Genomic DNA, 50586 nt, shown 5'->3' with positions numbered 1-50586 from the left:
TGTTAAAATTCATATGCACGTATCACCTTTCACTTTTACTTGTTTCTAGACAATTCAAGTATAAAAGAAATCGGTGATCACGTGTATTTTTTTATGCAAATTGTACGCATACCCCAACAAATATTATAGAACCAAAAAACTCTCAAACCAATGAATCGGCTTGAGAGTTTGCGGTTAAATTAATATTGCAATTTAGTGTTGCTTAATCCATATAAAGAAATGCTCAATGTACCAACGCTGAGATCTAGGCGATTAACTTAGGCAAAATCCGTAAACTTTTTTCATCAAAGAACATGCCAATACCATATTATTCAACAACCTAAATAAGATTGTAGTATAATTCCATAAAATTAACTACTATGTACCACAAGTGGGTACTACTTTACTTCATATCACCATATAGCTCTCCCATTGGTTTCATAAAAATCTTATTGATCTCATCGATTACGAAACCTAGGCGTTGTTCCGCTTCCAACAACTTACTGATTCTCTCATTTTCTTGTATGCGCTTTGCCAGGTTTTGTAATTTCGTTATTTCCTCTTCTGTAGGTCTCTCGTTAGCCATTTGCTTTTTTTGTAAGCTCTCTTGCAATTTTCTAAAGTTATCGAAAAGTTTTTTTGTCATTTCATCTTCATTTATATGTTGATAAGCTTCTTTGAGCTGAATATACTCCTTACTTAACCGGATTTCCTTTTCCAGTTCAGTGGCACGTTCTCTAATTGTATCCTCTATAATCATTGTATTCATTGTTTTCCTCCTTCAATTTTCCATCGAGTTATTTTCAAACGTTTAGAAAAAAATAGCGACGATTCCAAAGAACCGTCGCCTTTCTTTTATGCTTTCACTGTAGGCAGAGGGATTTTTAACCATTCGTTGTAAAATGTATCTATATCGGGTTCAAAGTCTTTAATGATTGGGTACCATGGCGTGACGGCTTCTACCTCTAACTGAGTGTCGCACCCCGGACAGTAATATTCTCGAATTACTTGCCAATCCGTGTCCGGCGCCATTAACTTAGGATAAATCTCATTCATTTTTTCTTCTGTATCACGAACATATATATTCGCGTGTAACTTCCAATTATCTTTGTAGTCACAGAATTCATGTCCACAATCACACTTTACAATACGATCCCCGCTTGCCTTTTGCACGATATATAAGTGTAACCCAGCAGGAAGTATAATTGGATCATCCCACGTAACACGCTCCTGTAAAACGCTCATATACGTCCCAAAACGCTCAGGATCTTTATGGCTTGACATCATGTCCTTCAGCTCATAAAACTCTAATGTGCCATCAATTAATTCACCAATTTTTTTCTTATTGTATTTTGCCATTGTCCATACCCCCTCTTTTTTTATTTATTATCTTTAAACCTATTAATATGCGCGCCGTAAGTTGGTACATTCAAGTCTTCTTCATAGACCATCCACTCTTTAGGCAAGTCCCAGAATCCTTTGAACTCGTCTGTAAATTGTTCACTTAAAGCAAAGCTACCTGCATACATATGTTGTACTTGCGGCGATGCTTCTTTATTCAAGATTCTTTCTTTTTCTTGTTTCATCCATTCTTTCGCAGGAATACTACGTTTTGCTCGGTCCTTGCGTATTTGCGCACGAAGTTTAATTGTTTTAGCTTCATCAGCAGTATACTCTCCGTACTTTCCTTCTTTGACTGCAACACCATATACTTTTTCTGCGTAACGTGGCAATACATATCCAGCATTTATATCTTCCGCTACATTTTTCGGATCACGCTCGAGAGCGTCTCCAAATCCTGGACCTCCACGTAGATAGTTCATGATTACATCATAATCCTTAAACATTTCTTCTGTTGATACCGTCTGTCTATCGCGATGTATCGTTTTAGCTTCTATTACTGTATCCCATTCTGCATTGTCTGGATCAACATCTGCTCCTTGAGGGAAAGGAAGTTGCTTAGCAAATCTTTCTTTTAAATCTGTATCAAGTGCAGAGTAACGATATCCTGCTGCTCCAGGATAACCTCCCATTAAACCACAGTCTGTGGCCATATGTCCGCTACCCGCCACAAACATCGTCCAGTCATTCGTCCCCCAGCCTAATCGAAGTGATTGCCAACCGCTTCCACCACGATACTTACCAGCTCCGCCTGATCCAGGTAAAATTTGTCTACCTAGATAGACTAGCGGTTCAAGCATTTCCCAAATTTCCATGTCACCCATATCGCCTTCTGGATTCCAAAGTGCTGCCGAGTGGCTAATTCCATCTTTTACGGCGCTAGCTCCAACACCGGAAGCCGCACATTCAAAACTATTAATCGCATGGAGTTCGCCGTCTGGGCCAATTCCGCCGCCTTGTAACCAGTTAGTTGTATGCGCGTTACCAGCATTCACTTCTTCCAAATATCCTCTGGCAAAGTACGAACGGCTTAATCCTCTCCATAAAGGGGACCATGCTGCAACGAGTGAATGCCACGTGTTCGCATGCGCAGAACGAAGATCGTCTGGATTCAACCATGAACCTAGTGGAATACCAAATTCACTTGCATAATAAGCGCCGTCATTAATCCGATCATTTGGCGCGAGCGTTTGTGAAAGCATTACCCAAATACCAGAAGTGATTGAAACTGGTGTCGCATTAAAACTATGCCAGCCCCAACGATTTGTCCCCTCAAAATCAATTTCTAACTTGGCATCTTTATGAACCTTAATTTTTGAAGGTGAGTGCATGATTGAATTTACTTTTGCGTAATCATGAACTGGAAGATCCTTAAATGGTACGTCTACAAAAGATACACCACGATATTCTCCAGGGACTAGCATCGTTTTTACTTGGTTCACGAAGCCACGGCGACCGTCTTCGATAATTTCACGTATGAAACTTTTATAAACGTCAGGACCCTCTTCTTTAATTACATCTAATACCAAGTCACGTATCATATGACAACCAGCGACCCGTGTTTTTTCATCTAGCGTCCAATATTTCACTGCCCGTACTGAACGCGTACTTTCAAGTAGCCAGTCTTTTGAAAGGACATCGTTTTGTCCAATTTTCCGACAAGTTACTTGGTACCCATCCTCATATCGATTCACAGGACCGACCGACATACTACCCGGTGAACTTGCACCCGTATCAATAACGTGGGTTACGCCTCCAACCCAGCCTAATAGTTCACCTTCCCAAAAAATCGGAACGAGCGTATGAACATCACATGTGTGTACGTTACCAACATGATTATCGTTATTACAGAAAATATCTTTATCCGCAATACCCGGGTTCACTTCATAATCATTTTCAATCATATATTTAATAGCTGCGCCCATCGTTCCTACGTGAATAATAATTCCAGTCGAGGTAACAATAGAATCCGCATCCGGCGTGTATAAACTAAAGCACAATTCTCCTTCTTGTTCTACAATTGGAGAAGCTGCAACTTTTTTTGCTGTTTCCCTAGCATGGACTACTCCACCACGGAGTTTTGAAAATATTTTTTCAAAACGAATCGGGTCAGATTCTTTGAACGGTAGAGTTCTTAAACCAGCATAATGACCGGTTTCCTTACTAATTTCGTCTGTCTCTTTCCTCATTTGTTTCAGCGTTTTTCCGTCCCAACCGATTGGACCTCTAGACTGTTGAAATACACCCTCTTGTATATGCGTTGTTAATTCTTCTTGTTTTGTCGTCAATATCATTACCTCCCTATTATTTTATAAATTTAAATTGAATTAAAGTTCTTTAAGATGGAAGATACGATTCTCATCGAGATGTGCCTCAAATCCAGTAGGTACCACTAAAGTTGTTGCAGTTGACTCTAAAATAGAGAATGCACCGACAACGTTACCTGCTTTCATTTTTTCCATTTCATAAATATTTGCATCAATCCAGCCGTCAGTCCAATACACTTTACGTTTACCTAAAAATGCGTCCGCCGGCGGAGTCTTACCAGACAAAGGCTCTGTTGGTATTTTAGGTTTCGCTACCTGAACAATTCCACGAACAATTGCACCAGTGATACTGTAGCCTAATTCAGGTGATAATGCAGATTTGGCATAGACGCGCGAATATGTCTCTTCAAATGTTTTAACTAGAACATCCCAATCTTCAACCCCATTAAATCTTTCAAACGGAGCCTCAATTTCCAAATCGTTTAGTTGCCCTTGATACTGCATACGATAAAACAGGCGGAATTTAACCGTGTCTTCAGCATGATCATTTTTGTCGAATTCCTCTGCTACTTTCTCTTTCAATTCATCCCACGCAGATTGTAATACCTTTCCTGTATTAAGAATGACGCTAGAATCCTCTTTCTCAGCTACGTTAAGGTCTAACGTTTTATCATAACGATATTCAAAGTCAGCTGCTCCACATCCAAATGCTGAAAATCCAGCCGCCCAAGCAGGTACGAGAACATCTTCAAAGCCAAGGCCTTTCGTATAACCCGCTGTGTGTAACGGGCCCCCTCCGCCATAAGAGAAGCAAACATATTGAGCTGGTGAATATCCTTTTCCAAGTATCATTGACTCCAGATAGTTGCCCAATTGTGCTTCCAGTAGTTCAGTAACACCTAGCGCTGCATCCTCCACACTCAACCCAAGCGGGTCAGCAATTTGAGTTTTTACAGCTTCATAAGCTTTTTCTGGTGAAAGGATTATTTTCCCGCCGATAAAGTTATTAGGATTAATCAAACCTAATACAACGTGACAGTCAGAAACCGTGACAGTTTCAATTCCCCCTTCTGGATTACAAACACCAACAAGAGCTCCGGCACTATCCGGTCCTAACGTTAGATTTCCATAGTTAGGGTCCACGCGTACGTAACTTCCTGTTCCCGCACCAGTTGTATCCATAGAAACAAGCGGTAAAGAAAGTACGAGTCGAGCCATGTCTGGACTAGAATCAATAGCCAATTCACCCTGGGTAATAAGCCCAACATCAAAGCTTGTTCCGCCAATATCAGAGCATGCTACGTTAGGAAGACCTAAACTTTCTGCTAAATATTTGGCACCAACCATTCCGCCGATTGGTCCAGATACGCACGTTCTCGCCAATTCATTGGCTTGTATACTGATTGTCCCACCATGACTAGCCATAATACGCAAGTCAAAATCAGAACCAACTTCTTTCAACTTCGTGCCTATTTGTTCTAGAGATATACGCGATGGTTCAGCCGCATACGCTTCTACGATTGTTGTGTTTGTCCGATGCGATTCTTTTCGTACCGGATAATAATCAACAGAAGCAAAAACTTTAATATCTTTCTTTGCTTCTTTGACCATCTCAATCGCAATATCGCGAACCTTCCGTTCATGATCTGGGTATTTAAATGAATGAAGGAAACTAATAACAATCGCTTCCACATCCCGATCCAATAACTGTTGGATTGCTGGTCTAATTTCATCCTCATAAATAGGAATGATCATATTCCCATGCATATCTACTCTTTCAGTTATACCTACAGTTAAATTCCTAGGAACCAGTGGCGGATCAAAGTGATGCGTATTGATGTGAATTCGGTCAGCATAAGAATAGCCAAGATGGGATTGAACCGCACGCCCCATTCGATGATTATCTTCCATTCCCTTATTAAGAACTAAACCAACCCGTTGACCGACCCGTGAAACTAATCGATTAAGCATAGCTGTTCCAGAATAAACACCTGCAAGCAAACTAGGAAACTCCTTTTCCACTGTCGTATCCCAATAAGTTAAAGCGTCTTTTGCAGATTCCATAAGTCCAATAGATTCATCTTTTGGAGTCGTTTGAGCTTTACCAACAACGAATTCCCCTTTTTCATCAATAATGAATGTGTCTGTCATTGTACCACCGGCATCGATTGCTAGAATTTGCGATTTTGCCATTTAATGTCTCCCCCTTCGTTTTAATTACTATTTACTCTGGTTATTCAAGAGAACGTATTTCTTACACTTGTTGACCCTTCTTGAGTAACTTACAAACTATAGTTGCAAGACTCGTGCCAACTATCCAAAATCTATTAAAATCCCTTAAACGCGACAAAGTGTACTGAGTATTTCATATTTTTGTATTATAGTTGTATCGAATTGATACACATGTAGCCATACGGGTGTAGCGATATGGGTCTAGCTACGCCTTAAAACTATTTCCCCTATCTATAGTTGAAAACGAATTAGAAAATCAGCTCCCAATCTTCTAACTATTGTGAATAATGGAACCAGATGGTATTATTGGTTTAATGAGAAAAAATAAAGGGACTCATTTTTTCATCGTGATCTACCTACTAAAATAACTACCTATAACACACTTTCCTATTTGCCATTTGCCCACTGTTATTCTCAAAATAGAATCCCCATTAAAATAATTTAAGGAGGAAAAAGATTGCCAAATCCATTTTTATCAATTTTTTCTACTCACGATTTATTTAATAAGATGGAGGAAACACAATTATATTGGGAAAAGTTTGTATCAAAAGGAAAAAACTCAGATTTAAAGCCAGTGGTCCGTCACGATGTCTTAGATTCCTGGAAACGATGCAAAATAATCGGAGTAAATCCCCAAATAAAGCAAGCAAATGAAGCAATTAATAGAAATGAACTAGATGAAATCTTATCCGAATCAGCACTCTATCAAGTTGCCAAACCAATTATTGATAATATTTTTCACAAGTTAATCGGAACGGGCTATATGATTACGTTAAGTGATGAAGAAGGGAAAATGATTTATCTAAAAGGTGAATCAGATGTCATTAAACAAACAAGAAACACGAACTTTACTGTTGGAATGGATTGGAGCGAAAGTGCTGCTGGCACGAATGCGATAGGTACTAGTCTTATAACTAAAAAACCTATTCAAATTTTCGGTGCTGAACATTTTTGCGAAGGATTTCATTCAATGACTTGTTCCTCAGCCCCTATTTTTCAGCCTTATACAAAGAAAGTGATTGGTGTAATCGACTTCACTGGACTTTGGCATAATGGACAACCCCACACACTTCCTTTTGCTGTATCACTTGCACAAGTAATAGAGCAACAGCTTTATAATTTGCACAAAGAAAGTCACAACTATTTGGTCGAATTCTACTATCAAAGTAAACTTGAACGAAAAAACGATCTGATCCTCGTACTAAGTAAGGATTTGACCGTTATTAATTGCGATATAAAGTTAATGGATATATTCAACATAGAAAAAATGACCGATGTAAATGAACACACGTATTTTAATCATTTATTTAATAAAGCAGGACCGCAAGAAAGAAAATTGGTAAACCCTTCATGTACTTTATATGACACAGAAGTACATGGGTTAAAAGAGAATGAGATTGAAATCATTTACTTCAAAGGACAAGAAGTTGGATATCTGATTACTTTTCAAGATACAAATAAGAATACTTCAAGCACGTCACCTTTAATTGAATCTCCACGTGCTCTGCCAGTAATAGGGGAATCCACTCTATTTAAAAGCGTTTTACAAAAATGCCAAAAAGGATCTCAAGTAAATGTTCCTATTTTATTGCTCGGAGAAACCGGCACGGGAAAAGAAGTTCTCGCCAAGTACATTCATCAAGAAAGTCCACGGAAGGACAAGCCATTTATTGCATTAAATTGTGGGACTGTTCAAAAGGATCTGATTGCAAGTGAACTATTCGGTTACGAAAGCGGGACATTTACTGGAGGGACTAAAGGAGGTAAGAAGGGAAAGTTTGAAGAAGCACAAGGTGGTACGTTATTTTTGGATGAGATTGGCGAAATGCCATTAGACTTACAAGTCCATTTACTCAGAGTCCTTCAAGAAAAACAAATTGAAAAATTAGGTTCTTCAAAAACAATTGATATAGATGTTAGAATCATCGCTGCAACAAACAAAGATATACCTACAATGATAAACGAAGGTCTTTTCCGAGAAGATTTGTTTTTCAGATTAAATCTTGTAACCGTTGACATTCCCCCTCTTCACGAACGGAAAGAAGATATTTGGTTATTAAGTAATGAATTTTTAGTACAATTTGCACATAAACATAACAAACCCCCATCATTTTATTTGACAAATGAGACAGTAGATCTTTTTTCAACGTATAATTGGCCTGGTAATGTAAGAGAGTTAAGAAATGTTCTTGAATATGCTGTTATATATAGCAATACTCCTGCCATTGAGAAAAGTAATTTACCCGATTATTTGTTGAATGCTCCATATTCCCCGTTGATTGATGAAAAAAAAGCCAATAACCTATCAGTAATGGAGAACATAGAAAGGAAGAAAATAAGTGAACTCCTAGAAATTACAGACTATAATCTTTCAGCTGTTTCTAGGAAATTAAATATTGCACGATCCACTTTATACCGTAAACTTAAAAAGTATCAATTAACTAATGATACTAAAATCAGAAGGGGTTTTTAAAAAAGAGTCAATAAAACGCGGCCCTTACGTGTGAAGTGATGCACAATTCAGGAATAGATTAAATAAGGATAGATAAACAGCCAAGCAACCGGTGGAGAACCCGAGCTTGGCTGCTTTTTATTTGTAAAACCTGAATGAACCGTGCATCATTGAATTCAGAATAAAGTGCTTCACCTTAAATATAATTCTGAATGTTTTATTCCCCGCAAAAAAATACTATGAAAAATATTTGCACAGGTACTCTCTACTCCTTAAACACATGCTTCTTATGCCATTTCAAATAAGGCTTACTCGTCTCCGTCCGATTCACTTTCATTTTCCCATGCAGTCCATACTTCTCGTAATCCTCTATAAGAATACTAGATGAAATATGGATTTTCCCTTGTCCGTCAAACGCAATAAAGCCGTTATGATAAAGGGCGTCGTGGTTACGACAGAGCAGGATGCCGTTGTTTGGATCATTGCGTTCATTAGTCGTGCTGTCTTTCCACGGTTTTGCGTAACTAGCTTGCAGTAGTTCGGGTAGATCGATTTCGCACAATGCGCATTGATTGTGCCACAATGGTGAGAGTTCGTTTCGGAATCGTTGATGTCCTAGTCGTACTTTCGTTTTCGCTTCTGTTTCGGTTTCAGCGAGGAGTGGGGTGAGGAAATCGTGTTCCGTTTTCTGTACTGTTCCCATAACGAATTCCAATTGCTCTTCATCGATTTCATAGATGTTCAAGTCCGCAATCAGTTCGATGAGTTTAATCGTCAGTTCTTCATTGCATGGATAGAGATAGCCTTGATTTCCATTGGCATTGTCTTGAAACGGTGAATACTTTATCGGTAATAGTGGCTGAATTTCATTGAAAGAATCTGCAATCGTTAGTGGTTTTTCAAGTTCATAATAATCGACCTCTACTAAGTAGCCTTTCGCATGCTCGCTACCGAGAAGTGGAATCTCAGCCGGTCGCGGTTCTTCCCTATAACCTGACTTCACTACACTAATTGCGACAATCTCCCCTCTTACATAATGAAAGATTCGATCGCCTTCGCACACTTCTTTCATCCGTTCCCAGAAATGATGAACATTGCCTATACTGTCTTGTTGCAATGATCAAAGGATACCTAATTCTTTTTCTTCGTTATATGTACGTCCTTGCATGACGATGTAACTTTGCATCGTGCTTCACTCCTTTATAAGCTGCGGTGTTGGTAGGGATTGGCTCGATTCAACGTGACATTGGCGCGGTTTGTTCGGACTTTCGCTCGGAGGTTGCTGGGGTTGGCGCGGTTTTTCACATTTTTGGCGCGGACACATGCAAGGTTGGCGCGGTTTGATCGAACTTTCGCGCGGCGCTGTCAAGGTTTCGCGCGATTTTCTATAAAAAGTAGTACTAAGTCCCAAGAAAATCCTAAATTGTTTCGGACCCGGTACCTTTTAAGTGTCACTTATTTAATTTCAATTGAATGACGATATATTTAGTGTTATAATATAAAATTCATTTCCGGGTACAATGCATTATTAAACTTCACTAAAGCCTTTCTTTATTACCACGTTTTCTGTTATGATGTGCCACTTGACCTACTCCGCTTTTCATAAAGAATCACAAGAAATTTACAAGGGGTGTTTATTATTAAAACGGAGAACAAAAATAAATTGATGTTAACTCTATCATTTTTCGTATTGTTAATATCTCTTTTTATCCATTTGCTACATAGGGAATTCAATTTTTTGCAAGACCATTTACTATTAAATCGTATCGATACGATTTCTGGGAATTTATTAATTATCCAAAACATTCTTCTCTTTATACCTATTCTATTAGTTATACTCTCATTCATTCAGTACAAATTGAATAAGGAATCTACTTTATTGCCTTTATTGATCATACTATCTATGACTTTTAGTAGTATTTCGATTATAGCTGGAGGAAATGGTTTAGTAGAATATCACTTCTCTATTTTCATGGTGATTGCCATTATTTCATTTTATGATCAAATAAAGTTGATTGTTGTCAGCACTGTTATCTTCACAATTCAACACTTGGCAGGATATTTTCTAATGCCTGAATTACTATGCGGGGTATCGGATTATCGTTTTTCTTTGTTATTGATTCATGCATTTTTCTTACTATTAATTAGTGGTGCCACTGTTTGGTTCATCTACACAAAACAAGTGAATAATAAGAAGTACGAAGAAAAAGTTAAACTTCAACAAACGGCTTTGGAAAAAATTGTGAATAGCCTTAATGAAACTTCTGGAAGAATTCTAGATAATACGATTCAGCTCTCTACAGGATCAGAGGACCTTTCTGCGTCTGGACATGAAATTACTTCTTCGATACAAACGATAGCAACAGGAGCTACTGATCAAACCGAAAAACTACAACAGGGAGTTCGTAGCATTCAATCGAGGCTTTCTCAAATTCAACAGATTACCAGCCATGCAGAAACTGTAAATAGCAATGTCAAAACTACGATAGAGCAAGTGAACATAGGTAACGCTACCGTATCAACTATGGTTCAACAAATGACCAACATTACGAAGTCTTCTACTAACGTGAACGAATTGGTTCATGAGTTATCTATTTACTCATCAGACATTGATAGATATATAAGGTTAATTTCATCGATAGCTGAACAGACTAATTTGTTAGCCTTGAATGCATCTATTGAAGCTGCTAGGGCTGGAGAACAAGGTAAAGGTTTTTCTGTAGTGGCGGAAGAAGTTCGAAAACTGGCTACTGAATCCGATCAATCAGCTAAAGAAATTCAATCTGTTATACAGTCCATACAAGAACGAATCACCAATGTATCTAGTGGGATGGGCATTAATATTGATGAAATTGAAAAAGGGATGGAACATATTCAAGCAACACAAGATATATTTGAAACAATATCCCAATCTACAAATAGTGTAAGTAAACAAATTAACGATATTTCCCATTCATCATCTGAGTTATTGGATAGTTCTAACGAGACACAAGAAATCATGAAGTACATCTCGGAAATAACGTCTACTTTCGCTATGGATATTGACACAATTTTAGCAATTACTGAAAAGCAAACAGCTTCTACAAGTGATTTTAGTTCCGTTTCCGTATCGCTAAGAGAGTTAGTTGAGGAACTAAATGAAATTGTTACTGAAATCAATGCTTCTGTACTTGATGATTAATATTGGTCATGTATCCAAAATCTATGTATATGACCATTAGAACACACCGTATGTTAGATTCAGATTACAAAAAAGTACTAAAATAAAACAGCCTAACCCCTTTACTATCAAGCGGTTAGGCTGTTTTCTAAATTTTATTAACGATACTAGGTTCCAAGACAATTCAAAATTGCTCCAGAACCTGGGTCATTTTCTTCCTATTACTTAATATTGCTGATGGATTCTATGAAGTAAGAATTGTTGTTGCTTAATATTTTGCACTTCAAAAAGGAACTCGCCGTCGTGATACTCCGCATTAACCATTCTGCCTGGTAATACACCAACAGTTTTCATGTTTTTCCCATCCACTGTCGCTCTAAAAAATTTCTGTCTATCATCGTGGCTATTTTCAACAGAATACATGTACTTCTTCCCAATAAATGGAGAAATGATACGAAGATCAGTTACACGTTTTACATTCTTTCCGCTATAATTCATCCGATAGAGTGGTCTACCGTCTATATTGGATGTTCTATGGATGACGGAATAAATATATCCATCTCGCACAATAATCGAATCAATATTATACGCATTCGAAACGAGTGATATTACTTTTTTAGAACCGGCAATCTTAATTTTTGATAGACTATTTGTCTGATCCATATCATAAGGGTCATTACTACGTGATATCGATGTGACGAAGTAGAGCCACCCATTATGAACCGTGTACTCTTGAATATACCCTTTAGTTGTCAGGAGATGCTTATTCCCTCTACCATTTATACCAAGTTGATACATATTGTTCCCTGTATGATAATAAATTAAATCTTTTTCAATCAAAAAGTTACTGCTTGCCACTTGGGGATATTCTCTGATCATCTTACCGTCAGGAGAAAATCGCTGTAAAATATTTTCCTCTTCATTAAATGTAACAATAGAGTTAAGATACATATGAATATTTGTAAACTCACCTTTTTTGATCAAACGGAAAGTTTTCATGTCCCTACCCACTTTATAGATCCCATTAGGTTTATCCTGGAGATATCCATTATTCACATAATAAATACTACCGCTTTTCACCGCAAAACTATTGCCAGCGTGATTGTCACCTTTTAACACATCCACCTTGGCTGCTTCTGTTTGCATAGCGTTAGGAAACAGTAGCGCTAATGACAGAATGATCATTACTATACCCTTCCAACATTTCATTTGTACATCCCTCCACTTTTTAACATTTAGCATATCATGAAAATAAAGGTAAATCTATCTAATTTAATGAATATATATACCTAACATGAAAGGACCCTAGACTATATGGGTTACCTGGGTGGAAAACATTCATGTTTGTTAAAACGTTCAAGTTTCATTCTCACACAGGTACTTTTTTAATGATAAGTAAAATTTATTAGCAATACATTCCATCATCTGAATTTATACTGATTCCGAGCTGTATTGCATATATTAGAAATAAATACAATCAAGGGATGTGCTTACCTTTATAGAAAAAGCATTGCTTTTCATTATTATGTTGAGACTTATTTCAGGAAGTATTGAAATAACGGCTGCCGCATTAATGTTTAAGTTCAATGATTTGGAAAAAGCCTTTTATATTAATTCTCTCCTAGCCTTAGTAGGTCCCTTTATTTTAATTGTTACGACAGGAATAGCATTACATGGTCTGACTGAAAAAATCTCATTAACTAGAATGATTTGTCTTTTTGCTGGTATTTTTCTAATTCTTTTTAGTTTAAAATCAAAATAAAAGCGCTGATATGTACATATCCTCATAATTAAAGGTACCGGGTCCTCAGATGATTCTGAATTGTTTCGGGACCTGGTACCTTTTTAAAAATTTATTAGTAATACGTTCCATCGTCTGAATTTATACTGACGGTTTCACGACCATTTTCTGTCTCTACAATAAACTTATACCGATCAAACGTATACTTTTCTTTTGTAAAATAATCTTCACCTGTTGCTTTTGATTTGGATACATACGTAATTTTCAAGAAAGAAGGAGTTGAATATTGGGTATAGCTAAGTTTCAAAATAAGTTCCGCTTCTTCCCTAGTAATCTCAAAGTTTTTCTTCCCTGGTAATCTAAAATCAAAGTCATGCATCTTCCATTTTCCATCTTCTTTTTTAAAAACATAATCAACAAAAGAACTACTTGTTATCACATTGCTTATTTCAATTGTACTGACAGTCAGTGTATTTTTATCAGGTTGACTATACGTAAAACGAACGGATGGCTCAAACGTTAACATAGGAAACAAGAATGAATCACACTCCGTACAGACATACGGATAGTCATCTTTCAGTAAGCCATCTACTAAATATTTTGTCGCATACGGTAGTTGCTTCGAACGAATCTGATTATATGTTTGCTTATTATATTTTCCATCTAATCGAATTCTTTCGATTGTATAAGGTAAACGATTAACCAGATCAAGAACCTTTTCTTTACTCATTGCATCCGTGTTATCCGTAGGACCGATTTTCATCGCTCTATATAAGAATTCTGCATAGTGTGCACGCGTCACCGGCTTATTCGTGAGGAAACTTCCTTGATCCCCTCTTATCACACCATTGGAAGCCAGTGCACTAGCATGCAAAAATCCCCAGTGTGAACCATTGATATCATTAAAATAAGCAAATTCTTTCAAATTAAAATTAAATGCTATATCAAGCATCTTGGCCAATTGAATACGCGTAACTGTGGAATCAGGATTAAATTTACCATTTGCACTACCACTAATAATTCCTTTATTGTACAACTTCATAATAGGCGCATAATACGCATGGCTTTTTGGCACATCTTTAAAAACCAATTTATCCGAAGCTGGCTTAGGGAATTTTAACGCCTTATCTAATAGTATCGCTACATGCTTACGGCTAATATTTTCATTTGGACGAAACGTACCGTCAGGATAACCACTAATAAAACCTCTTTTTTTCATTTCTTGAATCGCTGCATAGTTCGAGTGTTTCTTAGATACATCTTTAAAATCTTGTGCAGATGCTTGATTTGAGCCTGCGTAAACGAGTGTTAAAACAAATACTAACGCAGTCCATAGAATAACTCGTGCTAATTTTTTCATGTGTTTACTCTCCTCTTTCATATTTTTGGGCTAACACCTACTATACTACCAATAATGTCACTAGTCGTATATAACTGTATAATAAAGATATATACATTTACCGAAGAGACTAGTTATAATGACTGTTCCGTTGATATAGAGTTTATACAGAAAAAAGCCCATTGATTGAAGATCAACGGACTTACCCATTCGATAACTAAACACCCAGTGGTCAGAATAACATCTGAATGATGTGGCACCTGACAAAACGAATAGCGCTCTCCAACCGATAGGGATTGGAGAGCATTTTTGTTATTGTTGTGCATAATTTTGTAGCACAGCATCCGTTTCAGATTCCAAATGATTTGGACGCCAGCGACTTTTAATTATGCTTTCAATGAAGCAACAGTTTTGTTTAGCGGTACGTCAGACATAAACCGTTTTAAGACATTCTCGGTAATTTGAGATATATTGTTATCGTAATTATTATGTGACAGACTGCCGCAATAAGAGATTGAGCTTGCAGAGAAAACAGCGCCATCATTCGGAGTCGGATAATAGACCATATCCGCACGAACACGAGGATGTTCATCGCCTGATAATCCCGGAATATTGAAGAATAGCTCTTCTGTAACCGGCACATAAACGCTTGAATGATCCTCAGAAGATGCAATGATCGTAGCGTGTGGCGGTGTTCCGTGTTCTGTATCATAAATATCAAGCTCCATACCTGCTGCGCCGCCACCGACAAGGCCGAAGTCACCAATCTTTTCATCAGTTACCCCTTCGAAAATCCAAGAGACATCTGGATTATAACTATCATCTGTCCTACGGTAATAGGAAGAAATTTCGAATCCTTGAGCAACATAACCTGTACCACCGATTTTCTGTGGCGCACGATTGCGGTGTTTCCATAAACTGCCCATTTCGCCGGTAAAACTTAAGTGTACTTCGCCTGGGAGGGCTTTCCACGACGTATTCCCCCAGTTCTTTCTAACTTCCATAATGTTTGGATTGTCGGGATGGAACTGAACGACCCAAATAAAGGCATTCCCACCCATATACATAAATCGTCCACCATTATCCTGGAAGTCTTCAACCGCATCCATCATTTGCGACGAATAATATTCCGGATGTGTTCCTGTTAAAGCAACTTTATATTGACTGAGAAGCTCCGCCCCATCAGCATGTAGATCATGATCCGTAATAACATCGAAGTCAAAACCTTTTTCCGTTAGCCAGTCGACGAGATGAAGATCAGCATTAAATTGCCATAACGACGGTGATAAATTGTGACGATATTTCGGTCTCATATTTAAAATAGGTCGTAGGGATGAAGAAAAGGCTACACCACTTCCATCGTTATGGTGGTCATACATGGACAGGCCGTATTCCGCATGTTTGCCTAAGAATCGGTCCTCAGCCTGAACGACCGGTGCACGTCCAAACATAAGTTGTGCACTTGGGACGTCTTGGAAGCGGTTATTTGCATAGGCTAAATAACTTGCTGTCGGCACGATAAAGACGGCCTTCGCAGTCGGTTTAACCCCTCTTTTCGGACGTACAAAGAAGACGATATAATCCTGTTCATCTTCATCATCTGCATAAACATGTGCAGCATAAATACCGCTCTTTAAGTCTTCCGGAACCTTCCACTCGAAATCAACATCCCAGTCTGCATCCGTTAAGTCATCATCATGAAAATGAATTGCCCCATATTGCTCAGGTGCATGGATGAACCGATGCTCTTCAGATGTCCAGTTATATCCTGTCGAGGCTCTTAAAGGGGTATTAATTGCAGTCCCATGTAATTTGTTCGATGACATATCATAAATATGTTGAATATTTTTGATACCCTTTTTCGTAATTTCCTCAGAAAAGTCCCATGCTGCTACAACATGGATTCCAGCAGGGTTATCAATCCACTCTTCCATTTTTTCTTTGGATAACACTGTGTTCGCAAGTCTTGGTCGGTCAATTTTACCATTGTACTGATAGATCGGTGCAGCCTTCCCATTCGGAAGATTTTTCAAGACACTGGCCATAGCGAAAGGTGCATCATTTCTTGTACAAGGCTTACTATTTACCGCTTCTTTAACATAAGTTGTCACACTTTCTGCTTGGTACCGATTGGAGAATCTACCGTTCGTTTTTGTAATTCTAGCTTCTTGATAAAGGGTAACTTCCCCAGTTTCCGCATCATAAGACGCACCGACAAAAAACCAGCAACCAGATAGGAGGGGAATTCCTGTACTTACTTTTTCAACGCTGCCATCTCCATCACCAATCCAAAGCGCTAAACTTCCATCTTCATCAATGAAAAGCCCATATCCAGAATTACTAGATTCTGACCACTTTGTTAGTAGAGCTTGTACTCCCTTTTCAGGTGTAGTCGGATAAACCATCGCTTGTAGGCTGAAGCTAGTAATATCTTGGAATTTAGTATTGTCCTCAACTTTAATATAAGAGCCCATATGAATTTCCTGCTTACGACCCTTATATGATTTGTTTACATTCGCATTGACTTTTTCAACCTTAAAGCCGGGACCGCCCGGGTCAGTGTCTCCGCAAATGATTTTAGTGATTTGTGTTTTATATTTGGGGCTTTCACTGTTTACCATGAATTTGATCGTTTCACCAGGTTGAACGCTTAATTTATTTGTATATCCGTTAATTGCCATTAATTATTTCCTCCCTTTTCGTCAAGCAATCCGTGCTTTTTAAGTCTTTTCAAGAAAAGCCCATGTTCCGCAGCTTCTCTAGAGTCAAACTTCTCATCGTGATAAACGATATATTCTTTGTTTCGTTCACCCGGATGTTCGCCTAGGCACCACTCTTTATGTGGGATTGTGCAGATGATGAGATCTTTCCCATTCGAATGGTCATGATGACGACGGAAATAATTTAGAATTTTAAATAAGTGTGCACTGTGTTTGCCAATAGGGTTTCTTTTGTGTTCCGCAATAATTTCCTTCGTAACAAGTGGTTTAATAGTATTTTCCAAAATGAACTCGTCCAGCTTCAAGTAAGCTTTCTCTTCTACTTCATTCATAAAATAACCCCTCCCGTGGAAACATTTGGATTTTCATTCCGACTCTAGACAACCTCAAATACGTTCACTGCAATCCTTTGTGCGTTACTAACTAAAAAAGGTATTCCAGAGCTACTATGGATTGCGGTAAAAACGTGAATGGGGATGTCATGATGTAAAAGGAATTGAATCTGATACCCATACTAGTAGGCTATGAACGAATTGTCAATGAATTGTATGTATTCCAAATAATACTACTTTATTCTGTATAATACCTTTAAAACCGCCAAGCAATCCGACACTTCCAAACACGTTCTCGCCAAACGGTTTACTATAATCCCACCTCGCCTTTGATAACTACGAAGCAATATCCCTTAGTTTTCAATACAATTTCATAAGGTATTTCGTGCGGTGAGACGCATAGGTACGGTTTTTTATATAAGTATTCTTTTAATTTGAATAACTGAGTGTATTGTATTACACCGACTGCAGATTGTTACATACAGTACTACAAGGAGGTGATATTTATGTCGAAATGCGGATTTTCAAGCAATGAATGGCTATTCTTCTTAGGGATTTTAGCCACATATGCAGTGTTGGGATTGTTTTATATTGTACCTGCTTTATTAATGACCTTCGCTACAAACACATTGCTGACAGTCGTTATTGTCATTTTGGTGATCATCATCGTGTTGTTCGCCTTGGCGATTATTCTGAAAGGACTTTCACGGTTGTTTAATTATAGAGGCTGATGTCGTGTAATTAGATATACAAAAAATAAGTTCCTAGCAGATTTCTCAGTCTAGGAACTTATTCGTCTAATCCGTATACAGTAGTCAAAGAAGCTTCCGAACTTTGTGATGCACAAGTACGGATTGTATGTTGTGCGTCACAAAGACACCCTTTTACGGATTTGCTATTTCAATTCAAACCACAAGCCAATCTTACCAATACGAATGACTAACATCCCCCAACCCCAAAGTGTTTAATTAAGGTATCTAGTCCCGAAACAATCCAGAATTGTTAGGGATCCGAGCACCTTTTATAAAATGTTTCTTATTAATAATTCAACCCCCACTTTTAAAAAAGTGAGGGTCAATGTGTTTTATTTAACTAATTCCCCTTTAATTCGCGCTCCTTCAACCCAGGCAGCGTGTGCACCAACCGCAATTTTCTCCGGCAATATAATTCTTGCTATTGGTCCTAGTGTCAGGTCTTTTGCATTCATGATGAGACACTCTGAACGGTTTTCATTAAAATCTGTTACTAGTGTAATTAAGTAACCATCGTCTTCTTCCACTGCATTTGCAGGTCGTGCGATATGTGGTTCACTGCCCATACGCCCTTCACCATAGTCATACGTGTGGCTTGTGCCTTCTTTTAAATCATATTTTATTAGTCCAGTTAGGTACCAAGCTTTACTTGGATCTGAGCTAAATATTGAGTTATAACTATAACGATATTTTTTCCCTACATAGTCATTACTAACAACTGGGTATTCCGTAAATTCATCACCTAGGAACCCTTCTGTCGTTTTGCCTGTCTGTAAGTTAAATGTCCAACGATACATCTTATATTGAGTTGCTGTCTTATTAAATGCTTCCGTAATTCTAGCATTTGCATCTTTGGCTTGCTTACCTACTTCAGGCTTTCCTGGGTTAAATGATACGCAACCCTCCATTACAACATTATCACCATCTTCATAACAGTTTGATAGATGTAAGATGAAACAAGGCTTTGCTTCAAACCATTTAATGTCTTCGTTTGTTCCATGACGTGGGATGATTCCAAATCGGGAAGGCATATCATTGAAAAATGTTACTTTCCTTTCCCCTTTCTCTAATAGTTCAGGGTCAAATATAAATGGTAAATCATGAAGGATCGAATAGTTTTTCGTTATACCAAGATCATGTGGCCAACGTACACCCGGTAAGTCAATTGGAACATAATGTTTCAATTCGCTATCAGGACCTACAACGCCATAATTCATATATGGGTATGTTTCGCTGAAGTTAAAGAACATCAACTCTCCAGTATCATTATCTACTTTATAGTGTGAACAAATACCTTGTGGTGCAACCGTAGTATTCCATGAATCTGGCTCAAGCATCTCTAGCGTTATTGGATCCAAACGATTTACTTCACTACATTGTGACATCGTCGCTATTAATCTACCACCATGCGCAATAACATCTGTACCAGCATTGTCTTTCATTGACTGCATGCTTCCCCACCCTTGACGTGTGTTTAAATGGGGTTCCAAAATCCCAGCCCAAAGTGACTTCCCTGCAGCTTCTTCTGCTAAAAATCCAGTTGTACGAACGAAACGGTTACGATAAGTAGCTTTCCCATCTTCAAAATGAACCGCGTGAAGCATACCATCTCCATCAAACGGGTGATAAATACCCATCGGAGCATGAACTTGGTTATGACCGTTACGAACGTAAATTCCATGCAAATCTTTTGGTATCTCTCCAATAACTTCTAAACTATCAGTTGTCGCTGTGTACTCTTTACTAACAGGTGAAAAGTGCTCCGTTAAAAATGGACTTGTTTCATCTTCAGCAATTGTTATTTTTACTTCGTTCTCAACTTTAATCATACTTTTCTTCCCTTCTACATGTACATTTTTTTAATAAACAGCATAATTCAATTTGTTTACCCCTTGTTAACGCTTACATACACACTTCGTATATAGTAATGGATTTCTCTGGTGTCATTTACATTGTAAACCAACCTAACTATCGAGTCAACGGATAATTTAAAATAGTCTGACTTGACTGTGTAAAAGACTAGCTACTCGGCATCTTTTTATCTGTAAACTCAGAGAACTCTACCATAAAATATCTAAAAAAACTGTTATTAGGAAAAATATTTACATCCTAACAAGTTACGTATAATATAAAAAAAGAAAAAAAGGAGACCTGACAAATGAAGAAAAAAATTATTTATCCAATGTTATCGACTTGTCTTTTGTTATCACTAACTGCTTGTTCTTCTAACACAGAGGAATTACCGAAAGAGGAAAAGGCTCAAGAAAATGTGCAAGTAGAAGTTCAAGGAAAGCAACAGTCAACAGAAGTTCATGCAGCCCACTGGTCCTATGAAGGAGAAAACGGTCCGGAATATTGGGGTGATTTAGATCCTACAAACGCTATCTGTACGAACGGGCAAGAACAATCTCCGATAAATATCGAGACGGCAAAAGCAGAGCAAGACGACGAAGTTGAAGAACTGAAATTTAATTATGCCCCAACAAACTTTTCTTTAGCTAACAACGGCCATACGATTCAAGGCAATCCAGTTGCAATAAATAATTCCATTGTCGTAGACGGAGAAGAATACAAGTTAGCTCAATTCCATTTCCATACTCCGAGCGAACACCAATTTAACGGCCAGAATTTTGATATGGAACTGCACCTTGTACATAAAAGTGCAGAGAATGAATTAGCCGTTATCGGTTTAATGATTAAAGAAGGTGCGACTAACATCGCACTAGAACAATCATGGAAAGTCCTTCCTGAAAATGTAACAACTGAAGATGTAAAAGTAACCGAGGCAATCGATTTAATGGGACTATTGCCAGAAAATAAGCAAACCTTCCGTTATGAAGGTTCATTAACTACTCCTCCATGTTCAGAAGATGTTGAATGGATCATCTTGGAGCAGCCAATTGAAATGTCTAAAGAACAAATCGATTTATTCCGTCAAATTTTTAAAGATAATCATCGCCCAGTTCAACTTTTACATGACCGTGAAGTAGAAGTAGACCCTAGTATATAAACAATTTTGTTGAAACGATAACAAATCAGCCACGGATCATAAATAATCGCTACGAGGCCGGGACAAAACTCAATAAAAATTAAATACCGCGTGAAGCCAAGTTATCAGACCTTGGTTTCATGCGGTTTTAGTATTGTTATTTTTGGTATTTGCACAAGATTTTTACTTGTGTTGCAGAATCCGTTAAATACTATTGTTGATAAAACATTAATAAATGGTCCTTCTTCATTTATAAATATCGCGTAATAAAATTATTGATAGGATGATAACTAGTATATAACCCAACTACATCTCCCCTACCAATGTTTTGATCCTTCACAAGATTATGTATTTGAATTAAAATAATTAATTAGATTATAGTTAATTTAAAATAACCCAGCAATCAACTTTCGGCTAAACGTTGGCCGATAAGTAATCGTAGGGGTATTCTTTATTATTTCAAGCACAAACTTCTATTAACTATCCATTTTATAGTGTATCGCTGCCATATTATAAACGGAATTCATTGTAATAGCGGTAATGTCCGCGCTAATTCCTTTTTCACCCGCCACTCACTTAGTATAATAAGGGAAGACTCTCACAAAATTATCTTTGGTTATAACGCGAGGATTTTTTTAGTTGACTAGACGGAAAACGATCTGATTCAGTGACAGTCAATGTCTTGCCATCGGAAGTTACTGTAAAGTGAAGCCCTGTTTTAGTTTATAGCTCTATCGTTTTTACTGAGCCTTCTGCTATCAAATATTCCATACATTTGTTGTTTTCATCTATAAACCTCCCCTTGTACTTTTCGTAATTGGTTCATTCATGCACATATAGAATTAGAATTTCTTTTCAGATCAAAACCGTGGTTCGCAATTACTTCCATTCGAATGTGCGGTTTGATCAGTAGCTACATTAAGGAGGATAAATGCTATGGAATACCACGAATTACTTTATAAAAAATACAATGGTTTAGATACCCCCAAAGATTACGTAAGCTGGGCAGAAGAAATGCTTTATTTCGATTCCGATGAAATGAAAAAATTGGCTAGCATGCGGCCACCTTTTTCTGCTTTTGAAATCGAAGAGATGTTTGAACATGCGGTTCGTTCATTAGGATGGGCGTATCCTACAGAGTTGGAATGTGCCATGTTCCATATGAAACGATTACACCAGCAATTACTTTTTGCTTCGGATGATGTAGTTGATTTGGTAAGAGAGCTTTATCACTGTGCCATTCAATACAAAATAGAAGAAAAACAATTGCAATGGCATGAGCCGAGTGAATGGGTGGATCAGCTAGAATATGATGAAGCGTTTGATTTATCTAAAGAAATGGTGGGTAAAAAGATCATTCAGCACGCACGGGAACTTTGGCATGCTGAAAAAAGTGAATATACGTTTTCAGCACTAGTAGGTCAGCGCGTGATTGGCGTGGATGTCAAAACTACTGATCAATTTACGATACAGTTTGAAAATGGGCGTTTATTCATTGAATGTGCATGGAGAATTCGTACTACAGAAACAATTTTGCTTGGCGATGCAGAAATACGTGCAAACGCGGTAAAGTGGCAAGATGTTCAAGAGTTATTGGTCAATCGAATGATTCAGGATATACAATTCTGGACTAACTGTCCATTTCTTATCGTGCAATTTGATGAGTTGTTTTTGGATGTTTTCCAAAGTAGTTCACTGGTTGAAGGATGGTCCATTACTGACGACGAGGATCGTTATTTGTTCCCCAATCATGACGGGCAGTTGACTTGAAGGAAAAAAATTCCACACTTACATTTTTTCAAACAAATAAACTCATCCTCGTTGTGAGAAGCATTATCTAAAGTTAACATACTTGCGTGCAAAACTTTCATAATTGGTAAAACATTCACGTTTGTTTCTTCCGCATAATCGGCAATTTTTATCAAGACAATTCCGAATTGTTTCAGGGTCTGGTATCCTTTCCGCCCTAAACATGTCATGAAAAGATACACTATTTTTCACGATGAACGAAGTAGTAAGAATATTAATTTTTAATGTGCGATTTCTATTGACTTTGGAAAAACAGAAACGTAAGCTAAACTATGTTAAATGAACGAAAATGACATCTAGGAGGAGGTTCACGATGATTTTTAAAGAACAATATAACATAATTAAAGAATTAGCTGACAATATTTACGCAAATCCGGAATTAGGTTATAAGGAATTTAAAACGAAACAAACGGTTTACGACTTTTTGAAAACAGTCAATCCTGAAATTGAAATTGAAGAATTCAGCACTACAGGTTTAAAAACTAGTTTAGGTAAAAATAAGGATTTAACAATTGGATTTATTTCTGAGTTGGATGCGGTTTATGCGCCTTCACATATGAGAGCCGATTCTGAAACAGGAGCTGCCCATAATTGTGGTCATTATTCACAAGTCGCAATTGGACTTGCTCTGTACAAGTATTTATATGACTCAAAGGTATTTGAATCATACGATTACAACATAACATTCATCTTTGTTCCTGCAGAGGAATATCTCGATCTGGATTATCGGGAGAATTTGATTAACAAAAATGTAATCACGCATTATGGCGGAAAACCGGAAGCTATGAAGTTGGGCGTGTTTGATGACATTGATTTTGCTATTTGTACACATGCTATTGGTGGTGAAATCACAAAAAGAACGATCGAAACGAATCTTTCTTTAGCAGGTTTCCTCTATAAAAAGTATAAATTTATAGGTAAAGCCACACATGCCGGTTTTGATCCATTCTCATCCAAAAATGCGTATAATATGTCTACCCTATTTAATGTCGCTTTAGGATTGGGCCGTCAACAATTTAAAGATGATGAGCTCGTTAGAATCAATCCGATTGTTATGGATTCTGATATGTCTACCAACGTGATCCCCAATCATATAACGGTTGGCACGGACTTAAGGGGTCAGTCAATAGATTATATAAAGGAAGTCGCTAACAGACTAGATGACGCCGCTAAAGGCAGTGCTATGGCTCTTCAAGGAGAGGTAGAAATCATTACACAAATGGGCTATCTTCCATTTGTACAAGACCGCTACTTAAATGAATTTGTAATAGAGGCTTTTCATCAAAACGATGAAATAGAAGAGATCTTAGAGGATAATGTCATCAGTGCGGGTGGTGACGCAGGTGACTTGTCATTCATGATGCCATGTATAAGCATAAGTTATAGTGGGTTTGCAGGCACCATTCATGGGGATGACTTTATTGATATTGATCCCGAATTTGTATATGAAATATTTCCAAGATTCCTTTCACAAGTGTTGGACAAGATGAATGGAAACATCGATCGATCCAAGTTATATAAAAAGTCATATGCGGAATATAAAGAATTAATCGATTCAATAGTAGACTAATGCATGATACTTATTTTCACTACAGCAAATTAAAAAAAGAAATGAGGCAACTCTTTTGAAGGGGAAATTACTTTATCTAATCATCTTTTCACTGGTGATTGTTACAATTTCCGAGTTTATTGGTTTTCAAGCCATTAAAATTGGATCATTTACCATTGGTCTGCTTCCACTCGTTTTCGCTATTGTCATTACGATGATTCTCGGTATGCAAACGTTCCGGAAAGGCATTTTCAAGAAGGTTTATAGCAAAGGAAATATTGAATTCGCAAGTAAATATCTCATTATTATCATGCTGCCTTTAATGGCTAGGTACGGGGCGGATGTTGCTCCAAAATTAAAAGAAATTATAAGCATTGGCTGGATCTTCCTATTCCAGGAATTCGGAAACTTGGGAACTGTCATATTTGGCTTGCCGATTGCCTTATTAATCGGTTTAAAGCGAGAAGCTATTGGCGCCACGTTAGGGATAGGCCGTGAAGGTGAGCTAGCTTATATTAGTGAGAAATACACGTTGGAATCCGCTGAGGGACGTGGTGTGCTGTCTCTTTATATTTTTGGTACTCTATTCGGATCGATTTTCTTCAGTATTTTAGCACCTATTTTATTGGATCTCGGCTTCCGCGTCGAAGCGCTCGCCATGGCTTCCGGAGTTGGTTCATCCAGTATGATGGTCGCTTCCTCCTCAACGTTAGTTGCAAGAGTGCCTGAAATGGAACAAACCATACTGGCTTATGCGGCTACAAGTCAAATGTTAACTAGTTTCTTAGGAACGTTTACGATGGTGTTATTAGCCGTTCCTCTACAGAAATTCATGTATAGCCGTTTGGCAAGGAGGAAAAAATAATGTCAATCACTAAAAATCAATATGTAAAATATGCGTTAATCGTATTATTGAGTATCGGGCTTATCCTGTTTACACAAGAAATCAAGCTGATTAAAAATCCTGAGTCCACTCCGGTTACAAGCATGACATATTTAGGTTTAGCTTTTTTATGGTTGTTTTCTATGGTTGGGATTGCTGTTTCTGACTTAAGTAAGAAAGTGCCTATAAAAATCATTCAGGATTTCCCGGTTCTTGGCTGGGTTTCCATTTCCTCTTTAATTTTCTGTCTTACGTCTGACTTGTTTATTGAAGCAATACGGGCAGTTGACTTTCTTTCTATTACTACACCTATATTGACCTATGCAGGTATTTCAGTAGCTGACCGATTAACGGATTTGAGGAAAACATCTTGGAAAATCGCTATCGTCGCTATGTTCGTTTTCACAGGTACCTATATAGGAAGTGCATTATTAGCACAAATGGGATTTATGTTCTCGGGTAAGTAAGGGCATTATGGCCAGACAAGCTGTACGTTTGTTCATTGAATACAGATGTTTTACGATATAAAAGGAAGGCAGTTCAACATGACTGCCTTCCTTTTTAGGTTCTATACTGTTACCTCGTCATCTATTGTTTCTTCTTTAGTAAGCCCCGTTTTCATATTAAAATATGATCAACAAAAACATTCTGCTTAGTCTATAATTCCCAGCTCTTTTAATAGATCCCCCACTAAATTATAAGTAACTGTAACATTTTCTTGCGATTCTTCAGGATTCAAGTGAAGTAATCTAGCTTCCATGTTTTTAATATGCTCTTTATATTCATCACTCAATTGGGCTTTACTGAAAGCTTCATGCAAAATGTCTAGTTCGGCCTTTTGGATTCCTTTAGGTGCAAACAACATAGAAAACGCTTGAACAATGTCATCTTCTTCTAAATTTACATCACTCAAAACTTTTACGTCTTCATATTTGCTTGTTTCAGCAAATTCAAATATAGGTTTTAATGTGCCTGCCTCAATATGTTCATTTGCGGAAATTGGCATACTAATTGCCCCATCAATGTTTCCACCTAATAAAGCTGTAATTCCTTGAGTCCCGCCTTCATAGACAACATTTTTCACATCGAGATTTAGTTTGTTTGCAAGACTCATCATGCTTAAATTTGAAATACTTCCGGGACCAGTCGTAGCATATGAAAACATACCTGGATTTTCTTTTACATATTCCACCCATTCATCAAAGTTATCATATGGGGCATCTGTCGGTACCATAAGTAAGGGAATTGATGCTGCATCTTTCATAATAGGTTGAAAGCTATCATGAGTAAATGGTGCTTGTCCAAGATGTGGGAGAACGCTTACATGCGAAGATGTTCCATAAGCTATTGTATAACCGTCTGGTTCTGCATTCATTAATTTCGTAAATGCAATAATTCCGCCTCCACCTTCAACGTTTTCAATTTTAATTGGTTGTTCATTAGGTAAGTGTTTTTCTGCTTGTTGTGCTAGTATACGAGCACTAGTATCGTTTAATGATCCGGGTGAGAAAGGAACAAGCACGGTAATTGGACTTTTTGGAAAATCTGTACTAACAGGTTCTGGATTTGAATCTGATTCTGTACCTTTGGTAGTTTCCATAGTTGAATCAGAACATGCCCCAATTATTAATAACAATAATATTACCATTACAATTCCAATGTTTTTTTTCATTCTTCCATCCCCTAGTTATTATTTTTAATTTAGCTTGCAATGGTCGCTTATTCTTTTTAAAATGTCCAGACGGATTTAGCTACAAAAACGCCACTATTAAGCTACTGTTGTGGTTGGTATCGTAATAGAAAATTTACTAACGAATCCCGTGAATGCGCTTTCATATATCTGTTTAATTACGCATGATAAGTAAGACTTCACCCCTTCTAGAAATATAGCTGAAAAAAAGAGCCTTATAAAACAGCATGGCTAATGCTCCTAAATTCGAGGCGCGATAACACAACCTGATTCCCAATGAAGGGTTAATTTTTTATACTGATTTGGGTCGTCATTACACAAGTGAAGACTTTCTGTTGTATATGGACTTGTTTCATCTTTCGCAATGGTTAATTTAACCCTGTTATCAATTTTAATCATTTATCCTTCCTTTCTACATTTAAATTTTTTAACAAAAAGCTTAGTTTAATCTGTTCACCTAACTTTCACGCTTCCATATGCATTTCATATACAATATTGCCTTTCTTAGATGTTATTCACATTGTAAAGAAAACTAAACTCCCGGTCAACAGATAATTCCAAATAATCTGATCTATCGTACAAATGACTAGCTCCTCTATGTCCGTCTTTCTTTTCCTGTATGCCACAAGGAACAAAACTAAAATCGCATGAAACCAAGGTTCTTATAACTTTGATTTCACGCGATTTTTTATTTTTAAATTAAAGCCACCAAGTTCCAAGACAATTCTTAAAATGATCGCCTAATGGCCCTTACAAAAGCCATAAACCATGCGTTTACAAGTTTCTTGATTTATACTTTTCGTAATCGCTTCATTTCACACACAGAACTCACTCACTGTACTGCATACGTTTAAGAACTTCCCTATTCTTCTCTTTAAACAGATCATTATGTGTGGAAACGATACCACGTGAACTGGCATCGGGTGCAATATACAATTTCGCCCGATTGACTGCAGTTGCTGCATCTGTAAAGGCACCTGCAATGAGACGCAGTTTTCCATCGTGTTCCAAAATATCACCTGCCGCAAACAAACCTTCCACAGAAGTTTCCCCCATTGCATTACCCGCTACTGTAATATCAGAGGCCATTTCGATTGGTATCGGACTATTTTCAATTAATTCTCGTTCTCTTTCAAATCCGTGATTAATAATCACCTCATCTACGTCGACGTAAATGTTTTCTTCTTGATCTTCGTCCCGTAGTATTACTTGTCGTATCGTTACATGGTCTGATGAAGCAACTAACTTTTCAATCGTTGTATTTAATAAGCAGTGCACCGTACTATTTTGTAATTTAGATACTTCTGATTCATGGCCTTTTAATGAGTCTTTACGGTAAGTCAAGTATACTTGATCGGCGATAGACTCCAATTCGTTGGCCCAATCAATCGCAGCGTTTCCGCCACCGGATATTAATACTCGTTTTTCCTTGAATTGCGTTAATGACTTTACTGTATAATGTAAATTAGTCACTTCAAAACGTTCTGCCCCATCAATTTCTAGACGTGTAGGTTTCAATATTCCCCCACCAATTGCCAATATGATTGTTTTAGAATAATGTTCTTTGCCCGTTTGTGTATGTACGGTAAAAATACCATCCTCACCTTTTGAAATGGAGGTGACTTTTGTATCGAGTACAATCTCTGGTTGAAATGTTTTTGCCTGTCCCACCAGATGTTCAACTAATTGATGAGCAGGTGAAGGAACAACCCCACCTACATCCCAAACCATCTTTTCAGGATAGACGTTTAATTTACCCCCTAGAAATGAATGATACTCGATTAATTTAATCTTCATCTCACGACAACCGCTATAAAATGCAGAAAATAATCCCGCAGGTCCACCACCTATAACGGTGACATCAAAAACCTCTTTAGACTTCATTTGAAAAACTCCTTCCTCTATATTTTTCTTCCTTTGCCATACGGAATACATAAAGGTGTGCCAAATAGCGGGTCTTTGCCAATTTCGCAACTCATTGAAAATACGTCATTGACCATTTGAGGTGTAATAATATCTTCTGGCTTACCTTGTGCATAAATATTTTTATCACAAATCGCTACGATATGATGGGCGTAACGACATGCTAGGTTGAGATCGTGAAGTACCATAACAACCGTTCTATTTTCTATTTCATTTAACTCAAAAAGCAGATCCAAAATTTCGATTTGATGTGCTAAATCTAAATACGTCGTAGGCTCATCTAATAATATGATGTTTGTTTTTTGTGCAAGTGTCATAGCAATCCAAGCACGTTGCCTTTGGCCACCTGACAAGGAATCTACTGTTCTTTCTGCGAAGTCCTTCATGTTCGTTAATTCCAGCACACGATCTACTATTGCCTCATCTTCATTTGACCATTGTTTTATCCAACTCTGATGAGGGTATCTTCCTTGCTTTACTAGTTGCAACACCGTCAGACCTTCTGGTGCAAGTGGGGTTTGAGGAAGTATGGCCAGTTTTTTTGCGACTTCTTTAGTAGAGTATCTTCTCAATTGCTCTCCGTCTAAAACAATTCCGCCAACTTGTGGTTTAATAAGACGTGCTAGGGATCGTAATAATGTGGACTTTCCACAGCCATTTGCCCCAACAAAAACTGTGATTTCTCCTTCAGGTATCGTCAACTGTAAATCCTCAATAATTTTCGTATCACCATAACCTAATGTTAAGGAATTCGCTTCTAACATACTTATTTTCTCTACTCCTTTCATTATATATTTCGATTTCTAAACAATAGATATATGAAAAACGGAGCCCCGATTGCCGCTGTAAATACACCGGCTGGAATATCTAGTGGCAAAAACGCAGTTCTAGCTACTAGATCAGCTAATACGACGATCATTCCACCGATCAATGCGGATACAGGGATTAACGCAGCAAACGAACGTCCAATGAGCATCCTGCCAATATGTGGTGCAATTAATCCAACAAATTCTATACCGCCCGCAAATGCAGCAGCAGAACCCGCTAAGGCTACACTGATAAGTAAAAGTGTAAAGCGTCTAGATTGAACTTTCACTCCAAGCCCGACCGCAATATCATCTCCTAATTCTTTTGCACTGACAGAACGCGCTAGAATACATGTTAACGGTATAAATATAAGTATAAATGGAAGCATTGCAAACACATGTCCCCAATTGGAACCGTATAAACTTCCGGTTAACCAAAGATACGCTTTTGTTGTGACAGCTGTATTACTTAACACAATCATCATCATTACAATCGCTTTCATTGCCGCCGCCACACCGATGCCGATTAATACTAAACGAATAGGTGTGACGCCATTATTCCATGCCAACAGATAAATAACAGATGCAACGAGTAACGCCCCAAAAATAGCTGCCAATGGCATGAAGGCTACACTTATTGTTCCTAAGAAAACTACGATGAAAATAATCGCACCGGCTGAAGCACCTGCAGTTATACCGATGATATCGGGTGATGCCAATGGATTTCTAATAATGGCCTGTAAAATAGCACCCGCTACACCTAAAGCTGCACCTACCATAAATGCAAGCAAGACTCTAGGAAGTCTTAATTGATTGAGTATAAAATCAGGCTCTACAACACCGATTAGATCCTTTATTATGGTCCAGGGACTGATAAAACTACTACCTATAGACAGACTTATAATAAGAATGGCTATAGATAAACAGCCTAGTATGATCACGGTACCAATCGTTTTCGAATGGATTTGAAATGAATACGTTTCTGATTTATTTTTAAACGTGATGTGCTTACCCATTCTTCACCAACCCTTTCCGAGCAATGTAGATGAAAAATGGCGTTCCGATAAATGCGGTCATCACTCCAATTGGCATTTCCTGTGGCGCGATGACAAATCTTGCTGCCACATCCGCTAGTAGGAGCAAACTTGCACCTATTAACGCACTTAAAACAATGATCCAACGATAATCGGGTCCTACAATCCCCTTCACTAAGTGAGGGACGATCAGTCCAATAAATCCAATAGAACCAGCTACCGCGACAGAACTTCCTGCTAAAACGATGACAACAGCACCGATCATTACTTTCAACAACACCGTTCGTTGCCCTAAACTTTTAGCAACATCCTCACCAGACAGCAAAATGGTTACCGGTTTACCGAGGAATAATGCAATGAGTAAAGCGACCAGCATATAAGGTAAAACAGGCATTATCATATCTAGACTTCTACCTGAAACGGAACCAGCCAACCAGAACAAAATGCTCTGTATTCGCTGTTCATCTATTACGAGTAATCCTTGCGTAAAAGAAATGAAAAGTGCAGAAATCGCGGCGCCAGCCAAAATAATTTTGATGGGTGACAATCCATCTTTGCCTAATGAACCGAGGGAATAAACCGAAACTCCTGCAATGGCTGCCCCTAAAAAAGCAATCCACATATACGACTGTAAGGAATCGACGGAAAAGAAGGTGGCGGAGAGAACGATAAAAAATAACGCACCTGCGTTGACACCAAGAATATCTGGTGCTGCCAGAGGATTTCTAGTCATTGCTTGCATAAGTGCACCCGCAACAGCTAGATTGGCTCCTATAACCGTCGCAATAATGGCCCTAGTCAATCTGGAAGTTGTAACGATAATGTGATCTGTATTCGTTGCATCAAAATGAATAAGTGCTTCTATAGTGGTGTGGAAAGGAATTGAATTTTGTCCTAAAGAGATACTTAACATAAATGACAGACTGACAACTACAACAGAAACAATCAAAACAACTAGTTTAAAAGGTGTATGAGATGATAAGTTTCTCATATAATACCTACTTTCTTTACTCTGATAAAGGGAGGAAGGGATGGAAGTCACCCCACCCCTTTCATTTTTATTTTTCTAATCCGAATCGATCATACATATCATCTAACATATGATTAGCTGAAATGACTCCACCGCCAAGGTTCCAAACGATTTCATCGACCTCATACACTTGATCCGCTTTTACAGCATCAAGACTTTTCCATAATGGATGACTTGTCCACTCTTCATAATTCTTTACGACCGCTGAATCATTTTTATCCATGAAAATATAAAACACATCTGCATTCATTTCAGTAATACTCTCTTTATCTGTTAGTTTTATAATGTCTTGAGCGTCATTTTTCATGTTTTTCGGTCCTTTAAATCCTAGTTCAGCTAAAATGGATCCGGCGAAACCTGTATAATAAATCCGCGCATGGTCCGCTCTGAAATTCAACACAGAAACATGTTCCGGCGCCCCATCACCCATTTTCACTTTTAACTTTTCTTTAAAATCAATTACTCGCTGATCCCAATCTTCTATAACTCTCTTTGCTTTATCCTCTTCATTTAGCGCTTGCCCCATTAGATCCACAGTTTCTTTAAAAGCATATACGGTTTCATGTGCTACAGTAGGCGCAATTGCTGAAAGTTGCTCATATACTTCTTCGTGACGAACTTTAGAAGCAATGATTAAGTCTGGTTTCAACTTAGAAATTTCCTCGACGTTCGGCTGCGTTTCTTGCCCAACTATTTGTATACCACCTAAATCATCTTTCAAATATTGATACACCGGTTGTTCTGCCCAAGACTCAACGATACCCACCGGCTTCACGCCAAGTGCAACTGCCGCATCGTTCGCTCCTTGATAAAGTGTCACAACCCTTTTCGGCGTCCCTTTAATTTCCGTAGTCCCCATCGCATGTGTGATGGTCCGGCTTTCTTCAGTGCTTGTCCCTGTTGATTCCTTATCTTTCGCATCTGGTTTGGGTTCCATATTCGAGTTCCCACAACCTGCTGCCAAAACAGCTAGTGATAATAATGCTACAACTAAAAACAGTACTTTCTTGCTAATCCATTTTGAAACCAAATCTATTCACTTCTTTCTTCCTGTATTAAACATCTTATTGATAATGAAAATCATTATCAATAAGATGTTCTGTTTTGAATTATAGCTCCCCTTTCTTTGAATTGCTAGTCTTTTTTGATCTTTTAGCAAAATTTTTGAATAATTGATAGACAAAAAGAGCACCCGAATGGATACTCTACAAATTTACATGCACGGTTACTGTTTTTACCTCCTCTTGAAGTGCCTTCCTTCAAAATGGCTAAAAAAGTATCCTGGATAAAGACTTGATGAGGTTTACAATCGGTTTGAAATAAACCTTTACCAACATAGTCTGAATATGAACGAACTACGTCATTACTGTCATCGGATGTAGATGGTTCATAGGCTTCAGTAAATTAAAATATAGTCAGTCGCATGATTTCACCCCGTTCTATTTCCCCATCATTTATCCATGGAGTCGTCATAATATTCCACTCCAAATTAAATTAATGTCCTTATTACTTTAACCTTTATGCCATATACTAGTTTTTTGTTATTGAAAACCGTTTAAGAGGACTTTGTTTAACCAAACGAGAATGTTAGAAGTTTGATACCTTTCACACTATCGTTTATTAAACTATGCTATTATTAATTTTGTTCACAAGAGGTTCGCGAAATCCCTCTCTAAAAAACTAAGGAGCTGTTAACATGAAAAATGAAAAAGCGGTTGTCGTATTTAGCGGCGGCCAGGATAGTACGACTTGCCTTTTTTGGGCAATTAAAAATTTCCGCGAAGTTGCCACGGTTACGTTTGATTACGGTCAACGTCATTTGGCAGAAATCCAGTGTGCCGAACAAATCGCAAAAGAACTCGGAGTATCATTTAAAGTGTTGGATATGAAGTTGATCAACCAACTAACGTCTAATGCCTTAACACGGGATAATATTCAAGTAAAGGAAGTGGAAGGGCAACTGCCATCTACTTTTGTTCCCGGGAGAAATCATTTATTTCTATCTTTTGCAGCAGTCTATGCAGAAGCTATAGGAGCAAAGCACATCATTACTGGGGTAAGTGAAACAGATTTTAGTGGGTATCCTGATTGTCGGGATAATTTTATCAAATCATTGAATGTCACACTGAATTTGGCAATGGATGAACGTTTCGTCATCCATACTCCGCTAATGTGGCTTGATAAATCCGAAGTGTGGGAATTGGCAGATGAACTTGATGTGCTTGACTTTGTACAGGAAAGAACACTTACTTGCTATAACGGAATTCCAAGTACAGGTTGCACAGAATGTCCTGCATGCAAATTGCGGAACGCGGGACTTGCCACTTATTTATCCCGGAAATCGGGAGGTGTTAGCAAATAATGCAACAATTTTATCCGCAAGTTCACCATTCTTATTGTTTTGAATTAAACAAAGACATGCATTTTTCCGCTGCCCACTTCATCCCTGATGAAAAGGCCGGAAAGTGCCAACGGATGCATGGTCATACGTATCACATCAATGTAACTATTGTAGGAAATGAGCTTGATTCAACCGGTTTCTTAATTGATTTTAAACAGCTTAAAAACCTCATACATGATAAATATGATCATTCTGTGCTAAATGAACATCCCGAATTTCATAAATACTACCCGACGACAGAGCGATTGGCTGAACAGATTGGAAAAACGATTCAAGATGTTCTTCGGACGAGAAGCAATCAACCGATTTGCCTTCAAGTCATCGTTCGGGAAACCCCGACAAGTTATGTGATCTATCGTCCAACACAGGAGGCATTGCTATGAAGATTCCTGTAATGGAAGTATTCGGACCAACAATTCAAGGAGAAGGCGCGGTCATGGGGCAAAAAACGATGTTTGTCAGGACTGCAGGCTGTGATTATTCATGTGCATGGTGCGATTCCAGCTTTACTTGGGACGGAACGGGAAGCAGTGTATTAAAACAGCCTAGTGAAATTATTGCGGACCTACATTCCATTGGCGGACAATCCTTTTCACATGTTACCATTTCAGGTGGTAACCCTGCCCTTCATAAAGGCATTGGCGAACTCATCGAATTATGCCATAAGCAAGAATGGAAAGTTGCAATTGAAACGCAGGCATCTTTTTGGCAGGATTGGCTATTGAAAATCGATGACATTACGCTGTCCCCAAAACCGCCTAGCTCTGGAATGTGTACTGATTTCAGCAAACTGGATAGTTTCATGGCGAAGCTAATTGACTCAAATGCTAGCTTAAAAATCGTCATTTTCGATGAGATTGATTTCAGGTTTGCTGAATTTGTTCATCTTCGTTACCCGTCGTTCCCTTTCTTTCTACAGACTGGAAATGATGACTGTACAACAACAGATGATGACCACCTTGTTTCCAAATTGTTGAAACGATACGAGTGGCTCATCAACCTTGCCATTCATTCCCCCATTATGAATGATGCGAAAGTGTTGCCACAGTTGCACACGCTTGTCTGGGGTAATAAGCGCGGAGTTTGAACATAAAAAGCATTTTATAAAGGTGCCTGTGAGAAACGGTTGTTTTTGTTTTTCTCACTGGCAACTTTAATCTTTCACTTTCCTCTAGTATTTCGTACCAGTAACTCCCCCTCCAAAAAATTTCTAAAGGCCAGCATCCTTGTCTTGTCTTTCCCAAAGTCTGAGAGAGGGGTATGGATCGAAAGCCCATTCTGTCCGTCCATTATCCTTATACATGCCGTAGTGAAGATGAGAAGGAAATTTACCTGAAGTACCTTTCTTTCCATAGCCAGAATTACCGACATAGCCAATAATAGTTCTAGGTTCAATAATATCTCCTACTTTTATGCTCTTATTAAAGTATGCTAAATGAGCAAAATAATGGTACGTATTATGGTTATCGCGAATACCTACCCGCCAGCCCCCATAATCATTCCATCCCAATTCTTCAACAACACCGTAAGACGTTGACTGAACAGGAACTCCGTATGAAGCAAATAAATCGGTTCCTTCGTGTATTCTTCTGCCCCCCCATCCTCTCTTATCTCCCCAAGTACCTTGATAACTATAATTATGACTTACGGGAATAGGAAAAGCGTGCTCATTCAAATCCAACGTGTTGAAGTGTTTATAAAGATTTGCAATGGTAATAATTTGATTGACGGTTTCTTCACGCTTATAGTAATCCCGTAAAGCCAAAACGAAATCTTCTTCGGATTTTCCATATCCACTTAAAAAAGTAGCCATCGTAAAGAGTACATCCTCATCGTCATCAGGATTAGCGTAACCATCCCCATTTCCGTCCAGCCCACTTCCTGCGAAAAAAGCAATAGACTCGGGTGATGTATCATCCTTATTTGGATTGAGCCTGCCTACCCAATAGTCTTTAGTAAATTGAAGTGCAATGATTCCTTCCTTATTCGGAATATCGTTACGTACTTGTTGGATATTGCGTTCAAACTGATCGACAGCAGCTAAATAGTACCAAGGAACCAATACGCTCTCGAATTTTAAATAGTAGTTCATTCGTTCTTCCATAATTTCTTCGTGTGTTGGGTCTTTTTGGGCTGAAACTACAACGAAAAACAGGAAGAACAGTGTAATTAAATTAATCGGCAATAGAAACCAGTGCCGCATTCAACAACCCCCTTTATTTTGATGTATTTTATAAAGTACCCCATCCTCGTACTTTCTCATGAGTACTTTATAAATAGTTATCATTTCGTTTATTATACTGTTCAGTAAACACAAATAAGAACACATAATTGTCTCTTCCGAAAAGCCATAAATCATGGTTTACACGTCCCTTGATTTATACTTTTCGTAATTTCTTCATTCACCTATATAGCATTACTTTTCCATTAGTAACATGAAAACAAAAAGAGCACCCCATTGGATGCCCTAAACGAATTCAAGAACCAACTACCTAATTACATGTAATAAGAAATACAGTTATTCTCATACACGGCCGACCAATTTACTATTTTCCAATATTGATTCTGCAGGAGTATACGGTAAGTTCTGTGCTTTTGCAACCGCTTTGTACGTTACATGCCCGTTTACTGTATTTAACCCCTTTCGAAGGGCCTCATTGTCTAGTAGCGCTTGTCTGTATCCTTTATTAGCAATTTGAAGTGCATAGGGTACAGTCACGTTAGTCAAAGCCAATGTAGATGTTTGAGGGACTGCTCCAGGCATATTGGCAACTGCGTAATGAACGACATCATGCTTTACGTAGATAGGATCATCATGTGTAGTTACACGATCGGACGTTTCAAAGATTCCTCCTTGATCGATTGCGATATCGACTAGAACCGACCCGGGCTTCATCGATTGAACCATTTCTTCAGATACAAGTTTGGGCGCTTTAGCACCTGGAACTAAAACCGCTCCTACAACAAGGTCTGCTCCTTTGACAGCTTCTGCGATATTGAATGGATTCGAAACGAGGGTTTGAATACTATTGCCAAACATATCATCTAACTGACGTAAACGATCTACTGATAAATCGAGCACAGTTACGTGTGCACCCATACCGATTGCAATCCGTGCAGCACTTGCGCCTGCCTGACCACCGCCAATTACGATGACTTTTCCACGTGAAACTCCCGGTACGCCGGCTAGTAAAATACCTTTTCCACCTTTTGTCTTCTCAAGATACTGGGCTCCAATTTGCGTTGCCATCCGCCCTGCTACTTCACTCATCGGCGCTAGCAAAGGCAATGAATGATTTGGCAGCTGAACCGTTTCATAGGCAAGGCCTATCACTTTATTTTCCAATAGTGCTGTAGTCAGCTCTACTTCAGATGCCAAATGCAAGTATGTGAATAGTAGTAACCCTTTACGGAAAAAACGGTACTCAGAAGCAATTGGCTCCTTTACTTTCATCACCATCTCTGCTCCCCATACTTCTTCAGCGGTCTGAACAACTTTCGCCCCTGCATCCATATAGTCCTTGTCTGTGAAACTAGATCCTAACCCAGCGCCTGTTTCAATGAGTACTTCATGACCAGACGAGCACAATGTGAATACTCCTGCTGGCGTCATCGCCACACGATTTTCGTTATTTTTAATCTCCTTCGGCACACCAATTAACATACTCATTCCCCCCAGAATAAAATGTATATTCTTTTTCAGCTGTTCATCTATACATTTGACTAAGTAGTAATTTTCGCGCGAATCTAATGAGTGTATAGAAGAAGTACCTCTAGCCGCTCATCCAATCAGTAATAGACAAGAGGCACTTCTTATACATGGTAGAATAAAAATAAACGATTATTCGTTTTCTTTAAATACTTTTTTAATGACGGAGACGATAAAATCGAAATCTTCATCTGTACAAGATAGCGGTGGGCATAGGGCAAGAATATTATTGTACCCTGCTACTGTATCGCCGTTGCGTCCAACAATTAACCCATTCGCTTTGCACTCACCTATAATTTTTGTCATACGAGCATTGGTAGCGGGCTCTTTTGTTACTTTATCTTCCACTAGTTCAATACCCATCAGGAAACCAAGACTTCTAATATCTCCTACATACGGGTGTTCCTTCAAACAAGCCAGTTCATCGGACAAACGCCCACCCAATTCAGCAGAACGGTTAATCAGATCTTCTCGCTCCAAAATCTCCAAGTTTTTCAGCGCTACTGCACAAGCTGCAGGGTTTCCGCCAAATGTATTCACATGACGAAAATGACTGTTATCTTCACCAGTATCAAACTTTTCATAAATGTCTTTGCGGATAGCTGTTACGGATAATGGAAGGTATGCGCTAGTCAAACCTTTTGCCATCGTTACAATATCCGGTTTTACATTATAGTGCTGATGACCAAATGCTTTTCCAGTCCGTCCAAATCCGCAGATTACTTCATCAATGATTAATAGCACGCCATGACGTGTACAGATCTCTTGGACTTTCTCCAAATACACCGGATGTGGTATTAAAATTCCCCCGCCTGTAATGAGGGGTTCCATAATAATCCCTGCAATTGTTTCTTTTTGCTCCCAAATAATTTTTTCTTCAAGCTCTAACGCACGCTGGATATTATACTCTTCCACTGAGACCCCTTCAGGTTTCCGATAATTATCCGGTGGTGCCACATGCAAGAATCCTGGTACGAGCGGCTCATACTTATACTTACGCAATGCTTGCCCTGTTGCCGATAAAGCTCCCATTGAACTTCCGTGATAGGCACGGTAGCGGGAAAGGAATTTATAGCGGGAAGGTTCTCCGTTTTGCTGATGGTATTGTCGTATCAGCTTAAACGCTACTTCATTTGCGTCGGATCCACTATTTGAATAGAAAATTTTATAGTCGTCACCTAACATTTCATTCAATTTGGCGGCGAGCTCAATTGCTGGTCCATGGCTTTGTGTCATCGGTACATATGCCAGTTTTTTCAACTGTTCATATGCCACTTGGGCTAATTCTTCTCTACCATAGCCGACATTGACACACCATAATCCCGACATACCATCTAAATAACGATTGCCTTTATGGTCCGTAATCCAAGCATTCTCTCCACTTTCAATAATCATAGGTGGATTTTTTTCATTATATGCAGAAATATGCTGCCAAACTTTTTTCCGATTTTGTTCTACCAATGATTGCTTGTGATTCTGACCTTGTTCTTCTATGGCTTTCATTAGGAACTCCCCCTTATTTATCAGTATGAATGACGAGCTGTCAGCATTTTCTTGCGTGTATAAAATTCGATTCCATCACGTCCGTTTGCATGCAAATCTCCGTAAAATGACTTTTTGTAACCTGAGAATGGGAAGAATGCCATCGGTGCGGGTACGCCAAGATTTATGCCAAGCATTCCTGCATCAATTTCTTCTCGGAATTGACGAATAGCCTTCGCGCTATCTGTATATAAACAAGCACCATTAGCAAAGTCTGATTGATTGGTAAGCTCGATCGCTTCATCCAATGTCTCTACACGGACTACTGAAAGTACGGGCGCAAAAATTTCTTCCTTCCAAATCCGCATGTCAGTTGTAACGCCTTCAAAAATAGTTGGACCTACAAAATAACCGCCTGCAGATGTAGATTCATCTTTCCTTCCGTCACGAACAAGTTTTGCTCCCTCGGCTACGCCCGACTCAATGTAAGAAAGAGTCTGATCTTTATGTGAATCACGGATGACTGGACCTAGGAACACTCCTTTTTCCAATCCATTTCCAATCGTCAGTTTATTTGCTTCTTCGACTAAACGTTTCACTAGCTCATCTGCAATACCTCCTACTGCAACTACAACTGCAGCGGCCATACATCTCTCACCTGCAGAACCAAACGCTGCATTGGTAATATTAGTGACCGTCAAATCCAGATCCGCATCCGGCAGTACAATTGAATGGTTCTTAGCTCCTGCTAGTGCTTGAACGCGTTTGCCATGCGCAGTACCTGTTTTATACACATACTCGGCAACGGGTTGTGAACCGACAAATGAAACAGCAGGAATATCTGGATGACTGAGGATTCCATTGACGATATCATGTGCACCATGGACGATATTGAACACGCCATCTGGTAATCCTGCTTCCGTCAATAGTTCTGCCAATCTATTCGCCAGTAGCGGTGTGCGCTCTGAAGGTTTCAAAATGAATGTATTTCCAGCAGCTATTGCAAGTGGGAACATCCAACAAGGAACCATCATAGGGAAGTTGAATGGGGTAATCCCACCGACCACTCCTAAAGGATAGCGATACATACCAGATTCAATATCTGTAGCGATATCAGGTAGCTGGTAACCCATCATCAACGTTGGTGCCCCTGCAGCAAATTCCACACACTCGATCCCACGCTGAACTTCACCATATGCTTCTGTATAGTTTTTTCCATTCTCTATTGTGATCAACTGCGCCAATTCATCCCAATGATCTATTAAAAGATTCTGATAGTTAAATAGAATACGTGCTCTTTGTGGTACGGCAACTTTCTTCCAAGATGCATACGCTTTTTTCGCTGCATCGACTGCAACTTGCAAATCTTCTGCAGTTGAGATCGGTACTTCTGCAATAATTTCACCTGTAGCCGGATTTGGCACCTCTTCATATTTATCAGTGAGTGATTTTACCCATTGTCCATTAATGAAATTAGAAAGCAGTTTCTTTTCCACAACTATTGTATTCATTTTTCTTCCTCCCATTCTTCTATCCTTGCTTTACAACAAGACTTGAGATAAACTACTTCCTATAGTTTAGCAACTATTCCATATACTTTCATTTTACATTGTGTAACTTCGTTTGTAGATTTAATTTACGTTATGGAGGTCTTTACATTGAATGAACTCGCATTAACTGTTCAAGATGTCCTCGCTCGTGAAACCTTTACACATGCAAAGGTCATCGCAGGAGGAAATGGATTAGATCGTCAAGTGAAATGGTCACATGTATTGGAAGTGAGCGACTTCAGTTCACTAGTTAACGGTGGTGAAATAATCTTAACGACAGGTATTCATCTTCCATCTGATGCAGTCACACAGTTACATTATATAAAACAGTTAATTGAATTGGATGTTGCCTGTCTATGTGTTGAAATAGGGAAGTATTTTAGTGAAGTACAACCAGATGTTATTGACTTCGCTAACGAACAAAACTTTCCTATCGTTATTTTTGAGAAAACAGTTAAGTTTGTAGATATTTCTCAAGACTTGCACACATTCATTATTAATCGTCATTATGAAATGTTGTCGAAAATCGATACGTTGTCTAGAAGTTTTAATGAGTTAAGCTTAATGCCCAATGGAATCTTAAAGATTTTACAACAATTACATGCCCATTTTAAACAGAGTGTGTTGTTTATATCTGATGATGCAAAAGCTCATTATTATCCTATTGAATCGAAGGCATGGAAAAATGAAATAGAACGTTTCCTGAACGAGAATAGTACAAAAATTATCGAGCGTGATGTTTATTTAATTAACGATCGGCATTTTGCCTTACTCCCAATCAATGGTTTGGGCCAAGCATTAGGCTATCTATGTTTGCATCTTCCACAGGCAACAGCAGATGACTTCAAATTGTTAATTTTGGATCGGGCATCGCTTGCCATTGCGCAAATATTACTTAGAAATCGAACGATAGAAGAAAGAAACCAACTTAACGAGGATGAATTCGTTCGAAATGTACTCCATGGACGTTCTGTAGAACCAAGCGATTATCAAACGTATTTACCAACGAAAAGCCGAAACACGCATTATCGAATTTTCATTATTCAGATGGATACAAAGGAATCCAACATCGATGAGTATAGTTGGGAAGAAATTCGCTTACAGCAATCCATGGTCATTCGGTCGCTTTTTAAACGGCAAGGTTTCTTTCCGGCTCTCACAGTTAGTAAAAATGAAATAACTGTCATTGCATCATTTATTGCTTCCGATCCACAGATAAAAGATACCAATCGTTTCACGCAAGTAGTTCAACTGATCGAGAATTTGGATGACCATGCTCTCGCTAACGGTAGAAGATGTACATTTGGTATCAGTTTAGTTCACCAAGACCTCTCACAAATTACCGAAGCATTTAAAGAAGCAAAAAAAGTTATAGATAGTAAAAACCGATTTCCGTTTGAGGGTAATTTTTATGAAGAACTAGGTATTTATAGATTGCTTCTACAAATTGATGATCAAGGGTATCTTGAACATTATGTAGACGATTATCTACAAGAACTCATTGAATATGATAGAAAGACAGACAGCAAATTATTCGAAACATTACGCACGTATTTTGAGTGCGGTGGATCAAAAAAAGAAACGGCGGATCGTCTTTTTATCGTTCGGCAAACCCTCTATCATCGATTGGAAAAAATCGAATATCTACTAGGCCAAGATTTTATGTCTCCACTCAATCGAATTGCACTTGAAGTAGCCATCCTAGCCAAACAAATCGTAGTCAAAAAATAAGTATTTCCAACGTACAGCCACAACTCGCTTAGCATTTGCGAATAGTGGCTGTACGTACGTCTTTGCATTTTCTTGCTATCGTTTTCAACTGTTCTTAGCGATTGCTCGGGAAATCAAAAGTCGTTTCTTTATTCCCCTGCTGCATTTCAGGCCATCTTTCCGATACCGTTTTTACTTTTGTGTAGAAACGTACATTATCCGGACCAAACATTTGGCCATCACCGAAGCGGGAACGTTTCCATCCGCCAAAATTATGATAGCCTACTGGAATCGGTATCGGCACATTCACTCCTACCATTCCTACTTCAATTTCTTCCGTAAACTTCCTTGCTGCCGGACCACTTTGTGTGAAAATCGTCACACCGTTTCCAAATTCATGATCATTAATTAACTCAATTGCTTCTTGCAGATCTTGCACTCTAACAACAACGCGTGCGGGACCAAATACTTCTTCTTTGTAAATCTTCATATCTGGTTTTACCCGATCTATTAATGTAGCTCCTAAGTAAAAACCACCTCTATTCTTCTCTTCCACTTCTGGATTACGTCCATCTACAGAAAGTACAGCACCTTCTTCTAGACTCTCTTCAATAGACTTCAAAATATGGTCTTTTGCTTGCTGTGTAATCACAGGACCAAAATCTGCTGTATCGTCATCATACGTGCCGACCTTCAACTCTTCTACTCGCTCTTTTAGTCTAGCAGTAAAGCGTTCTGCGGTATCTTCGCCAACCGGCATTGCGACTGATATTGCCATACATCTTTGAGATGCAGCTCCATAGGCAGCACCTAAAAAGGCATTCACGGAAAAGTCGATATCCGCGTCAGGCATAATGACCATATGGTTCTTGCCGCCTCCGAATGCTGCTACCCGTTTATGATGCTTACTTGCTTCTTCGTAAATATATTCAGCGACTTGAGTTGAACCGACGAAGCTAACAGCCATCACTTTCGGATGAGAAATAAGTGCATCTACCGCTTTTTTATCACCATTAATGACACTCCAAACACCTGCTGGAAGTCCGGCTTGTTGCCAAAGCTTCGAAATAATCAGTGCTGAATTCGGTACACGTTCTGAAGGTTTTAAGATGACAGAATTTCCGCAAGCGATCGCCATCGTTGTCATCGCGACAGGTACCATGACCGGGAAGTTAAAAGGTGCAATGCTAACTACAACGCCCAGTGGCTCTTTAATCGAATACGCATCAATCTGTCCGCCTACGTTTTTAGAGTATTCACCTTTTAATAAATGTGGAGAACCTAATGCAAAATCAACCGATTCAATCGCTCTTCCTATTTCTCCTTTTGCGTCAGAAATGGTTTTTCCATTCTCTTTACCGATCGCCACAGCTAGTTCATCTGTTGCGTCTACTAGAAGGTTTCTGAATTTAAAAAGGATATCCATCCGTTTCGTAACCGCCGTACGTTTCCAGTCATCCGCTGCTTGATTAGCTATCTCAATGGCTTCATCCACTTCTTCCGCTGATGCATACGGACATCTTTCTGTTACTTCTCCGGTAGCTGGATTAAATACATCTCCAAACCGCCCACTCTTGCCTTTTTTCATTTCGCCACCAATAAAGTGGTGGATTTCTTTCTTTTCATTTACGATATGAACCATAGCCGATTCCCCCATTGAATTTATAGTCTTTTTGAATCCTCATTATAAAGGATGATAGCTTCCGCTAATTGCATCCACAATGAGCTGTCCCTGTTTATTATTTTCTAACGTAAAATCCGCGAGCCAAAACGGACGATAAAAAAGATTTCTTTGTATTTCAGTAATCTTCGGCATCGTGACGAATTTAGCTTTTGAAGAAGCGTTATCAAAAATGAATCGCTTAGCTATGCCAATGGCTTCTTCCTCTGCAATCACCAGCTGAGGAACTCTTCCCGTTTCTATTGTTCGTTCAAAAAACGTAGGTTGAACGTCCACCATCGCTCCTCTTCCACCTAGTGCATCTACCGTACAAGCCGCTTTGCCTTTAAATTTCAACAAACTTTTAGCGCTTACTTGATATTCGAAAAAGTAGTATGGATAGTAAATCACATCTTGAATGTGGAAATGCGTTTGTTTTTCATATTGCTGCAATCCGTGCAATACTTCTTCTTCAGTAAATTCAATTTCTTGTACTAACATAGCGCTCATACGTATCTACTCCTGTAAAATAGTTATCATTCGTCAAAAACTTAGATACATTGCTTGCTTCAGGCGCTAACTCACGCGCAATGTTTCGATCAAACTCTTTTGAGAAGAAGCGTTTTTGTCTAGATTGCTCAAATGCTTCCTGTACTTCAGCTGAAGGTTTACGTCCAAATCGACTTCCGATGATCATACCTAGTATAGAAACAAGTAAACCTGCTAAAAACGGGTGAAGACCAGTCGATGTTTCCAATGCCATCGAAGTCCAAATAATATTCGTCGTTGCGCCACCGATCATTGCGCATAAGCAACCAATGTAATTAGCGTTTTTATAATATACAGATGACACATAAGGAACTAAGAACGCATTTCCTAATGTACCGAACGCGAACACAACTAATGCAAATACAGAAGGTGGTTCATAGATTGCAACGACAACACCTACAATCCCTCCCATTAAAATACATAATCTTGATACGAGAATCATCGTCTTCTGACTAGCATTCTTGTTAATAAATCGTTGATAGACATCACGTGACAGAATGGATCCTGCTTGCATCAAGATAGAATCTGCTGTGGACATAACTGCTGACATAATCGCTGATAACAAGAGTGCTGCAAAGATTCCTGGGAATAATGTGTAGGCAAGCTCTGTAATAATCATTTCAGGATCAGCAATTGTAGGAAGCAAAATTATACCGATCAACCCTAGAATATACGGTACAAAGATAAAGAATTGATTCCAAAGAGCACTAATCATCACTGCACCTTTAACAGTTTTTGTACTCTTCATCGACATATGGCGAACGACTACATGAGGAAGTCCCATATAACCGATAGAGTAGATTAGAATGGCTCCAAGCACCATACCCCATTGGCCATAATACGCTAGTCCTTTACCCCAGATACTTAAATACGTAGGGTCTATCGCTTTTAGCGCACCGTTCAATCCGGTTAATCCTCCAACATGAAAATAAGCGAGAATACCGATACCTACGACCCCAACGACCATAATTAAGCCTTGTACAAATGAGGTATACGCAACAGCCAAATAGCCTCCTGCTACGGTATAGATGATAATGACACTAATACCAATAATAAGAGAAAGTTCATACGTGAAACCTGTTAGTGTAGACATCGCCTTGCCGGCTGCAATAAACTGAGCACACACATAACCGAATAGAAAGACGATCGAAATAATAGATCCTACTACACGAACACTTGGACTTTCAAAGCGTTTCTCCAAGTATTCAATCGGTGAAAGCGCTCCCAAAATTTCAGACATCCTTCTCATTCGTTTTCCTAAAACAGAAAGGTTTATGATCGAACCTCCAGCATCCCCAATCGCGTACCAAACAGCATACCAGCCATATTTAAATGCCATCGCAGGAGCACCCATAAACATGAATCCACTCATCGCTGTCGTCTGCATGGTCATGGCCGTGACGGCTGGTCCAAGAGATCGGCCGCCAAGTAAGTATTGTTCTGTAGATGCTGAGGATTTCCTAGAAAACCATAAGCCAATCGATAATAGTACACTTAAATAGATGATGAAAATGATTCCATCAATACTCATCGAATCCCCCCCTAATTATTATTTATTTTGATTTTTTTCTTCTTCCATTTTATCTTCCAATTCATCTTCGCGTTTCAATTTAAAATAGAGTACTGTAGCTAACCCCACCCATATAAATGGCCATGGCACAAACCAAAAAAATGTTTCTGCAGGAAATCCAAACATGTATTCACCTCCAAATTAGTGTTATTTAAACGTGTTCTAATCATTTAACCTAGTATATTTAATAACAGTCTTCTACACATTAGACATAGTGTTCTTAATCACCAAAAGTAGTTTGTCATTTTGTCAGTCATAAATAGATTGAGGGACAAGCCAAGCTTAAAAAGTAAAGGACCGGAGAAAAACTCCTTCATTTCAGAGCTTTTCTACAGTCCTTTTATTTTGCGTGACTAAGAGGTTTTTCGTATTGGACTTTTCCGTCTATTATAGTCATCACTACGGATAGATCTTTAATTTTGTCAGGATCTACTGATAAAATACTATCATTCAGCAACACCAAATCAGCTAATTTCCCTACTTCAATGCTACCTTTTATCTGTTCATCAAAACTTGCATATGCCCCCATAAACGTATAGGCTTTAATCGCTTCACGTACAGTTATTCGTTGCTTCACGCCTCCATCTTGTCCGGAAACCGTTCGTCTATTCACTGCAGCATGGATGCCAAGAAGCGGATTATGCTCTACTACAGGAGTGTCTGAAGCGAAGGCAAATGGAATTCCTTTTTGCAAGTAATCATTCGCCGGATACATGACATCTACACGGTCGCCATAATATTCGAGATAGGAATCTCCATTTACATAGATAAACGCCGGATTAGGAATGACGATCACGCCTAAGTTCTTCATACGTTCTTGAAGATCGGGACTGGCGATACCCGCATGCTCAATTCGATGTCGATGATCCGCGCGTGGATGTTGCTCCAATGCATGTTCTATACAGTTCAACACCATTTCAATCGCTCGATCCCCTTGGGCATGTGCGGTAATTTGATAGCCTTTGCTATGCGCTTCCCCTAGGATTTCATTCATTCTGTCCTGGTCGTAATACAGTATTCCTGTATCTGTTGGATCACTATCATACGGTTCTCTTGTAGCTAGAGTCGGTCCTGTACTACTGCCATCTGTGAACAGCTTAGCCGGCCCAATCTTAAACCACTCATCGCCATCGCCAGTAACCACTCCTTCGTCAATCATATGTCTAACGAAGGCCTCCGAATCCGTTAATGAACCGATAAGCGTATACACTCGATTTTTTATATCACCTGAATCTATCCCTTTTTTGATCAAGTGTAAATTATCTGGACCCCAGCCGTAACTGCCTGCATCATGTACACTCGTAATGCCAGATTCAACAAATATTTGCGATGCCAACTGTAGCCCTTTTTCAATTTCTTCCGCACTATAATCAGCCACCGTAAATAGCTGCATATGGGCGTTTTCAATCATTTTTCCTGTCGCGTCACCCGATGAATCACGTTCTATCTCTCCACCTGTAGGATTTTCAGTTTCTCTTGTAATTCCCGCAAGTTCCAATGCCTTATTATTGGCGATGGACGTATGATTACACACCCTAATAATAACGATTGGATGCTCAGTAGAAATAGCATCGAGTTCTTGTATCGTAGGAAAGCGTTTTTCTTCCATTGCGTTTTCATTAAAACTTGTCACACGAATCCATTCACCTTTAGGAGTTGTGCGAGCTCTCTTTTTCATTTCACTAAATAAATCTTCCAACGATTGAATATCAGGGCTTGCACAACTAATACCAAGTAAGTTTGTGCCGTAAATAGTTAAATGCATATGCGCATCTATGAACCCAGGGAGAAGAGATTTCCCCTCTAAATCAATAACCTTAGTCCCCACTCCAATGTATCCTTCTACTTCGTCATTCTTGCCAACAGCGAGAATGATATTGTCTTTTATCGCCACTGCTTCCACAATAGAATCATTTTTATCTACTGTTACTACTTCACCATTCGTAAATACTATATCTGCATGCATCGTACATCACCTCTCCAAATGTCTAGTAAAATATACTTCTTAGCTACGAAGATAGACTTCCTCTTCTTCATTCTGAGCGCTCTTTGTTAGTAAGCTTACTACTATCATAATAATAACATTAGCAATTAATCCAATAATTCCGGCATGCATGCCAAAAGGAGTAGATTCCGCAACTAGTTGGAAGTAGAAGTTTAAGATTGCGCCGACTACTAGTCCACTGATTACTCCTGCCGCCGTAGCACGACGCCAATAAAGCGCACTATACACGCCTGGGGCAAATTGGACAATCGCTCCATATGCTCCCAATAGTAGCACAATTAAACCTTGCCCACCAAAAATCGTGATAATATATGCCAATCCTCCAATTACAAATACACCTACACGCATGATAGTCAATACCGTCCGATCCGATAGATCTTTAAAAATCATACGGACAACACCATCTGTCACTTCTAGTGTCGCATTATGTGTAATTGCATCAGCAGATGACATGGCAGCAGCCAACGCCCCTGCTCCAACAAGTCCATACACCCAGCCCGGTAAATTCATAACGGTTGTGATCAAGAATGGGAGAATCTGATCTGCACTTTCAATCAAATTCGCATCGACAATCCCTTTAGCCGCAAATCCAACGAGCAATAATGGTACTAGGAATAACGAAAATATCGGATAAACCAATACAGTTTTCTTAATGACACGAGGGCCTGTCGCATACGATTTTGTAAATAGATGCGGCCACATGAGGAATCCTATTACAGATACTAGAATGGTAGTAGTAAATGGTATCGTACCCATTGCTGAACCTTCTTTTCCTATCTGCAAGAATTCAGGCGTTTCTGTAGCAATTGTTGTAAACATCACGCCCACTGAATCGTGTAACTGATTGACAATTGCCAATCCAACGACCCATGAAATAACAATCATCAATAATCCTTGAAATACGTCTGACCAAGCGGCAGCTCGCAAGCCACCTGTTGCTACATAGATCACAACTATGCCGTAAGCAAGAAGGGCTCCCAACCAAAATGGAATTCTGCCTTCCGTCATAATATTGAAGATATGTGCCATCCCTGTCAATTGAGTAGCTAAATATTGAATGGAAGCTAATAAAGCAAGCAACCCAACAATAATACCTAACCCTTTACTTCTATAACGAATTCTTAAGAAAGATGATAGCGTATATAAATTGAACTTCTTCCCGATTTTCGAAATTTTCGGTCCGATGATATACCATGGAAGAATCGCAAAGGCTGTATAGATGATAATGTAATACGCAGGAGCACCTTTTTCATATGCCCATCCAGGTGCACCTAAAAACGAGAAGGCGCTAAATACGGCCCCACCCATTAAGAACCACATGACGATTAACCCTAACTTACCTCCTGCAACCGCAAATTCATCTAAAGAGCTGGAATCTTGACCTTTACCTGCCCATATCCCAATAACTAATGCAACGACTAAATAGCCAACCATAATGCATAACGCAATTAGCCAATGTTCCATTACTCGCCACCTTCTTCCGACGTACGATCTGGATCAAATTGATGTAGGATGATAATAGCAAGAAATGTGAGAAGAATGACTAAAATAATGTAGAAAAAGGAAAATGGAAGTCCCATAACGATGGGCGTTGCTCGATTAGCTAACTCAAACATTGGAAATATCAACAGTAAAAAAGGAATAGTAACAATAATACTATAAATCGTATTGAACATTTTCCTAGTCATCGAATCCCTCCAAGAATTTTTTGTGCTCTTTTACTTTTGACAAGCTATTCTACAAACAGTCTTATAAAGTAACTCTGTTCCTAGCGCAATATCTTCTGGTGAGCTATATTCCTTAGGGTTGTGGCTAATCCCATCTTTAGAGCGCACGAAAATCATGCCGTAGTCACATACATA

40 protein-coding genes, 1 pseudogene and 1 riboswitch (1 of these 42 cut by a window edge) are annotated in these 50586 nt (G+C 38.7%); of the genes and pseudogenes, 13 read left to right on the top strand and 28 right to left on the bottom strand.

Annotated elements, in window-relative coordinates; all coding sequences use genetic code 11:
* Positions 1 to 382: 382 nt before the first annotated feature.
* From CSV79_RS05925 to CSV79_RS05910, 4 genes are all read right to left on the bottom strand, one after another.
* A complete protein-coding gene (locus CSV79_RS05925; protein ID WP_099688114.1) occupies positions 383 to 748 on the bottom strand; it encodes a YlbF/YmcA family competence regulator in 366 nt (121 codons plus the stop codon).
* 86 nt (positions 749 to 834) lie between these two features.
* Positions 835 to 1338, bottom strand: coding sequence for an acetone carboxylase subunit gamma (locus tag CSV79_RS05920; protein ID WP_099688113.1), 504 nt, complete (start codon positions 1336 to 1338; stop codon positions 835 to 837).
* Positions 1339 to 1358: 20 nt separating this feature from the next.
* Positions 1359 to 3635 (bottom strand): hydantoinase B/oxoprolinase family protein, encoded by a 2277-nt coding sequence (locus tag CSV79_RS05915; RefSeq protein WP_233201380.1) that lies wholly within the window; start codon positions 3633 to 3635, stop codon positions 1359 to 1361.
* Positions 3636 to 3707: 72 nt separating this feature from the next.
* On the bottom strand, positions 3708 to 5840 hold the full coding sequence (locus tag CSV79_RS05910; RefSeq protein ID WP_099688111.1) for a hydantoinase/oxoprolinase family protein: 2133 nt from the start codon (positions 5838 to 5840) through the stop codon (positions 3708 to 3710).
* 496 nt (positions 5841 to 6336) lie between these two features.
* Between CSV79_RS05910 and CSV79_RS05905 the strand changes: the two genes are divergently transcribed.
* Entirely contained in the window at positions 6337 to 8352 is a 2016-nt protein-coding gene (locus CSV79_RS05905; RefSeq protein ID WP_233201377.1) for a sigma-54-dependent Fis family transcriptional regulator, read from the top strand.
* A gap of 244 nt (positions 8353 to 8596) precedes the next feature.
* On the opposite strand, the pseudogene CSV79_RS05900 reads toward CSV79_RS05905, so the two are convergent.
* Positions 8597 to 9517: pseudogene (locus CSV79_RS05900) on the bottom strand (HNH endonuclease).
* A 693-nt stretch (positions 9518 to 10210) separates the two neighbouring features.
* On the opposite strand from CSV79_RS05900, the gene CSV79_RS05895 reads away from it, so the two are divergent.
* On the top strand, positions 10211 to 11512 hold the full coding sequence (locus tag CSV79_RS05895; protein WP_158232479.1) for a methyl-accepting chemotaxis protein: 1302 nt from the start codon (positions 10211 to 10213) through the stop codon (positions 11510 to 11512).
* A gap of 204 nt (positions 11513 to 11716) precedes the next feature.
* On the opposite strand, the gene CSV79_RS05890 is transcribed toward CSV79_RS05895, so the two are convergent.
* Entirely contained in the window at positions 11717 to 12700 is a 984-nt protein-coding gene (locus CSV79_RS05890; protein WP_158232478.1) for a DUF5050 domain-containing protein, read from the bottom strand.
* Positions 12701 to 12977: 277 nt separating this feature from the next.
* On the opposite strand from CSV79_RS05890, the gene CSV79_RS05885 reads away from it, so the two are divergent.
* Positions 12978 to 13253, top strand: a complete 276-nt coding sequence (locus CSV79_RS05885) for a YqhV family protein (protein ID WP_199171873.1) — start codon at positions 12978 to 12980, stop codon at positions 13251 to 13253.
* 94 nt (positions 13254 to 13347) lie between these two features.
* Here the strand turns inward: CSV79_RS05885 and CSV79_RS05880 are convergent, their stop codons facing one another.
* From CSV79_RS05880 to CSV79_RS05870, 3 genes are all read right to left on the bottom strand, one after another.
* Positions 13348 to 14592, bottom strand: coding sequence for an S-layer homology domain-containing protein (locus CSV79_RS05880; protein WP_158232477.1), 1245 nt, complete (start codon positions 14590 to 14592; stop codon positions 13348 to 13350).
* A gap of 365 nt (positions 14593 to 14957) precedes the next feature.
* Complete coding sequence (locus CSV79_RS05875; protein WP_099688107.1) at positions 14958 to 17252, bottom strand: N,N-dimethylformamidase beta subunit family domain-containing protein; 2295 nt, start codon at positions 17250 to 17252, stop codon at positions 14958 to 14960.
* The gene (locus CSV79_RS05870; RefSeq protein ID WP_099688106.1) at positions 17252 to 17623 is read right to left on the bottom strand and encodes a N,N-dimethylformamidase alpha subunit family protein; all 372 of its coding nucleotides are present in this window, start codon (positions 17621 to 17623) and stop codon (positions 17252 to 17254) included. Before CSV79_RS05870 ends, CSV79_RS05875 begins: the two co-directional genes overlap by 1 nt.
* 506 nt (positions 17624 to 18129) lie before the next feature.
* Here CSV79_RS05870 and CSV79_RS05865 point away from each other — a divergent pair.
* Positions 18130 to 18354, top strand: a complete 225-nt coding sequence (locus CSV79_RS05865) for a hypothetical protein (protein ID WP_099688105.1) — start codon at positions 18130 to 18132, stop codon at positions 18352 to 18354.
* 353 nt (positions 18355 to 18707) lie between these two features.
* Here the strand turns inward: CSV79_RS05865 and CSV79_RS05860 are convergent, their stop codons facing one another.
* Complete coding sequence (locus CSV79_RS05860; RefSeq protein WP_099688104.1) at positions 18708 to 20204, bottom strand: carotenoid oxygenase family protein; 1497 nt, start codon at positions 20202 to 20204, stop codon at positions 18708 to 18710.
* A gap of 329 nt (positions 20205 to 20533) precedes the next feature.
* Between CSV79_RS05860 and CSV79_RS05855 the strand changes: the two genes are divergently transcribed.
* The 5 genes from CSV79_RS05855 to CSV79_RS05835 all read left to right on the top strand — a co-directional run bounded on the left by CSV79_RS05855 (position 20534) and on the right by CSV79_RS05835 (position 26072).
* The gene (locus CSV79_RS05855; protein ID WP_099688103.1) at positions 20534 to 21385 is read left to right on the top strand and encodes a carbonic anhydrase; all 852 of its coding nucleotides are present in this window, start codon (positions 20534 to 20536) and stop codon (positions 21383 to 21385) included.
* Between the two features lie 915 nt (positions 21386 to 22300).
* Complete coding sequence (locus CSV79_RS05850; protein ID WP_099688102.1) at positions 22301 to 23134, top strand: hypothetical protein; 834 nt, start codon at positions 22301 to 22303, stop codon at positions 23132 to 23134.
* A 352-nt stretch (positions 23135 to 23486) separates the two neighbouring features.
* Positions 23487 to 24743 carry a M20/M25/M40 family metallo-hydrolase gene (locus CSV79_RS05845; protein WP_099688101.1) on the top strand — a complete coding sequence of 419 codons (1257 nt, stop codon included), beginning with the start codon at positions 23487 to 23489 and terminating at the stop codon, positions 24741 to 24743.
* 55 nt (positions 24744 to 24798) lie between these two features.
* Entirely contained in the window at positions 24799 to 25587 is a 789-nt protein-coding gene (locus tag CSV79_RS05840) for a DUF3100 domain-containing protein (RefSeq protein WP_099688100.1), read from the top strand.
* The gene (locus CSV79_RS05835; RefSeq protein ID WP_099688099.1) at positions 25587 to 26072 is read left to right on the top strand and encodes a hypothetical protein; all 486 of its coding nucleotides are present in this window, start codon (positions 25587 to 25589) and stop codon (positions 26070 to 26072) included. The genes CSV79_RS05840 and CSV79_RS05835 overlap by 1 nt, the downstream gene beginning before the upstream one ends.
* A 185-nt stretch (positions 26073 to 26257) precedes the next feature.
* Here CSV79_RS05835 and CSV79_RS05830 read toward each other — a convergent pair whose 3' ends face one another.
* The 6 genes from CSV79_RS05830 to CSV79_RS05805 form a co-directional block, all read right to left on the bottom strand.
* Entirely contained in the window at positions 26258 to 27277 is a 1020-nt protein-coding gene (locus tag CSV79_RS05830; protein ID WP_099688098.1) for a Bug family tripartite tricarboxylate transporter substrate binding protein, read from the bottom strand.
* Positions 27278 to 28123: 846 nt separating this feature from the next.
* A complete protein-coding gene (locus CSV79_RS05825) occupies positions 28124 to 29179 on the bottom strand; it encodes an NAD(P)/FAD-dependent oxidoreductase (protein ID WP_099688097.1) in 1056 nt (351 codons plus the stop codon).
* A 17-nt stretch (positions 29180 to 29196) separates the two neighbouring features.
* Complete coding sequence (locus CSV79_RS05820; RefSeq protein WP_369824925.1) at positions 29197 to 29982, bottom strand: ABC transporter ATP-binding protein; 786 nt, start codon at positions 29980 to 29982, stop codon at positions 29197 to 29199.
* Between the two features lie 23 nt (positions 29983 to 30005).
* Positions 30006 to 31040: a FecCD family ABC transporter permease gene (locus CSV79_RS05815; RefSeq protein WP_099688096.1), complete on the bottom strand. Its 1035-nt coding sequence runs from the start codon at positions 31038 to 31040 to the stop codon at positions 30006 to 30008.
* Positions 31033 to 32049 (bottom strand): FecCD family ABC transporter permease, encoded by a 1017-nt coding sequence (locus CSV79_RS05810; RefSeq protein WP_099688095.1) that lies wholly within the window; start codon positions 32047 to 32049, stop codon positions 31033 to 31035. Before CSV79_RS05810 ends, CSV79_RS05815 begins: the two co-directional genes overlap by 8 nt.
* Before the next feature lie 67 nt (positions 32050 to 32116).
* Positions 32117 to 33103, bottom strand: a complete 987-nt coding sequence (locus CSV79_RS05805) for an ABC transporter substrate-binding protein (RefSeq protein WP_099688118.1) — start codon at positions 33101 to 33103, stop codon at positions 32117 to 32119.
* A gap of 631 nt (positions 33104 to 33734) precedes the next feature.
* Positions 33735 to 33778, top strand: a riboswitch (PreQ1 riboswitch).
* 6 nt (positions 33779 to 33784) lie between these two features.
* Here CSV79_RS05805 and queC point away from each other — a divergent pair.
* From queC to queE, 3 genes are read left to right on the top strand one after another with little or no spacing between them, the layout of a single operon-like run.
* Positions 33785 to 34450 carry a 7-cyano-7-deazaguanine synthase QueC gene (gene queC / locus CSV79_RS05800; protein WP_099688094.1) on the top strand — a complete coding sequence of 222 codons (666 nt, stop codon included), beginning with the start codon at positions 33785 to 33787 and terminating at the stop codon, positions 34448 to 34450.
* On the top strand, positions 34447 to 34872 hold the full coding sequence (queD, locus tag CSV79_RS05795) for a 6-carboxytetrahydropterin synthase QueD (RefSeq protein WP_099688093.1): 426 nt from the start codon (positions 34447 to 34449) through the stop codon (positions 34870 to 34872). The genes queC and queD overlap by 4 nt, the downstream gene beginning before the upstream one ends.
* On the top strand, positions 34869 to 35576 hold the full coding sequence (queE, locus tag CSV79_RS05790; protein ID WP_099688092.1) for a 7-carboxy-7-deazaguanine synthase QueE: 708 nt from the start codon (positions 34869 to 34871) through the stop codon (positions 35574 to 35576). Before queD ends, queE begins: the two co-directional genes overlap by 4 nt.
* Positions 35577 to 35699: 123 nt before the next feature.
* On the opposite strand, the gene CSV79_RS05785 is transcribed toward queE, so the two are convergent.
* The 4 genes from CSV79_RS05785 to CSV79_RS05770 all read right to left on the bottom strand — a co-directional run bounded on the left by CSV79_RS05785 (position 35700) and on the right by CSV79_RS05770 (position 41191).
* Positions 35700 to 36692 carry a M23 family metallopeptidase gene (locus tag CSV79_RS05785; RefSeq protein WP_099688091.1) on the bottom strand — a complete coding sequence of 331 codons (993 nt, stop codon included), beginning with the start codon at positions 36690 to 36692 and terminating at the stop codon, positions 35700 to 35702.
* A gap of 321 nt (positions 36693 to 37013) precedes the next feature.
* Positions 37014 to 38153, bottom strand: a complete 1140-nt coding sequence (gene ald / locus CSV79_RS05780; RefSeq protein ID WP_099688090.1) for an alanine dehydrogenase — start codon at positions 38151 to 38153, stop codon at positions 37014 to 37016.
* A gap of 177 nt (positions 38154 to 38330) precedes the next feature.
* On the bottom strand, positions 38331 to 39701 hold the full coding sequence (locus CSV79_RS05775) for an aspartate aminotransferase family protein (protein ID WP_099688089.1): 1371 nt from the start codon (positions 39699 to 39701) through the stop codon (positions 38331 to 38333).
* Positions 39702 to 39721: 20 nt separating this feature from the next.
* Positions 39722 to 41191, bottom strand: coding sequence for a CoA-acylating methylmalonate-semialdehyde dehydrogenase (locus CSV79_RS05770; protein ID WP_099688088.1), 1470 nt, complete (start codon positions 41189 to 41191; stop codon positions 39722 to 39724).
* 147 nt (positions 41192 to 41338) lie between these two features.
* On the opposite strand from CSV79_RS05770, the gene CSV79_RS05765 reads away from it, so the two are divergent.
* The gene (locus CSV79_RS05765; RefSeq protein ID WP_099688087.1) at positions 41339 to 42961 is read left to right on the top strand and encodes a PucR family transcriptional regulator; all 1623 of its coding nucleotides are present in this window, start codon (positions 41339 to 41341) and stop codon (positions 42959 to 42961) included.
* Positions 42962 to 43055: 94 nt separating this feature from the next.
* Here CSV79_RS05765 and CSV79_RS05760 read toward each other — a convergent pair whose 3' ends face one another.
* The 8 genes from CSV79_RS05760 to CSV79_RS05730 form a co-directional block, all read right to left on the bottom strand.
* Entirely contained in the window at positions 43056 to 44582 is a 1527-nt protein-coding gene (locus CSV79_RS05760) for a CoA-acylating methylmalonate-semialdehyde dehydrogenase (RefSeq protein WP_099688086.1), read from the bottom strand.
* A gap of 42 nt (positions 44583 to 44624) precedes the next feature.
* Positions 44625 to 45110: a hypothetical protein gene (locus CSV79_RS05755; protein WP_099688085.1), complete on the bottom strand. Its 486-nt coding sequence runs from the start codon at positions 45108 to 45110 to the stop codon at positions 44625 to 44627.
* On the bottom strand, positions 45082 to 46680 hold the full coding sequence (locus tag CSV79_RS05750; RefSeq protein ID WP_099688084.1) for a sodium/proline symporter: 1599 nt from the start codon (positions 46678 to 46680) through the stop codon (positions 45082 to 45084). Before CSV79_RS05750 ends, CSV79_RS05755 begins: the two co-directional genes overlap by 29 nt.
* 18 nt (positions 46681 to 46698) lie before the next feature.
* Positions 46699 to 46845, bottom strand: a complete 147-nt coding sequence (locus CSV79_RS16970; protein WP_199171872.1) for a hypothetical protein — start codon at positions 46843 to 46845, stop codon at positions 46699 to 46701.
* A gap of 214 nt (positions 46846 to 47059) precedes the next feature.
* Positions 47060 to 48685 (bottom strand): amidohydrolase, encoded by a 1626-nt coding sequence (locus tag CSV79_RS05745; RefSeq protein WP_099688083.1) that lies wholly within the window; start codon positions 48683 to 48685, stop codon positions 47060 to 47062.
* Positions 48686 to 48724: 39 nt separating this feature from the next.
* Entirely contained in the window at positions 48725 to 50188 is a 1464-nt protein-coding gene (locus tag CSV79_RS05740; protein WP_099688082.1) for a sodium:solute symporter family protein, read from the bottom strand.
* Positions 50188 to 50412, bottom strand: coding sequence for a hypothetical protein (locus CSV79_RS05735; protein ID WP_099688081.1), 225 nt, complete (start codon positions 50410 to 50412; stop codon positions 50188 to 50190). Before CSV79_RS05735 ends, CSV79_RS05740 begins: the two co-directional genes overlap by 1 nt.
* A 30-nt stretch (positions 50413 to 50442) precedes the next feature.
* Positions 50443 to 50586: the 3' portion of a M20 family metallo-hydrolase gene (locus CSV79_RS05730; protein WP_099688080.1), read on the bottom strand. The gene runs 1110 nt beyond the window's last position; 144 of the gene's 1254 nt are visible here — the last part of the coding sequence; the start codon falls outside the window, past its right edge; its stop codon occupies positions 50443 to 50445.

It is taken from the genome of Sporosarcina sp. P13 (genome assembly GCF_002743055.1).
Taxonomy (GTDB): Bacteria; Bacillota; Bacilli; order Bacillales_A; family Planococcaceae; genus Sporosarcina.
Note: the sequence above shows the minus strand (reverse complement) of the source record. Positions and strands in the feature narration are given on the sequence as shown.

What these genes read in the sequence shown, in the direction of transcription:
- CSV79_RS05925 (WP_099688114.1), bottom strand. Translation starts at nt 748, where the DNA reads ATGAATACAATGATTATAGAGGATACAATTAGAGAACGTGCCACTGAA.
- CSV79_RS05920 (WP_099688113.1), bottom strand. Translation starts at nt 1,338, where the DNA reads ATGGCAAAATACAATAAGAAAAAAATTGGTGAATTAATTGATGGCACA.
- CSV79_RS05910 (WP_099688111.1), bottom strand. Translation starts at nt 5,840, where the DNA reads ATGGCAAAATCGCAAATTCTAGCAATCGATGCCGGTGGTACAATGACA.
- CSV79_RS05890 (WP_158232478.1), bottom strand. Translation starts at nt 12,700, where the DNA reads ATGAAATGTTGGAAGGGTATAGTAATGATCATTCTGTCATTAGCGCTA.
- CSV79_RS05880 (WP_158232477.1), bottom strand. Translation starts at nt 14,592, where the DNA reads ATGAAAAAATTAGCACGAGTTATTCTATGGACTGCGTTAGTATTTGTT.
- CSV79_RS05875 (WP_099688107.1), bottom strand. Translation starts at nt 17,252, where the DNA reads ATGGCAATTAACGGATATACAAATAAATTAAGCGTTCAACCTGGTGAA.
- CSV79_RS05870 (WP_099688106.1), bottom strand. Translation starts at nt 17,623, where the DNA reads ATGAATGAAGTAGAAGAGAAAGCTTACTTGAAGCTGGACGAGTTCATT.
- CSV79_RS05865 (WP_099688105.1), top strand. Translation starts at nt 18,130, where the DNA reads ATGTCGAAATGCGGATTTTCAAGCAATGAATGGCTATTCTTCTTAGGG.
- CSV79_RS05860 (WP_099688104.1), bottom strand. Translation starts at nt 20,204, where the DNA reads ATGATTAAAGTTGAGAACGAAGTAAAAATAACAATTGCTGAAGATGAA.
- CSV79_RS05855 (WP_099688103.1), top strand. Translation starts at nt 20,534, where the DNA reads ATGAAGAAAAAAATTATTTATCCAATGTTATCGACTTGTCTTTTGTTA.
- CSV79_RS05850 (WP_099688102.1), top strand. Translation starts at nt 22,301, where the DNA reads ATGGAATACCACGAATTACTTTATAAAAAATACAATGGTTTAGATACC.
- CSV79_RS05845 (WP_099688101.1), top strand. Translation starts at nt 23,487, where the DNA reads ATGATTTTTAAAGAACAATATAACATAATTAAAGAATTAGCTGACAAT.
- CSV79_RS05835 (WP_099688099.1), top strand. Translation starts at nt 25,587, where the DNA reads ATGTCAATCACTAAAAATCAATATGTAAAATATGCGTTAATCGTATTA.
- CSV79_RS05830 (WP_099688098.1), bottom strand. Translation starts at nt 27,277, where the DNA reads ATGAAAAAAAACATTGGAATTGTAATGGTAATATTATTGTTATTAATA.
- CSV79_RS05825 (WP_099688097.1), bottom strand. Translation starts at nt 29,179, where the DNA reads ATGAAGTCTAAAGAGGTTTTTGATGTCACCGTTATAGGTGGTGGACCT.
- CSV79_RS05820 (WP_369824925.1), bottom strand. Translation starts at nt 29,982, where the DNA reads ATGTTAGAAGCGAATTCCTTAACATTAGGTTATGGTGATACGAAAATT.
- CSV79_RS05815 (WP_099688096.1), bottom strand. Translation starts at nt 31,040, where the DNA reads ATGGGTAAGCACATCACGTTTAAAAATAAATCAGAAACGTATTCATTT.
- CSV79_RS05810 (WP_099688095.1), bottom strand. Translation starts at nt 32,049, where the DNA reads ATGAGAAACTTATCATCTCATACACCTTTTAAACTAGTTGTTTTGATT.
- queC (WP_099688094.1), top strand. Translation starts at nt 33,785, where the DNA reads ATGAAAAATGAAAAAGCGGTTGTCGTATTTAGCGGCGGCCAGGATAGT.
- queE (WP_099688092.1), top strand. Translation starts at nt 34,869, where the DNA reads ATGAAGATTCCTGTAATGGAAGTATTCGGACCAACAATTCAAGGAGAA.
- CSV79_RS05785 (WP_099688091.1), bottom strand. Translation starts at nt 36,692, where the DNA reads ATGCGGCACTGGTTTCTATTGCCGATTAATTTAATTACACTGTTCTTC.
- ald (WP_099688090.1), bottom strand. Translation starts at nt 38,153, where the DNA reads ATGTTAATTGGTGTGCCGAAGGAGATTAAAAATAACGAAAATCGTGTG.
- CSV79_RS05775 (WP_099688089.1), bottom strand. Translation starts at nt 39,701, where the DNA reads ATGAAAGCCATAGAAGAACAAGGTCAGAATCACAAGCAATCATTGGTA.
- CSV79_RS05770 (WP_099688088.1), bottom strand. Translation starts at nt 41,191, where the DNA reads ATGAATACAATAGTTGTGGAAAAGAAACTGCTTTCTAATTTCATTAAT.
- CSV79_RS05760 (WP_099688086.1), bottom strand. Translation starts at nt 44,582, where the DNA reads ATGGTTCATATCGTAAATGAAAAGAAAGAAATCCACCACTTTATTGGT.
- CSV79_RS05755 (WP_099688085.1), bottom strand. Translation starts at nt 45,110, where the DNA reads ATGAGCGCTATGTTAGTACAAGAAATTGAATTTACTGAAGAAGAAGTA.
- CSV79_RS05750 (WP_099688084.1), bottom strand. Translation starts at nt 46,680, where the DNA reads ATGAGTATTGATGGAATCATTTTCATCATCTATTTAAGTGTACTATTA.
- CSV79_RS16970 (WP_199171872.1), bottom strand. Translation starts at nt 46,845, where the DNA reads ATGTTTGGATTTCCTGCAGAAACATTTTTTTGGTTTGTGCCATGGCCA.
- CSV79_RS05745 (WP_099688083.1), bottom strand. Translation starts at nt 48,685, where the DNA reads ATGCATGCAGATATAGTATTTACGAATGGTGAAGTAGTAACAGTAGAT.
- CSV79_RS05740 (WP_099688082.1), bottom strand. Translation starts at nt 50,188, where the DNA reads ATGGAACATTGGCTAATTGCGTTATGCATTATGGTTGGCTATTTAGTC.
- CSV79_RS05735 (WP_099688081.1), bottom strand. Translation starts at nt 50,412, where the DNA reads ATGACTAGGAAAATGTTCAATACGATTTATAGTATTATTGTTACTATT.